Genomic DNA, 57071 nt, shown 5'->3' on the forward strand with positions numbered 1-57071 from the left:
CGCCGCGGAGGAGGAGGGCCGCTCGCTGGAGGTCGTGGACCTGCGCACGCTGTCGCCGCTGGACACCGACCTCATCTACGAGTCGGTCAGGAGGACGGGACGCTGCGTGGTCGCCCACGAGGCGCCCGTCTACTCCGGCCTCGGCGCCGAGATCGCCGCCCGGGTCACCGAGGCGTGCTTCTACAGCCTGGAGGCGCCCGTGCTGCGGGTCGGCGGCTTCTCCACGCCGTACCCGCCGTCCCGGCTGGAGGACCACTACCTGCCCGACCTCGACCGCGTGCTCGACGCCGTCGACCGCGCCTTCGCCTTCTAGGAGAGGCCGTGCTTCGCGAGTTCAAGCTGCCCGACGTCGGCGAAGGCCTGACCGAGGCCGAGATCATCAAGTGGCACGTCTCGGCGGGCGACCCGGTGACGATCAACCAGACGATCGTCGAGATCGAGACCGCCAAGGCCGTCGTGGAGCTGCCCTGCCCCTTCGAGGGCGTGGTCGCCTCGCTGATGGCCGCCGAGGGCGAGACGGTGGACGTCGGCAAGCCGATCATCGCCGTCGACACCGGCGAGGGCGCGGACACCACGCGCGAGACCGCGCTGGCCGACGACATGGTGCCCGCGCCGCGGCCCGAGCCGGTCAAGGACAAGCCCGAGCGCCAGCCCGTGCTGGTCGGGTACGGCGTCAAGACCGGCCCCACCACCCGCCGTCCCCGCAAGGCCGCGGCGTCCGCGCCCGCGGCCGTCCCCGCCGCTCCGGCGTCCCCGCCGCCGGTCGAGGCCCCTCCGCCCCCCGCGCCCGCCGCAGGCAGGGTGGCCGTCCTGGCCAAGCCGCCCGTGCGCAAGCTCGCCAAGGACCTCGGGGTGAACCTGGCGGAGATCTCCGGGACCGGCCCGAACGGCTCCATCACCCGCGAGGACGTCCACGCGGCGGCGTCGCCGCAGGAGGCGGCCCCGGCCGCTGTGCCGGGCGTCCGCGAGGAGCGCATCGCGGTGAAGGGCGTGCGCAAGGCCACCGCGGCGGCGATGGTCGCCTCCGCCTTCACCGCGCCGCACGTCACCGAGTTCCTGCAGGTGGACGTCACCGCCACCATGGACGCCGTGCGCCGGCTGCGCCAGATGCCCGACTTCGCCGAGGTCAAGGTGTCGCCGCTGCTGCTCGTCGCCAAGGCGCTCCTGACGGCGGCCAGGCGCTACCCGCTGGTCAATTCGAGCTGGGCCGGCGAGGAGATCGTGGTCAAGCACTACGTGAACCTCGGCATCGCCGCCGCCACCCAGCGCGGCCTGATCGTCCCGAACATCAAGGACGCCCAGGCGCTGTCGCTTCCCGGCCTGGCCAGGGCGCTGGCCGCGCTGACCGAGGCCGCACGCGCCGGGAAGGCCCAGCCCGCCGACCTGACCGGCGGCACGATCACCATCACCAACGTCGGCGTCTTCGGCATCGACGCGGGAACGCCCATCATCAACCCCGGCGAGGCGGCGATCCTGGCGTTCGGCCAGATCCGCGACCTCCCCTGGGTGGTGGACGGCGAGATCGTCCCCCGCAAGGTCACCACCCTCGCCCTGTCCTTCGACCATCGAATCATCGACGGCGAACTCGGCTCCTACGTCCTGCGCGACGTGGGCGCCATGCTCGAAGACCCCTTGCGCATGCTCGCCTGGGGCTGACGCCCCGGCCTGTACCCGTGGCCCGGTGGGTGATCCACACCTGCCGGGCCACAGGGCCTAACAGGCCTTGGCGATGAAGGCGCGGGCGAGAGCGCGGACACGAACTTCTGGGACGTCACCGCGCAGAGCGTCGACGGCCATTCCGACTCCGGGCGACGAGCCCCGCCCGAAAAGCTCGCGGAGCAGGACGACTCCTTGGGCTGCGACGTATCCGACGCGCGGGTCCTCGCGCAGGGCGGCGAAGGTCGTGGCCACTTGGCCGGCGGGAATGGTCATCATGATGCGCAGGATGTCGCCCGCGTCTTTGTCGGCGAGGCGGTCCGGGCGGGTGGCGGCGTCCGCGAGACGGTCCCGGATCTTGAACGCCTTCGCGACCAGAAGGGCGGCCGGACCGGCCACATTCACGACGATCTCACGCGGGTCGCCCGGTTCAAGGCTTGTGACCCGCATAGGGGAGTGGTCGACGGCCGCGACCTCCAGCCCGGGAATCCAGCGTGCGGACATCGCGCCGTGCGGCGGCACCCTGGCGCTCCGTCTCCCGTTTCTTGGGGAGAGCGTCTCCGGGATGAGAAGGTCCAGTTCAACGGGGACGATCTGGTCGCCGATGACTTCAGAACGTTCCCATAGACCAGGCTCGTTCTCCTTCCTCAACGTGAAGCCCGCTGCTCGGAGGGTCTCGTCGAGCAGCGGGCGGTCGCCGAGGAGGAGCGGGTCGATGCTGAGGTCGCCATCGGAGGTGAAGGGAGCGTTCCGTACAGCGGCGTTCGGAGTGCGCAGGTAGACGGCCTGGGCGCCGACCACGGTGATCGCGTCGAGATGCCGCTCGAGTGCGGTGAGTCCGTCGAGGAGCACGCGTCGGGCCACCATGGTGAGCTGTCGCTGGTCGATACCTTGAGGAACCTTCGCCACTTGGATTTCCTCGCCTTGACGCGGGGGAGACAGGTGATCCTATGGCGACATGTTCTTCCCCAGGGCTGGAATGCCGGATGCGCGCCAAAGCTGTTGGTGCTCCAGCATGTGACGAAGAACGGCCTCACCTTCTGCGGGCATCCGGCCAGGTCCGGACAGACAGTCGAGGACCAGTTGGCTGAGCGCGACTTGGGGGAGGTCGTCGATCACACGCGTCCGCTCGAAGACGACCTCGTCGCGGGGTTCCAGTAGCAGCACGTCGGCCCCCTCTGCCACGGGGAGCAACCCGAGGATGTCGCCCAAGGTCTCCGCGTCCGGCACGGCGGCGGGGAGGTAGAGCATCAACTGGCCACCGACGGCCACGGGGGCGACCAGACGTGCGGCGTGGGAGCCGGTCACGACCAAGCGCCTTTCCCTGGGCCAGGAACCCTGGAGATCACGCAGCGCCGCCCAGACCTGGGCGGTGCCGTTGGGGGCGAGCATGCCGACATAGCGGTTCTGACGGAGGAGGTTCAGCGTCTCGGCACGCGCGCGCAATAGGCCGGGCCAGTCCACATCGGTGATGACGCGTCCGTCTCGTCGGATCAGGAGGTGATCTTCAAGAGCGTCCAGGAGGCGGGAGACGTACGGAAGGCTGAGGCCGGCGGCTTCGGCGAGTTCCCCCGCACGGTACGGCGGCGCGGCGTCTACCAGCAGCCGCACGAGCCGACCGGCCTTCGGACCGGCCAACGTCGCCTTCGCTCGGGGTACGGCCGCCCCGCGGGGTGCCCGTGTCCGCCCTTGGGTGTAGATCGCGACGGCCGGCCGGGGAACGCGCAGGGAGATGTTGCCGGTCAGGTCGAGGTAGTTGACGCCATGCTCGCGGAGCATTCCCTGAGTACGTGGAGAGATCCAGGGAGCCATGACGAGCACGTGCGTGAAGGCACTGACCTGGCGGACGAGGGCGAACTTGGGCAACACGATCTCTTCCACGGTACGAGGGGAGACGTCGCTCCTCAGGTCGGTCAGCAATTCGGCGTAGGTGCCGTCGTCGGACCTCAGTTCCACAAGGGCATCGAGAGCGCCGCTCTGACGATTCCCAGGTGCGGACACCACCGCTCCCTCACGAACCCGTCGCTCAACGTGCCAGGTCGGCCCGAGAAGGTCACGAAGTGCTTGCAACCCCTGCTCGAGCAGTACGTCGCGGGACGGTTCACGCCTCTCCATTTTCCTAGGATGGCATCGGCCGCCGTGTCATCCAAGAAAACTTGCCTTGATTCCCAACTTTTCTGAATCAGGCAACTGGGCTAACGAGGCAACTATGTGCCAACGTACCGGTTGCGCGGGGCGGACAAGCCCTGGTGAGAGGCAAGTCGGCGCCCTGCCCCGGAAGCATCTCTGGTCGGCGAGGTGATCGATCGGCCGGAGTGATGACGTGATGGTCGATCAATTGAGAGAGGTCGTACGCTGGCGGCGCAGGCCAGATAAGGAGTGATCATGTTTCGGCACATCGTGCTGTTGAGCTGGGTCGAGGGCGCCACCGAAGCGCAGAAGGCCGCCGTCGAGGCCGGGCTGAAGGGGCTTCCGGGGGTGATCCCCGAGTTGCGGAGGTACGAGATCGGGCCGGACGCCGGGGTCAACGAGGGCAACCACGACTTCGCGGTGGTGGCCGACTTCGACTCCGAGGAGGACTACCTCGTCTACCGCGACCATCCCACGCACCAGGCCGTGATCGCCGACGCCATCAAGCCGATCCTGGCCGGTCGCGCCGCGGTGCAGTACCGGCTCTGAGCGCACGGCGAGGGCGGCGCTCCCGGGGGAAGCGCCGCTTTCCCGGGGCTCAGATCGCCGGGGGGTTCTGCTCGTGGTCCAGGAGGTCGTTCTCGGAGGTGCGCCCGCGCCGGGACATGAAGAAGAAGCTCAGCAGCAGGCCGAGGGCGCCCACCACCATGAAGATCACGCCGATGACGTCGATGTGCACGCTCTCGCCGAGCACGTCCGGATCGATCGCGAACTTGAGGATCGCACCGATGGTCATGAGGAAAAGGCTGACCCCGATGCCCATGGAGACCTCCGGAGCTCGATGTTGTCGGTAAAGAGCGCTTCGCGGCAGGGTCATACCCACCCACAGCCACTCGATCACCGATTCAGCCGGACAGGCGTAGATATCGGCGTACCGCCAGCGGCAGGAACACCACGATCAGCAGGCGAGGCCGAACGGCTGCTGTCGCGGCACGCGTGGGGCGACGAGGACGCACGCGCGCGGTGGCAGGCCGCCCACGCCGCCTACGTCGGCGACCTGCTCGCCACCGGCCGCTATCCCTATCTCGGCCGCGTCGTCGTCGAGGCCGAGCACCCCCCGATCGAGTCGAGCTTCGCCTTCGGCCTGGACATCCTTCTCGACGGCATCGCCGCCCGCCTCGCGCGGTGACGCGCCCGGACACGCCGGCGGGGAAGGCGGTCCGCCCCGCCTTCCCCGCCGGCCCCGGGATCTCCGGTCAGAACGCGTCCTCCGGAAGCTCCATGAGGCTCTGGTCGGTGGCCGCCAGCGTGCGGCGCTCGGCGCCGAGGCGCGGGAGCACCGTGTGGGCGAAGAACGAGGCCGCGCCCACCTTGCCCTGGTAGAACGCCTTGTCCCGGTCGGAGTCGCCGAGCGCGGCGAGCGCCACCTCGGCCTGGCGGAGCAGGAGCCAGCCGATCACCAGGTCACCGAGGGCCAGCAGGAAACGGGTCGTGTTGAGCCCGACCCTGTAGACCTCCTCGGGCGACTCCAGCGACGCGATCGCCCATCCGGCCATGGTGTCGGCCATCGCCTTGACGTCGTCGGCGGCCGCGTCCAGCAGCCCGCGCTCCTCCTTGAGCCTGCCGTTGCCGGCCTCGGAGGCGGCGAACCGCTTGACGTCCCCGACCAGCGTGCCGAGCGCGGCGCCCTGGTTGCGCAGCACCTTGCGGAAGAACAGGTCCTGCCCCTGGATCGCCGTCGTGCCCTCGTACAGCGAGTCGATCTTGGCGTCCCTGATGTACTGCTCGATCGGATAGTCCTGCAGGTAGCCGGAGCCGCCGAGCGTCTGCAGCGAGCGGGCGAGCATCTCGTACGACCGCTCGGATCCGACGCCCTTGACCAGCGGCAGCAGCAGGTCGTTCATCGCCTCGGCGTCGGCGTCCCGGGCGCCCTGATGCGTCGCGATCTGCACGGCGTCCTGGAAGGTGGCCGTGTAGAGGACGAGCGCGCGCATGCCCTCGGCGTACGCCTTCTGCAGCATCAGCTCGCGGCGGACGTCCGGGTGGTGGGTGATGGTCACCCGCGGGGCGGACTTGTCGGCCATCGTGGTCAGGTCGGCGCCCTGCACCCGCTGCTTGGCGTAGGCCAGGGCGTTGAGGTAGCCGGTGGACAGGGTGGCGATCGCCTTGGTGCCGACCATCATGCGGGCGTGCTCGATGATCATGAACATCTGCTTGATGCCCTGGTGGACGTCGCCGACCAGGGTGCCGACGGCCGGGTGCTTCTCGCCGAAGGTCAGCTCGCAGGTCGTGGACGCCTTCAGGCCCATCTTGTGCTCGACGTTGGTCACGTAGACGCCGTTGCGCGGGCCCAGCTCGCCGGTCTCGACGTCCACGAGGTACTTGGGCACGAGGAACATCGACAGGCCCTTGGTGCCGGGGCCCGCGCCCTCGGGGCGGGCGAGCACGAGGTGGAAGATGTTCTCGGTCATGTCGTGCTCGGCGCTGGTGATGAACCGCTTGACGCCCTCGATGTGCCAGGTGCCGTCCGGCTGCTCCACGGCGCGGGTCCGGCCGGCGCCGACGTCGGAGCCCGCGTCGGGCTCGGTCAGCACCATCGTGGCGCCCCACTGCCGCTCGATGGCCAGCGCGGCGAAGCGCCGCTGCTCCTCGGTGCCGATGACGTCCAGCACGTGGGCGAAGGCCGGGCCGCTGGAGTACATCCAGATGGCGGGGTTGGCGCCGAGGACCATCTCGGCCACCGCCCAGGCCACCGACCGGGGGAGTCCGGGGCCGCCGAGCTCCTCGGGCAGGTCCAGGTTGGTCCACCCGGCGTCGCGGAAGGTCTCGAAGGACTTCCTGAAGCGGGGCGGCATGGTCACCGACCCGGTGGCGGGGTCGAACACCGGGGGATTGCGGTCGCCCTCCTCGAAGGAGTCGGCCAGCGCGCCGGTGGCCAGCCGGTTCACCTCGTCGAGAACGCTGCGCACGGTGTCCTCGTCGATCTCGGCGAACCTCCCGGCGCCGAGGATCTCACGCCGGCCGAACACCTCGAAGAGGTTGAACTCCAGATCCCGGACATTGCTCTTGTAGTGGCCCATGGCTGCGTCACTCCTCGAACCGGCATGGCGGCGTCAGAAACGTACTCGTCAGTAACCTTACCTCCTATGCTACCCGCGAGTAACCCCTAAGAACCTGGATGAACCCGCTCTTCGTGACGTGTGCGGGGCCACGACGGTGCCATGGCGCGCCGTGATGTTTGCTAGCTTCTCCGAGTGAGGCTCCGGACCCCGGGCCTCCCGGACGAGGAGCGCGCCGTACCCGGCCCAGCGAAGACGACGCGCGACACATCATGGATCAGATCATTCAGATCGCCGGGGCCGTCGCCGTCCTGGCCGCCTTCGTCCTCGCGCAGTTCCAGGTGCTACGGCCCCGCTCCGTCACCTATCTCGCGCTGAACCTCGCCGGCTCCGCCGTGCTCGCCGTCATCGCCCTGGCGGGCCGCGACTGGGGCTTCGTCCTGCTCGAAGGGGTGTGGGCCCTGGTGTCGGGCGCCGGGCTCATCCGCGTCCTGACCGGCGCGAACAAGGACGGGAGGGATGCGGGGAAACCGGTTTGACGCTTTCACCGGTGTTCCGCTTAGCTGACCCGCATGATTGGCATACACACCGTGACGTTCGACTGCGCCGAGCCGTACCAGCTCGCCGAATGGTGGCAGCAGGCCCTCGGGTGGTCCGTCGAGGACGGCGTCGGCAAGGACGACGACGAGGTCATGCTCGAAGGGCCGCACGAGCCGTACCTGCTGTTCATCCGCGTCCCCGAGGACAAGGCCGTCAAGAACCGCCTGCACATCGACGTGCGGCCCGAAGGGGACGGCACACGGGACGAGGAGGTCGAACGGCTGCTCGCCCTCGGCGCCACCGTGCACGAGGACCACCGGTACTCCGACGGCACCGGCTGGGTCACCATGCTCGACCCGGAGGGCAACGAGTTCTGCGTGTGCCGGGGTGAGGCCGAGCGCGCGGCGATGGGAGACTGACGGCCCCTGGTGCCCGAGGGGCGCGGCGCGGGGGCCGGAGCCCCCGCCGGCCGGGTCAGCGGGCCGAGTTCGCCCTCCCCTTCATCGACATCGTGACGATGCCCGAGATCAGGTAGACCAGGGCGCCGCCCCACAGCGCGCCCAAGGCGGCGCCGAAGACGCCCTCCTGGTCGAAGATGAGCTGGATCGGGTACATCAGGACGGCCGCGCCGACGCCCGGGTACAGCGAGAACCTCCACGGGTGCCGCAGCGACCAGACCCGGGCCTGGCGGGTCACCCGGTCGCCGACGTTGGGCTTGCCGACGGCGCCGATGGACGCCACCAGCGCGAACAGGCTGATGCCCAGGCACAGGGCCCAGGTGAGGTCGGCGTCCCCCGGCAGGATGACGCCCATCGTGAAGCTGATCGCCGCGCTCGCCACACCGGTGATCGCGGCGGCCTTCCAAGGCGCGCCGCGCAGGGCCGCGCCGGCGAGCGACATCTCGTCGCGCCGAGTCAGTTCGTTCATGACACCAAGACTGCCCTCCGTGGCCCCGCGAGCACATCGGGGTACAACCCTGATTTACCCCTAGCGCCCGGTCCTGCCCGCCGACGTCGCGTACGGCCCCGATACGCCGGTCCGTGGCGGAGGATGCCGTGTCGGTACGCTTCCGAGCATGTCCGTAACCTTTCGTCAGGCGCGCCCGGCGGACGTCCCCCTGATCGTCGCGATGCTCGCCGACGACCCCATCGCGGCGGCGCGCGAAGGCGACCCGTCGGACGAGGTCTACCTGACCGCGTTCGCGGCCGTCGACGCCGACCCCCGCCAGGAGCTGATCGTCGCCGAGCGGAACGGCGAGGTGGTCGGCACGATGCAGATCACCTACATCCCCGGACTGTCCCGCAGGGGCGGCGAGCGCGCGCTGGTCGAGGCGGTGCGGGTCGCCGCGCCCGAGCGGGGCCGCGGCCTCGGCCGCGCGATGATGCGGTGGGCCATCGACAGGGCACGGGAGCGCGGCTGCCGCATGGTGCAGCTCACCAGCGACAAGGACCGCGCCGAGGCCCACCGCTTCTACGGCTCGCTCGGCTTCGTCGACTCGCACGTGGGCTTCAAGCTCGCCCTCTGACGCCCCTAGGGGACGGGCCCGATCTCGACCAGGTTGTCGTGGTAGACGGCGCCCCTGCCCATGTCGGCGTCCCGTTCGTCCACGAGCACGTTGACGTTCACGCCGCCCGGGCTCAGCTTCGGCCAGCTCCCCTTCGGCGCCGCGACGACGCCCGGCGCCACCCGGTCGCTGACCTGGAGCTCGGCCGTCATCTCGCCGTTGCCGTTGAACACCCGCACGGGCTGCCCGTCGCTCAGGCCGCGGTCGGCCGCGTCCTTGGCGTTCACCAGCACCTTCGGCGCGCCGGCGCGGCGGGCCAGCTCGGGGTTGTTGCCGAACACCGTGTTGAGGAACACATGGGGCGCCGGGGTGATCAGGGCCAGCTTGTACGGGCCGTCCGCACGGGCCGTGGCCGGCGGGACGTACCCCTTGCCCTCGGGGACGAACCGGAGCCGGCGCGAGGGGGTGGGGAAGCCTCCGGCGAAGGGGACGAACGGGTCGGGGTAGTTCAGGCGCGCCCAGCCCTCGGCGCGCAGCCGCTCCAGCGTGACGCCGGCCAGCGCGGGGTGGTCGGCAGACAGCAGCTCCTCGGCGATCTCCAGGTCCGAGGCGTGCAGCGAGGGCTCGGTCAGGCCCATGGCGCGGGCGACCCGCCGGAACGTCTCGGTGGTGGACGCGCACTCCCCGGCGGGCGGCACCGCGGGCTCGTTCCACATCAGGTACATGTGGCCGTACCCGGCGTGCAGGTCGGCGTGCTCGAACTGCATCGTGGCGGGCAGCACGATGTCGGCGTAGTCCACGGTGTCGGTGGGGAACTGCTCCATCACGACCGTGAACAGGTCCTCCCTGAGCAGGCCCGCGCGGACGCGGTTCTGGTCTGAGGTGCTGCCCATGGGGTTGGCGGCGTAGACCCACAGGCACTTGACCGGCCTGCGCGTGTCGGCGAGGCCCTCGGCGAGGCGCGTCATCGTCAGCGTGCGCGCGGGCTTCGGCCGCAGGTGGAGCCGCTGGTCCACGCGCAGCGGGACGTGGGCGCTGGTGGAGTAGGCCACGCCGCCGCCGGGGTGCCTCCAGTCGCCGGTGACGCCGGGGATGCAGGCGATCGTGCGCATGGCGGTGCCGCCGCCCTGGTGGCGCTGGACGCCCATCGTGGCCCGGATCCCGGTGGGCCGGGTGTGGGCGAGGCGGACGCCGAGCGCGCGGATGGCCTTCTCGGGGATCCCGGTGATCTCCGCGGCCACCTTGGGCGGATATTTCCGGACTTCGCGCTCGAAGCCCTCCCAGCCCTCGGTGTGCTGCTCGATGAAGTCCCGGTCCTCCGCGCCCTCGTCCAGCACGACGTGGATCAACGCCAGCGCCAGCACCGCGTCCGTGCCCGGCCGGATCGCCAGGTGCTCGTCGGCCTGGTCGGCCGTACGCGTCCTGATCGGGTCGATCGCCACCACGTGGGCGCCGTCCGCGCGCGCGTCCTGGATGAACTTCCACAGATGGTGACCACTGGTGAGCGTGTTGGTGCCCCACAGAAGGATCAGCTTCGAGCGCGCGAACATCTCCGGGTCCATCCCGCCCGGCGTCCCGTTCGTCCGTGACAGCCCGAGATTCCCGGCCCGCGAGCAGATGTTCAGATCGTGGCGCGACGCCCCCAGCGCGTTCCACAGCCGCCACCCCGCCAGGCCCGACTCGCCCTGGATGTAGCCGAGCGTCCCCGTCCCCTGGTACGGCCAGATCGCCTCGCCGCCGAACTCCTCGACGATCGCGGTCAGCCGCCGCGCGATCTCGTCCAGCGCCTCGTCCCAGCCGATCCGCGTGAAACGCCCCGACCCCTTCGGCCCGGTCCGCCGCATGGGGTACAGGATGCGGTCCGCCGCCTTGGTGTGCTCGACATAACGATTCACCTTCACGCACAGCGCGCCGCGCGTGTACGGCTGGTCCTTGTTGCCCCGCAGGCCGACGGCCTCCCCGTCCCTGACGGTCACCACCCACGAGCAGGTGTCCGGACAGTCCAGCGGACACGCCCCCAGAACATTCAGCTCATGTGCCATGAAAGAACGCTATCGGGCAGGTCATCGCCGGACCATGGCACCCGGACGGTGTCCGCGCCGTCACCGTCGATCACCTCTCGTCCGGCTGAGCCCCCACCGGCGGGTGGGCCGTAGAGTGTCACCGGATGGCCGGGGGCGAGCGATCTCCGGCGGCCTGCCCCGACGTACGCCGGAACCTCCGCGAAACGCCGGATAACAAAGGCCGCCTGATTTTCACCGGGCATGCGCGATCAACGCGAACAGGGGCTAAGAAGATCATATGACACGAGACGAGCGCAGACGTCGGCGGTGACCGAGATCAGGCAGCGTGACGAGGCGGAAGAGGCCGCGGAGGAGGAGATCCCCGTGGCCGAGGTTCCCGTGAGCTCGCACGACAGGGAGAACGACGGGGAAAGCACCCCCGCCCCCGCCGGGGACTCGCCGGCGGCCGGAACCCGGCCGTCCTCGCAGACCGGCGACGGCGGACGCGACGGGCTCGTGCTCGTCGTCGAGCCCCTGCTGCCGCAGCGCATCCGCCGCCCGTCGGACGCCCTGCGCTTCATCGCCACGCTGGCCGCCCTGGCCGCGGTGATCCTGCTCGCGCTCGTCGCCAAGCAGACGCTCAACGGGCTCGAAAGAGACGTCTCCGACGGCACCAACCGGGCCCCGGACCTGCTGATCGGCGTGGCCGCCTTCATCGCCGGCACCGCGGTGCTCGCCGTCCCCGCCGCGTACGCCGTCGAGCGGGTCTTCCACCGTGACGGCCTGCGCGTCGCCGAGGGCCTGATCGCCGCCATCATCGGCATGCTCGCCTCCTTCGTGCTCGGCGAGTGGCTGGCCGTCGCCGGGCCCGGCGACCTGCGTCAGCTCCTCACCGGCGGCCGCCAGGTCGAGCCGATCAACACCCTGCTCACCTCCGTCGTCGCCTACGTCACCGCCGTGCGCATATCCCGCCGCCCCACCTGGCGCGCGGTGATGTGGATGGCCATAGCCCTGGACGTCTTCGCCCTGTTCACCGGCGCCGAGGCCACCGCGCTCGGCGTCTTCGTCACCTACCTGCTGGGCCTGGCCGTCGGGTACGCCACGCTGTACGTCATCGGCAGCCCGAACACCCGCCCGCCCGGCAGCACGGTCGCCGGCTCGCTGCGCAAGCTCGGCTTCGTCCCCGCCAGGGCCCGCCGCGTCCAGGACGACGCCCAGGGAAGCCGCCGCTACGCCGTCACCCTGGCCGACGACCGCCTGATCGACGTCACCGTCCTCGACCGCGACCGGCAGGTCTCCGGCGTCATCTACCGCATGTGGCGGCGCTTCCGGCTCAACTCCGAGACCCGCCGCCGCGCCATCCGCTCCCTGCGCGCCGAGCTGGAGCGCGAGGCCCTCATGGCCTACGCCGCCCAGGCCGCCGGGGTCAACACCCCGCGCCTGCTCGGCACCAGCGAGATCGGCACCGACGCCGCCCTGCTCGCCTACGAGCACCTGGAGACCCGCGCGCTGGAGGACGTCGCCGACGAGGAGCTCACCGACGAGGTCCTGCTCAAGATCTGGAAGCAGGTCGAGCTGCTCCAGGCGCAGCGGCTCGCCCACCGCCGTCTCACCGGCGACAGCATCCACCTCCACGGCGACGACGTGGTGCTCATGGACGCCCGCAGCGGCGAGATCGCCGCCGGCGACCTGCTGCTGCGCCTGGACGTCGCCCAGTTACTCACCTACCTCGCACTGCGGGTCGGCGCCGAACGGTCGGTCCTGGCCGCGTCCGAGGTCATGCCCAAGCAGGCCCTGGCGGGCGCGCTGCCGCTCCTGCAGCGCATCGCGCTCGTGCGCAGCACCCGCAGCGAGGTCAGCAAGCAGAAGGAAGTGCTGCCCGGCCTGCGCGAGCACATCGTCGCCCTGACCCCGCAGGTCGAGGTCGAGGAGGTGCGGCTGGAGCGCTTCCGCCCCCGCACCGTCGTGACGATCATCGCCAGCGCCCTGGCCGCGTACTTCCTGCTCTCCCAGCTCAGCCGGGTCAACCTCGTCGAGGTCGTCACCTCGGCCAAGTGGAGCTGGGGCGGCGTCGCCCTGGCCGCCGCCGGGCTCAGCTACGTCGCCGCCGCGCTCATGCTGCGCGGCTTCGTCCCCGAGACCCTGCCGCTGGGACGGACGGTCCTGGCGCAGTTCGCGGGCTCGTTCGTCAAGCTCGTCGCGCCCGCGGCCGTCAGCGGCGTGGCCATCAACACCCGCTTCCTGCAGAAGCGCGGCATCGCGCCGGGCCTCGCCGTCGCCAGCGTGGGCGCGTCCCAGCTCGTCGGCCTGGCCTTCCACATCGTGCTGCTCCTGCTGTTCGGGTACGTCACCGGCACCAAGGCCGCCCCCTCGGTCAGCCCGTCGCGGGGCATCGTCATCGGCCTGCTCTCCGCCGGGGTGCTGGTGCTGCTCGTCCTGGCCGTCCCGCAGTTGCGCCGCCTGGTCGTCAGCCGCGTGCGGCCGCTGTTCTCCGGCGTCATCCCGAGGCTGCTGGACGTCCTGCAGTCGCCCCGCAAGATCCTCGAAGGCGTCAGTGGCACGCTGGTGCTCACCCTGGCGTTCATCGTCTGCCTGGACGCCTGCGTGCGGGCGTTCGGCGGGTCGCTCAGCTTCACGTCCGTGGCCGTGGTGTTCCTCGCCGGCAACGCCATCGGCTCCGCCGCGCCCACCCCCGGAGGGCTGGGCGCGGTCGAAGGGGCCCTGTCGCTCGGCCTGACGCTGTCCGGCCTGCCCGGGCCGGTCGCCACCTCGGCCGTCCTGCTGTTCCGGCTGCTGACCTTCTGGCTGCCGGTCCTGCCCGGGTGGGCGTCGTTCGCCTGGCTGCAGCGGCACAACGCCCTCTAGCGTCTAGACGATCCTGTCGCCCGGCTCGGCGATCTGCTTCTCGATGGCGGCCAGCTCGTCGGCCGAGAACTCCAGGTCGTCCACCGCCCCGATGTTGTCCTCAAGCTGCGCGACGCCGCTCGCGCCGATCAGCACCGAGGTGACGCGCGCGTCGCGCAGCACCCACGCGAGCGCCATCTGGGCGAGCGACTGCCCCCGCCCGGCGGCGATCTCGTTCAGCGCGCGGACGCGGCGCAGCACGTCGTCGGTGAGGTGGCTCGGCCGCAGGAACCGCTCCTGCGAGGCCCGCGACCCCTCGGGGATGCCGTGGAGGTACCTGTCGGTGAGCATGCCCTGCTGGAGCGGCGAGTACGGGATGCAGCCCACTCCTTCGGCCTCCAGCGTGTCCAGCAGGCCGTTCTCGACGTGGCGGTCGAACATCGAGTAGTTCGGCTGATGGATCAGCAGCGGCGTGCCCATCCGCCTGAGTATCCGCGCCGCCTCGGCCGTCTGCTCGGGCGTGTAGTTGGAGATCCCCGCGTACAGCGCGCGGCCCGAGCGGACCGCCGTGTCCAGCGCCCCCATGGTCTCCTCCAGAGGAGTCTCGGGGTCGGGGCGGTGGCTGTAGAAGATGTCGACGTAGTCCAGGCCCATGCGCGCGAGCGACTGGTCCAGGCTCGCCAGCACGTACTTGCGCGAACCCCACTCGCCGTAGGGGCCGGGCCACATGTCGTACCCGGCCTTGGTCGAGATGATCAGCTCGTCGCGGTACGGCCGGAAGTCCTCGGCGAAGATCCGGCCGAAGTTGCGCTCCGCCGACCCGGGCGGCGGGCCGTAGTTGTTGGCCAGGTCGAAGTGCGTCACGCCGAGGTCGAAGGCCCTGCGCAGGATCTCCCGCTGCGTGCCGACCGGTCTGTCGTCCCCGAAGTTGTGCCACAGCCCGAGCGAAACCGCGGGCAGCTTCAAGCCGCTCCTGCCGGACCGGTTGTACGGCTGCCGGCCGTAGCGATCGTCCGATGCCGTGTACGTCACCGCTTCTCCTCAGTGTCCACTTTCGCCTCCGCGGCGTTCACCCGGTCGAGGATCCACGACAAGGTGAACGCCTCCTCGCGCCAGGCGTCGTAGCGTCCGCTCCTGCCCCCGTGGCCCGCGCCCATCTCCGTCTTCAGCAGGAACGGCCCGCCGGCGGCGGTGGCCCGGAGCCGGGCCACCCACTTGGCGGGCTCGTGGTAGAGGACGCGGGTGTCGTTGAGGCTGGTGATGGCGAGAATGGGAGGGTATGTCCGGTCGACGATGTTCTCATACGGCGTGTACGACTTCATGTACGCGTAGACGTTCGGATTGTGCAGCGGATCGCCCCACTCGTCCCACTCGATGACCGTGAGCGGCAGCGACGGATCGAGGATCGTGTTCAGCGCGTCCACGAACGGCACCTCGGCCACCACACCGGAGAACTCCTCGGGCGCCAGGTTCACCGCCGCCCCCATCAGCAGCCCCCCGGCCGAGCCGCCGCGCGCGACGATCTCGCTCGACCAGCCGGAACTCTTCAGATGCCGCGCCACCGCGACGAAGTCGCCGAACGAGTTCCTCTTGTTGGTGAGCCGGCCCTCCTCGTACCACCGGCGCCCCATCTCGCCCCCGCCCCTGACGTGGGCGACCGCGAACACCAGGCCGCGGTCCAGCAGGCTCAGCCGCGCCACCGAGAACGACGGGTCGATCGAGGTCTCGTAGCTGCCGTAGCCGTACAGCACCGTCGGCGCCGGACGGGACGTCCCCTTCCTCGACACGATCGACACCGGCACCCGCGTGCCGTCGTCCGCCACCGCCCACTCGCGGAACTGCTCGTAGTCCTCCGGGTCGTACCCGCCGAGCACCGGGCGCCGCTTCAGCAGGATCAGCTCACGCGAGGCGAGGTCGTAGTCGTACACCGACGGCGGCGTCACCATCGAGGTGTACGCCAGCCGCAGCCTGCGGCTGTGGAACTCGGGGTTCCCCGCGGGCTCGGCGGTGTGGATCGGCTCGGGGAAGGGGATCTCGTACGGCTCGCCGTCCTCGGGCAGCACCCGGATGCCCGTGAGGCCGTCCTTGCGGAAGTGCACCACCACGTGGTCGGAGAACGCGTCCACGTCCAGCAACCGGGTGTCCTCCCGGTGCTCGACCAGCGGCGTCCACGTGCCCGGATCGTCGATGGGCGCGGACGCGATCTCGAAGTTGCGGGCATGCCGGTTGTGCAGGATCAGGAAACGGTCGCCCGCGTGGTCGATCGAGTACTCCACACCGGTCTCGCGCGGGCGCACCACCGCGAACTCGCCGGTGGGGTAGTCGGCGTCGAGGACCCGCACCTCACTGGTGATCTTGCTGCCCGCGCTCAGCACGATGTAGCGCTCGCTGCGCGTGAGGCCGACGCCGATCCAGAACCGCTCGTCCGGCTCCTCGTAGACCAGCACGTCCTCCTCGGCCGCCGTCCCGATGATGTGGCGGAACAGGCGGTACGGACGCCAGGCGTCGTCCACGATCGTGTAGAAGAACGCCGAGCCGTCGGCGGACCAGGAGCCGCCGTAGAAGATGTTCGGGATCTCGTCGAGGAGCGCCTCCCCGGTGTCCAGCCGCTTGAACCGCAGCGTGAAGCGCTCGTTGCCGTTGAAGTCCGTCGAGTAGGCCAGCACGGCGCCGTCCGGGCTGACCGCCGAGGTGCCCATCGCGAAGAACGGGCTGTCGCCGGCCAGCTCGTTGCCGTCCAGCAGGACCTCCTCGCCGGCGAGCGGCTCGCCGGCCTTGAGCTCCGGCGGGGTGTCCCCGGTGGCCCGCACACGGCACTGAATGCCGTACTGCTTGCCCTCCTCGGTCCGCGAGTAGTACCACCAGCCGCCCTTGCGGGTCGGGACGGAGAGGTCGGTCTCCAGGGTGCGGCTCTTGATCTCCTGGAAGACGGCTTCCTGCAGGTCCTTGAGATGCCCGGTCTGGTCCTGGGTGAAGGCGTTCTCGGCCTCCAGGTAGGCGACCGTGTCGGGATCTTCCTTGTCCGCCAGCCATGCGTAGTCGTCGATCACGGTGTCGCCGTGATGGGTCCGCTCGGCCGGAACCTTCTTCGCCACGGGAGGCGTGTCGCTGCTCACGTGGCCGAGTCTAGGCCGCGCCCCCGTTCCCAACTGGCCTGACGTGGATCGCGGTGCCGCCGGGCCTCCGAAGGTGCCCCCGGCGACGGAAAAGCATTCGTGGGGCGGGTGTTGCCGAGTGTGCGTCGGCGCTCTCAGCGACTGCTAATCTTTTGTTGTCGGCATCGCCCGGACACAAACCCCGCTCACCGCTCCTGGTGGAGTGTTGCGCGGGTTGGGGTCAGGTGTGGTGCCGGTACTCCTCGTTAAAAGATCTACCTGGTCTCGTTTGCCTAGTGCGGTGAGGTTGGGTAAGTTAGAGGGGTTGCCCTGGAGACGGGGTGTGGGTCTTGGCGCTGGTCAAGCGCTTGGCTGCTGGTGCGGGTGCCGGTAACGGCCCGGTTTGCCGGTGGTCAGGTTGGTTGATAGCGTCGGGATCACCGCAAAACGAGATGGAAGCCCCGGAGTTCGGGTCCTGGTCGCAGGGTTCGGGTGATGGTGTACGCGTCCGTTTCTTGAGAACTCAACAGTGTGTTAAAAGCCAGTGCATGAATCATGCATGATCCTCCGTCTGCCATGCCCGGTTGGGTGTGGTGGTGGATGGTTCCTTTGGTTGACGCCTGCCTTGTGTGGTGGGTGTCTGCCGGGATTTTTTCCAGACATTGTTTGGAGAGTTTGATCCTGGCTCAGGACGAACGCTGGCGGCGTGCTTAACACATGCAAGTCGAGCGGAAAGGCCCTTCGGGGTACTCGAGCGGCGAACGGGTGAGTAACACGTGAGTAACCTGCCCTCAACTTCGGGATAAGCCTGGGAAACCGGGTCTAATACCGGATAGGACCTGGTCTGGCATCGGACTTCAGGTGGAAAGTTTTTTCGGTTGGGGATGGGCTCGCGGCCTATCAGCTTGTTGGTGGGGTAGTGGCCTACCAAGGCGACGACGGGTAGCCGGCCTGAGAGGGCGACCGGCCACACTGGGACTGAGACACGGCCCAGACTCCTACGGGAGGCAGCAGTGGGGAATATTGCGCAATGGGCGGAAGCCTGACGCAGCGACGCCGCGTGGGGGATGACGGCCTTCGGGTTGTAAACCTCTTTCAGCAGGGACGAAGTTGACGTGTACCTGCACAAGAAGCGCCGGCTAACTACGTGCCAGCAGCCGCGGTAATACGTAGGGCGCGAGCGTTGTCCGGAATTATTGGGCGTAAAGAGCTCGTAGGTGGCTTGTCGCGTCTGCCGTGAAAGCCCATGGCTTAACTGTGGGTCTGCGGTGGATACGGGCTGGCTAGAGGTAGGTAGGGGCAAGCGGAATTCCTGGTGTAGCGGTGAAATGCGCAGATATCAGGAGGAACACCGGTGGCGAAGGCGGCTTGCTGGGCCTTACCTGACGCTGAGGAGCGAAAGCGTGGGGAGCGAACAGGATTAGATACCCTGGTAGTCCACGCTGTAAACGTTGGGCGCTAGGTGTGGGGTCCTTCCACGGGTCCCGTGCCGTAGCTAACGCATTAAGCGCCCCGCCTGGGGAGTACGGCCGCAAGGCTAAAACTCAAAGGAATTGACGGGGGCCCGCACAAGCGGCGGAGCATGTTGCTTAATTCGACGCAACGCGAAGAACCTTACCAAGGCTTGACATCGCCTGGAAAGCTCTGGAGACAGGGCCCTCCTTTGGACTGGGTGACAGGTGGTGCATGGCTGTCGTCAGCTCGTGTCGTGAGATGTTGGGTTAAGTCCCGCAACGAGCGCAACCCTTGTTCCATGTTGCCAGCGCGCCCTTCGGGGTGGCGGGGACTCATGGGAGACTGCCGGGGTCAACTCGGAGGAAGGTGGGGATGACGTCAAGTCATCATGCCCCTTATGTCTTGGGCTGCAAACATGCTACAATGGTCGGTACAGAGGGTTGCGAGGCCGTGAGGCGGAGCGAATCCCTAAAAGCCGATCTCAGTTCGGATTGGGGTCTGCAACTCGACCCCATGAAGTCGGAGTCGCTAGTAATCGCAGATCAGCAATGCTGCGGTGAATACGTTCCCGGGCCTTGTACACACCGCCCGTCACGTCACGAAAGTCGGCAACACCCGAAGCCCGTGGCCCAACCCGCAAGGGGGGGAGCGGTCGAAGGTGGGGCTGGCGATTGGGACGAAGTCGTAACAAGGTAGCCGTACCGGAAGGTGCGGCTGGATCACCTCCTTTCTAAGGAGCACCGGCCCGGCTCGATGCGCCCAGCGCATCACCACCGGGTCCATGGCTGCGGTCACAGGCGAACGTCCTGTGCGTGGCCGGCTCATTAGTGGAGCACTGGCTATTCGGTCGGGTCCAGCTGGTCTGGGTCTGCTAGTACTGCCACCCTCTCGCCTGGCGAGGGGAGCTGGTTCAGGAACGCGGGCCTGGCGGGTGGGCCGGGCCGGGCACACTGTTGGGTCCTGAGGAAACGGACCTGCTTGCGGGTGGCTGAGGCCGCTGTGGCGGCCCTTGGGGTCGCGGTAGCGGTCTCGCCGCATGCGAGAGCTGGTTGTTCCTCGTTGTCGGGACCGGTCTTCTGTCATACCGGCTCACGCTTCCGGTGTTGAGCTCTGCTCCTTCTGTTGTGGGGGGTTGGGCTGCTGGGTGTGGTGGGTGTTTGGTGGCGGGTTGGGCTGGTGGTCTCGTTTGTTGTTTGTGAATTGCATAGTGGACGCGAGCATCTTTGTGGCCAAGTTTTTTAGGGCACACGGTGGATGCCTTGGCATCAGGAGCCGATGAAGGACGTGGGAGGCTGCGTTAAGCCTCGGGGAGTCGCCAACCAGACGTTGATCCGGGGATGTCCGAATGGGGAAACCTGGCACCAGTCATGTGGTGTCGCCGCCGTCTGAATGTATAGGGCGGTTGGTGGTAACGCGGGGAAGTGAAACATCTCAGTACCCGTAGGAAGAGAAAACAAAATGTGATTCCGTGAGTAGTGGTGAGCGAAAGCGGATGAGGCTAAACCATGCGCGTGTGATAGCCGGCAGGTGTTGCGTGTGTGGGGTTGTGGGACCTTCGTGGGAGGGCTGCCGTTCTCCCGAGGAGTGATAAACCGTTGCGATAGCCGAAGCCTCTGGGAAGGGGCGCCGTAGACCGTGAGAGCCGGGTAGGTGAAATCGTGTCGGCTTCTTGAGGGGATCCCAAGTAGCACGGGGCCCGAGAAATCCTGTGTGAATCTGCCAGGACCACCTGGTAAGCCTGAATACTCCCTGATGACCGATAGTGCACGAGTACCGTGAGGGAAAGGTGAAAAGCACCCCGGTGAGGGGTCGTGAAATAGTACCTGAAACCGTGTGCCTACAAGCCGTAGGAGCGTAACCGTCCTTCGGGATGGTTGTGATGTGACTGCGTGCCTTTTGAAGAATGAGCCTGCGAGTCATGGTGTGTGGCGAGGTTAACCCGTGTGGGGGAGCCGTAGCGAAAGCGAGTCTGAATAGGGCGTTTGTAGTCGCATGCTGTGGACCCGAAGCGGAGTGATCTACGCATGGGCAGGTTGAAGCGCGGGTAAGACCGTGTGGAGGACCGAACCCACCAGGGTTGAAAACCTGGGGGATGATCTGTGTGTAGGGGTGAAAGGCCAATCAAACTCCGTGATAGCTGGTTCTCCCCGAAATGCATTTAGGTGCAGCGTTGCGTGTTTCTTGCCGGAGGTAGAGCACTGGATGGCTGATGGGCCTTACCGGGTTACTGACGTCAGCCAAACTCCGAATGCCGGTAAGTGAGAGCGTGGCAGTGAGACTGCGGGGGATAAGCTCCGTGGTCGAGAGGGAAACAGCCCAGACCACCGACTAAGGCCCCTAAGGGTGTGCTAAGTGGGAAAGGATGTGGAGTCGCAGTGACAACCAGGAGGTTGGCTTAGAAGCAGCCACCCTTGAAAGAGTGCGTAATAGCTCACTGGTCAAGTGATTCCGCGCCGACAATGTAGCGGGGCTCAAGTACGCCGCCGAAGTCGTGGCACTCACACGTGTAGCCCGGTGCGGCTTTGTCGCATCCAGGTGTGTGGGTGGGTAGGGGAGCGTCGTGCAGCCGGTGAAGCGGTGGGGTGACCCAATCGTGGAGGCTGTGCGAGTGAGAATGCAGGCATGAGTAGCGAATCAGAAGTGAGAAACTTCTGCGCCGGATGACCAAGGGTTCCTGGGCTAGGTTAATCCGCCCAGGGTAAGTCGGGACCTAAGGCGAGGCCGACAGGCGTAGTCGATGGACAACGGGTTGATATTCCCGTACCCGCGGGCACGCGCCCATATCGAATCCAGTGATACTAAGGGTCCTTAACCCCTCACGCCCTTCGGGGTGTGGGTGAGGGTGAACGCCTGGCCTGATCTGGTAGTAGGTAAGCGATGGGGTGACGCAGGAGGGTAGCCCATCCCAGGCGATGGTTGTTCCTGGGGTAAGCATGTAGGGAGGAGCGTAGGCAAATCCGCGCTCTATTATCCTGAGATGTGATGCCGAGCCGATTGTGGTGAAGTGGGTGATCCCATGCTGCCGAGAAAAGCCTCTAGTGAGTGTGCCGGCGGCCCGTACCCTAAACCGACTCAGGTGGTCAGGTAGAGAATACCGAGGCGATCGGGTGAACTGTGGTTAAGGAACTCGGCAAATTGCCCCCGTAACTTCGGGAGAAGGGGGGCCTTCGCTGGTGATGGACCGTGCGTCCGGAGCTGGTGGGGGTCGCAGTGGCCAGGGGGAAGCGACTGTTTACTAAAAACACAGGTCCGTGCGAAGTCGTAAGACGATGTATACGGACTGACGCCTGCCCGGTGCCGGAACGTTAAGGGGACCGCTTAGCTTGTGGTAACGCAGGCGAAGGTGAGAACTTAAGCGCCGGTAAACGGCGGTGGTAACTATAACCATCCTAAGGTAGCGAAATTCCTTGTCGGGTAAGTTCCGACCTGCACGAATGGCGTAACGACTTCCCCGCTGTCTCAACCGCAGACCCGGCGAAATTGCACTACGAGTAAAGATGCTCGTTACGCGCAGCAGGACGGAAAGACCCCGGGACCTTCACTACAGCTTGACATTGGTGTTTGGGACGGCTTGTGTAGGATAGGTGGGAGACGGTGAAGCTGTCACGCTAGTGGTGGTGGAGTCATTGGTGAAATACCACTCTGGTCGTTTTGGATGTCTAACCCGCGCCCGTGGATCCGGGTGGGGGACAGTGTCTGGTGGGTAGTTTAACTGGGGCGGTTGCCTCCTAAAGGGTAACGGAGGCGCCCAAAGGTTCCCTCAGCCTGGTTGGCAATCAGGTGGCGAGTGTAAGTGCACAAGGGAGCTTGACTGTGAGACCGACGGGTCGAGCAGGAGCGAAAGCTGGGACTAGTGATCCGGCGGTGGCTTGTGGAAGCGCCGTCGCTCAACGGCTAAAAGGTACCCCGGGGATAACAGGCTGATCTTCCCCAAGAGTCCATATCGACGGGATGGTTTGGCACCTCGATGTCGGCTCGTCGCATCCTGGGGCTGGAGTAGGTCCCAAGGGTTGGGCTGTTCGCCCATTAAAGCGGTACGCGAGCTGGGTTTAGAACGTCGCGAGACAGTTCGGTCCCTATCCGCTGCGCGCGCAGGAGACTTGAAGGGGGCTGTCCCTAGTACGAGAGGACCGGGACGGACGAACCTCTGGTGTGCCAGTTGTTCTGCCAAGGGCATGGCTGGTTGGCTACGTTCGGGAGGGATAACCGCTGAAGGCATCTAAGCGGGAAGCCTGCCTTGAGATGAGGTCTCCCACCCCTGTGAGGGGGGTAAGGCTCCCAGGTGACGACTGGGTTGATAGGCCGGGTGTGGAAGCATCGTAAGGTGTGGAGCTGACCGGTACTAATAGGCCGAGGACTTGACCACAAAGCAACAACACCCGCTGCTGTGCGGGTGGTGCTCGCGTCCACTGTGTGATCTCAGAGACATCAAACCTGAGACCCACACCAACCAACAGGCATCGTACAGGTGTGTTGGTGGGTGGTGTGCTCGGTTGGTTGTTTCACGGGGTTACGGCGGTTTTAGCGGAAGGGAAACACCCGGTTACATTCCGAACCCGGAAGTTAAGCTTTCCAGCGCCGATGGTACTGCACCGGGGACGGTGTGGGAGAGTAGGACACCGCCGGACAATCTTTTGTAGTGAATGCAGGGTAGGGCCATCCAGGAGCTTCATGCTCCACGGGGTGGCCCTTCCTGCATTTCCGGGACTTTTTCGCCCGTATACCCGCGTGCCCGGGGGTGTCTCCAGGGCTTTCGTGTGCTCCAGGACTTTTCCATTCGGGCGTCGGTCCCTGTCACGAACTCCGGAACCTCTCCCCTTCGCCGCGTCCGGGACCTCTCCTGCGCCACGCGGGACTTCGTTGAAGGCGCCACGCCGGCGGGACGCAGGCCGGTCAATCCCGGCGCCTACTACGGCGGCCTGCCAACCCGTGCCCGCGACGACCGCCGACCTGTCACGAAAGCGAGAACGCCGAGGCACGCCGCAGAATGGACCTCACCTCCGGCTCGGACAGTGCTTCCCTCGGGCGCTGACACGCGCTTCCTCTCGCGCCGCGTACTGCGGGAGGACCGGCTGGGCGCCGTTGCAGGCGCCGGGCTCCGCCGACCTGCACCCCGCCGAGGCGGCGCTGAAGAGAAGCTCGTATCCGGGGGAAGAGCACGGAGACGTTCGGGGGCATGTGCCAGGGGATGGCAGAGGATGTGCCGCTGCCGCAGCAGTGACTGGGTCGCGGTGGACACTCGCGCGTAGACGATCCGCACCGAAGACTCCTCAAGGAAGGACTGAGCTTCTTCTGCCTGTCGGGAAATCCTGTCGTCAATTCCGGCCCGGAATCACCCGCCCGGCACGGTACTCCATCCCTCAATGTCCGGTTTTTCGGGCGATCGAAAGCTGAGCTGTGTGGGGTGTCGGAAAAGACCGTTTGCCGACAGGGATGCGGCTCACATCCCGGTGCGGTGCACCAAGCCGTCCAAGATGAGGGTCAGGCCGGCCTCGAACGCTGACTCGTAGTCGATCACGGGCATGTCCGCTGGTTGATCTGAGCCGTCGCCGGAGCCGGCGTCCGCCTGTTCCTCCAGGACACTGCCGACCGTGAAACGGCTGGCGGCCAGCATCGCCATCTGGGCGTCCCGCTCAGGCACTCCGGAGGTGATCAGGAAGTCCATCTTGCGGCGGATCCGGTCGAGGTCGTTGGCAGGGGTGCTGCCTGCGTGGAGGCGTGCGCCGTCCCGGCGCATCAGCAGGGTGCGCCGGAAGCTTCGCGTGTTGTCCAGGAACCAGTCGCGCCAGTCGTCGTCGGGCGTCGGCAGCGGGGTGGCCGCATGCGGTGCCATCGCCGCCTCCGCCATGGCGGCGAGGAGGTCCTTCTTGGTGCGGAAGTACCAGTAGAGGGCGGGCTGTTCGACGCCCAGCCGCTTCGCCAGCCGCCGCGTACTGACCGTGTCCAGCCCGACCTCGTCGAGTAGGCCGAGCGCTTCGGAGACGACGATCTCACGGTTCACCTTGGTCACGTTGACAAATTTATCACTGATAAATGATCCTGGAGAGGAATCATTCACTGATAGATTTTTGGGGTGATGGGCATGGCCAACGGATCGGGGGCACGCCCCCTGCGGGTCCTTGTCGCCGGCGGCGGGATAGCGGGCCAGGCGCTGGCTTTCTGGCTCACGCGGGGCGGCCACAGGGTGACCGTCGTCGAACGCTTTCCGGCGCTGCGGGCCACCGGGGCGCAGGTCGATCTCCGGGGACAGGGCATCGAGGCCGTCGAGCGGATGGGGCTTCTTGACGCCGTCCGCGGCAAGCTGGTGGACGAGGCGGGTGTCGCCTTCGTCGACGCGCGCGGCAGGGTCAAGGCGACGATCATGGCCAACACCTCCGGCCGTGGCCGGCAGACCCTCACCTCCGAGTACGAGATCATGCGCGGTGACCTGATACGCATCCTGCACGACGCGTCGAAGGACGACACCGAGTACGTCTTCGGCGTGAGCGTGGACGGCTTCGAGCAGGACGAACAGAAGGTCATCGCGCGCTTCTCCGACGGCTCCTCCGGCGAGTTCGACCTCCTGGTCGGCGCGGACGGGCAGGGATCGCGCATCCGGCAGGCGATCCTCCCTGCGGGCTGCGACCCGTACTGGCGGCTCGGCATCCACATGGCCTACTGGTTCATCCCGCGCATCGCGTCCGACAGCAACATCCGGGACACCTACATGGTCCCGGGTGGCCGTCAGGTCATGCGCCGCAGCCACAACCCGACCGAGACGCAGGTGTACTTCGTGATGCGGGAGGAGTCCGCGGAGGCCTCGGCGATCCACCGGGAATCCGTCGAGCGTCAGCGGAAGTTCTGGGCGAGCAGGTTCCGCGACGCTGGCTGGCAGACCGAGCGCTTCATCGACGGCATGCAGACGAGCCCCTTCTTCTACTCCCAGGAGATCGTCCAGGTTCGCACCGACACCTGGTCCAAGGGCCGCGTGGTCCTGGTCGGCGACGCCGCCCACTGTGCCTCCCCTTACAGCGGCATGGGAACCTCCGGCGGCCTGGTCGGCGCCTACGTCCTAGCCAGCGAGATCAACCGGCACCCGGACGATCTGCCGACCGCACTGGCGAACTACGCCAGCGTGCTGCGGCCCTTCGTCGACGAGATCCAGGGCGAGGTGAATCCGCGCCTCCTGCGCCTGGGCATGCCGATGACCCAGCGTGCGATCGACGTCTTCCAAGCCGCCACCGCGCTGGCCTGCTTCCTGCACGTCCCCGATCTCGCCGCGCGCTTTTCGAAGGAGGACCGCGGCGGCAGCTGGCGGCTTTCCGAGAACCCGGCTCCGATCAGCGGCGTCTGAAAGCGGCCGGACATCAGGGGCTGATGACCGTCGTGACCAAGGCTTGGCCTGTGGCGCTGCTGTGAGACAGGGTGGATCCGGCCAGGACGGCGGCGTGGTCGCGGTGGATGCCCTGGATGACGGAGCAACATGATCAAACGGGGAAACACCCCCTATACCCCGGCGCGCACAATTCGTGACGACCGCGAACCGCAACCGTGATCTAGCTCATCGCTACTTTGGGGCTGGGACCACCTTCGGGAGCGGAGAGCCGTGAAGGCAGCGTCCATTACGGCGGCTCACTCACCTCTGCCGGTACCGGCCACCGACCTCTCACCGTCTTCGAGCCGATGTTCCGGGCCATCTGCCACGACAACGAGAGCGCTGTGGCTCGCCGGGGAAGGGTGCTCGCTTCTGGGGCGGGCTGTGTTGTCGGTGGTGACTGGTAGTTGTGTCCTGTGGTTACTGCGGAAGGGGGCTGGGGTGGAGGGGGCGTGGCTTGGGGTGGCGGGTTGTGACGGAGGTGTGGGGGGTTTTCGGGGGAGTTCTGGGCTTACTTTCCACCGCTGGATGGGGTGCAATTCGGTTGCAAGCGGAGTACAGCTGTTGTGGGGGAGAGTGGTCTTGCTGGGGACGATGGGTCAGATGTGGAGGTGACCGGACCAGATGGTCAGGGCCTGGCCGGCGAGGTGGACGCGGTCGCCGTCGACCGTGGTGTGGACCGTGCCGCCTCGGGCAGAGAGCTGGACACCGGTGAGTGAGGCCGAGCCCAGTTTCTCGGTCCAGTAGGGAGCGAGCATGCAGTGGGCCGAGCCGGTTACCGGGTCTTCGGGGATGCCCGCGGCGGGAGCGAAGAAGCGGGAGACGTAGTCCGCGCCGTGGGAGGAGGTGTCATCCGGGCCATGGGAAGGCGAGAAGCTCGATCCGAGGGATGGCGAGAGGTTCGGACCGTTGGAAGGTCGGTAGTCCGGCCCAAGGGACGGTGACAGGTCCGGGCCGTTGGAAGGTCGGTAGTCCGGCCCAAGGGACGGCGAGAGGTTCGGGGTGGCGCTGGCCGGTTCAGGGGTGGCGTCGCTAGGGAGAAGAGTGGTGTTCGGGTGAGTGGCGGCGCGGGCGGTTACGCAGACGGCGCGGGCCGGGAGGGTGGCCAGCGCGTCGAGGTCGGGGTCCAGTGTGCGGACGGCTTCTTCGGAGTCGAGCACCGCCAGCAGGTCGAAGCGGCCCATGCCGACCCACGCCGGGGACGCTCGCAGAGCCTTGACGAGGACCTCGGGGGCCGATATCTCGGCGGGCGGAGAAGCGGGAAAATCCATCGAAATACGCCCGTGATCGAGCTGCCGGGTGGTCAGGATTCCACTCTTCGTAGAAAATTCGATCGAACCGGAGGCCGCGCCGGTCGAATACAGCACATGCGCGGACGCGAGCGTGGCGTGCCCGCACAATGCGACCTCTACCGTGGGAGTGAACCACCGCAGGGACCACGGACGGCCCTCGCCCTGACTCAGCAGGAAGGCCGTCTCGGAGTGGCGCATCTCGCTGGCCAGGGCCTGCATCCACTCGTCGGATCGCGGACTCTCCAGCAGGCAGACTGCCGCCGGGTTACCCTTGAAGGGCCGATCGGTGAACGAATCCACGGTGAAGATACGCATGCCGTCGATCCTATCCGCCCCCAGATAACCGGTCGAAACGGCAGTGAAACCCGTGCAAAATCAAAAGTACATGGGCGTGTCGCACCCTCCCCGGCGACGTGTCCGTTACGGTCATTTGTGTCGGGGCACGGCGAATACGGCCGGTTCTCGCGGAAAGGACAGAGCCGATGGGGGCAGTGCGCAGGGTGGTGAGTTACCTTGGCATGGGCGATGGGGATCAGTACGACGAGCCCTACGACTATGACGAGTACGAGGATGAGCGGATGCCCGCGTCGGAACGGGCCGCCAGGCGCTGGGGGTCGGGTGGGGATCCCGCACGGATCATTATGATCCGCCCGCGGAAGTACTCCGACGCGCTCCTCGTGGGACAGCATTTCCGGGACGGCCAGGCGGTCATCATGGACGTGGCCGGTATGCCCCTGGCCGAGGCCACGCGCATGGTCGACTTCGCGGCCGGTCTGACGTACGGCTGCGACGGACGTATCGAGCGGATCGCCGACAAGGTCTTCCTGTTGGCTCCGGCCGATGTCGAGATCACGACAACCTAGCGCGACGTGTACGTGCGTCGGCCGGGTTGGCCGACGTAGAACGGCGCCGAGGTCGCCGTGCCATGTCCGGCCGGCCCGGCCCTGCGCTGGGAGCGTTGTGTCGACCCAGCCTGGAGCACCGTGTCGACGGGAGAGGCGATACGCGATGTGGGGCGCGGCCTCCTCCAGTGCTTCCTCTCTGGCCTACTCCAGGTGTTCTCTCACTCAGATTCGCGTCCATCCCCGTGCCGCCGCCTGCCTGCGGCACGCTCGTCGGGCTGTCCAGGCTCACGTTTCTGATGCCGTGCGGTGGCATGCGAAGTCGGGCGCATGCCGCCAACGGGGTGGTCGGCGCGTGTGCTGCCTCGATCAGCGGGGCGAGGCCGGGCGCTGGTCGGCGACGGCGGGGCCGCGGCGGAGCAGGCGGGTGATGGACGCGAGGTTCTCGGCGGCGGTCTCGGCCCGCTGCGCCGCTTCGCGCGCGTAGTCGTGTAATGCCCACACGGCCGCCTCGGCGTGCTCGCGGAGGCGGGTGATCTCGTCCTCGGCCCGGCGCGCCTCGGCCTGCTCGCGGGCGTTGACGCGCCACAGAAGGACTCCCACGATGCCGCCGAGCACCAGGGCGGCCACGGCGAACAGTTCCGAGACCGTGAACGCCAGCACGAGCGCCACGATCGGCAGCAGTGCGGGCCCGTACACCAGCCAGCGCGGCGAGCGGCGAGCGGCCTCCGCGGCGCGGATCGCCGACTCCGCGGCGGCGAGGGACGGAAGGTCCGGGCCTTCGGGGCGGAGGATCACGTCGCGGCCGAGGAGGGGGACGGTGATCTCGGAGGGTGGTGCGACGGCGCTCTCCTCGGCCAGCCGTCCGGCCGCGTCGCGGACGACCGGGGCGGCGACGTGGAACGCGATGGCCGCCAGGTAGGGGTCCGCGTCGGGCCGGATGTCGTCGAGGAGGTGGGCGGTCAGGGGCTTGAGCGGCCCCGAGTCGTCCTCCAGGACCAGGGAGCGCAGCACGGTGAGCGGCTCGGCGTCCGCGGACGGGTCGGAGGCGTGGTCCCGCGAGGTGGCGGGGAGGTCAGGACGCGGCGGGTCGTCGGCCGATGGGTTGGCGAGGCTGGAGAGGTCGATACGCCGGGACTTGGGATGGCCTGCGCGCGGTCGTCCGGAGGAGTTCTTCTCGGCTTCGGGAGACGGTGTAAGAGGTCCGGGAGCGTCCCCACTGTGTGAGGAAGTGGCCGTAGGAGCCTCGGAAGGCTCCTCGGGACCTCGGGAAGGGGCCGTGCGGGATCCCGAGGGGGCCGTTTGGAGTCCAGAATCGCCCGCGTGAGAGCCGGAGGAAGCCGTGGGTCCAGCAGGGGCGTCGCGTGGTTCTGACGGTTCCGGGCGCGGGGTGGACGGGGGGTTCCTCGGCGGGCGGGGGGAGGTGATGTCCGTGCACCGGTCGAGCAGGCGGGACAGGCGCGCGGCGGCCTGGACGGGCGCGGCCAGCTCGGGGACGTCGGCGAGGGCGGGGAGCGCGGTCATGGCGGGCGAGGTGTCAGAGGAGGGCTCCTCCGGGGCCAGGACGCGCAGCCACAGGTCGTGGTCGACGGATCCGGAGACGCCGGCGGCGTCGAGCTTGCGGAGCACGAAGATCTTGCCCGCGGGGCCGTACGCGCCTCGCGCGGCGGCGGTCCAGAGGGCACGCTGACCGGGCGTCACAGGACGCTCGGCGGACAGGTCGCCGAAGGCGGTGCCCAGCCAGGACGCGTGGATCCGGTCACCGTGGCCGCTGACGGCGAGGGCGAGGCACAGGAACAGGGCGGTGCCGGCCTCGTCGAGCTGCGCGGCACGGCTCAGCGGCTCCAGGGCGTCCTCCCCGGAGAGGATCAGCAGGAGCGCCTCCACCGCCGGGGCCAGCCACGTGTCGGGAACGCAGAGGACACCCGCCGACGGCCGCGGCGCGGCACCCCCCGCCGCCAGCTCCGCGACCAGCCGCTCGGCATACCGCCGCAACTCCGCAGGCTCCCCAGGATTCGGACAACGCCCCGAATGCGCCGCCGGCCCGCAGGTCAGGGGGCCGGCGGGGTGAGGGGTGTCCGCTGCATGCGTGGGGCCGCCGGGGTTCGGGCGGTCCTCGGGGTGCGCTGACGGCGCATGAGGCACAGGGGCGGCGCCGTGGGAGGTGTCCGCTGATGAACGCGGGGGCTCGCCGGCGCCCGGCTCGGGGTGTGCCGAGAGGGCGGTGGGGTGGGAGGCGTCCGGCGTGGGGTGGCCGGGGTTCGGGCGGTCCTCGGGGTGCGCTGACGGCGCGTGGGGCGCAGGGGTGGTGCCGTGGGAGATGTCTGATGAGTGCGTGGGGTCGCCGGCGTTCGGAGCGGGCTCGGGGTGTGCCGAGGGGACGTCGAGGGGTGGCGGGGGGGTGGCGGCGTCGGCTGTCGGTGCCGGTGCGGCCGTGGGGGTGGGTGGGTTGGTGGGGTCTCCGGGGGTGGAGATGTTGGAGTCTGCGGTCAGGTCCATGCTCAAGGCGGGCAACTCCCCCGAAGGCGTGAGGAAGGCCCCCGGCGGCGAGGGTTCGGCAGGCACTCCCATGACCGCGCCAAGGTTAGTTCTTTGGGCGCCGCGGTGTACGGCGGCACGCCGACGGGGGCCGGATAAGCAGGTCAGGTGGTCACATGCGGTCAGGGACCGGGACACCCAAAAGGTTCAGACCCGACTCCAGCACGCGAAGCGTGAGCGCGCACAGGGCGAGCCGGGAGGCGCGCGTGGCCGGGTCGACGCCGTCCTTCAGGACCGGGCACTTCTCGTAGAAGGTGGTGAAGGCGCTCGCGGTCTCGAACAGGTAGGCGCAGACGCGGTGCGGCTCGGCGGCCCGTGCGGCGGCCTCGACGACCGTCCCGAACCCCAGGAGCTGGAGCGCCAGATCGCGTTCGGCCTGTTCGCCCAGGATGATCGGCCCGGTCACCTCGGCCGGGTCGATGCCGCCCTTGCGGAAGATCGACCGGATTCTGGCCGTGGCGTACTGCATGTACGGGCCGGTGTTGCCGGTGAAGGCGAGCATGCGGTCGAAGTCGAAGATGTACTCGCTGTCGTGGCTGAGCGACAGGTCGGCGTACTTGACCGCGCCCATGCCGACGACGTGGGCGATCTCGGAGCGCGTGGCCTCGTCGTAGTCGCGGTCGGCGATGGCGGCGGAGGCCCGCTCGACGGCTTCCTCGAGGAGGTCGGTGAGCTTGATGCTCTCGCCGCTCCGGGTGCGGAACCGGCGGCCGTCGGAGCCGAGCATCATGCCGATGCGGATGTGCTCGGCGGCGACCTCGTCGGGCAGCCAGCCGGCCTGCCGGGCGGCGGCGAAGACCATCTGGAAGTGGAGGGCCTGCTCGTTGCCGACGACGTAGAGGATGCGGTCGGCCTTGAGGTCGCGCACGCGGTACCGGACGGCGGCGAGGTCGGTGGTGGCGTAGCCGTATCCGCCGTCGCTCTTCCGGATGATGAGCGGCAGGGGCTTGTCGTCGGTGCCGGTGAAGCCGGGTGGGAACACGCACAGTGCGCCCTCGCTGATCACCGCGAGCCCGCTCGACTCCAGATCGTGGCAGACCTCGGCGAGCATGGCGTTGTAGGTGCTCTCGCCGGCGATGTCGGCGTCGGTGAGCGTGACGCCGAGGGTGGCGTAGACCTTGTTGAAGTAGCGGATCGTGGCGTCCATGAACAGGTGCCACAACCGGATCGTCTCCGGGTCTTCGGCCTGGAGGGTGGCGACGCGCCGCCGCGAGCGCTCCTTGAAGGCGGGGTCGGAGTCGAACTTGGCCCGGGCCTCCTGGTAGTACTCGTTGCCCTCGCCGGCCTCCAGCCGCGCGATGGCGTTGGCCTCGCCGATGTCGAGGAGGTGCTCGATGAGCATGCCGAACGGAGTGCCCCAGTCGCCCAGGTGGTTCTGCCGGATGACGCGGTCGCCGAGGTGTTCGAGGAGCCGAACCAGCGAGTCGCCGACGATGGTGGTGCGCAGGTGGCCGACGTGCATCTCTTTGGCGGCGTTGGGCGCGGAGTAGTCGACGATGACGGTCTGCGGGGGCGTGGAGCGGCCGACGCCGCTACGGGGATCCTGCAGGACCTGCTCGGCCTGGGTGGAGATCCACGCGTCGCTCAGCGTGATGTTGAGGAAGCCGGGGCCGCTGACCTCGACCTTGGAGAAGGGATCGTCGGGGCCGCCCGCGCCGAGCGCGGACGCGATGGCCTCGGCGACCTCCCGCGGGGCGCGTCGCAGCCGCTTGGCCAGGCTCAGCGCGACGTTCGCCTGGAAGTCGGCGAACTGGGAGGGCCGGATCAGCGGGTCGGCGCTCACGTGCTCAGGGCCGAAGGCGGTGCCCAGCGCCTGCTGGACCCGCTCGGCGAGCACGAGCTGCGGGTCGGTCATGCCCCAAGGATATCCGCTGATCATATGACCAGGAGCGCATTATCCACAGACATGATCATCGCCGTGGGTCCTGAGGCGCTGCGGCGCCTACCAGCGGCGATGTTTGTGTCCGGCCGCGATGCGTTCGCCGACGTGGGCCACGGTGCCCTGGCGGGCGAGGTTCAGCGCGAGGACGCAGGCGGCCGTGACGCCCTTGGCCGTCGAGGCGCCGTGCGCGATGACCACGGTGCCGTTGAGCCCGAGCAGGACCGCCCCGCCGTACACCTCGGGGTCCAGGCGCTTGCGCAGGTCGCGAAGCCGCCGCCGTTGCAGCGCCGCCGCGAGCCGCGCGACGTGCCCGCCTTCGAGGGTCTCGCGCAGCTCGCTGAAGGCGTACCGGACGGCGCCCTCCATGGTCTTGAGGGCGATGTTGCCGGTGAAGCCGTCGGTGACGATGACGTCCACGACGCCGTTCAGCAGGTCGTGGCCCTCGACGTTGCCGGTGAAGTTGAGGGAGGGCACGGCGGCGGCGAGCAGCTCGTGGGCGCGCTTGGTGAGCTTGTTGCCCTTCTCGGCCTCCCCGCCGATCGTGAGCAGCCCGACGCGCGGCGCGGCCAGGTCGAGCGCGGTCTCGGCGTAGGCGGCGCCGAGGTGCGCGAACTGGACGAGTGTCTCCGGCTTGACGTCGGCGGTGGCGCCGGCGTCCAGAAGGACGGTGGGGTGGGGCCTGGTGGGGAGGGGGACGGCGATGGCGGGCCGTAGCACGCCCTGCTGGGCTCTCAGCCTGAGCTTGCCGGTGGCCACGACCCCGGCCGTGGACCCGGCGGACACGACCGCCGAGGCGTCGCCGCGCCGTACGAGGTGGCAGGCGACGGCGATGCTGGAGCGGGGACGGCGCAGGCTGGCGAGGGCGCCCTCGTCCATGGCGATGGCCTCTTCCGCGCGCACGATCGGGATCTCTCCGACGGCGTCGTGGACCGCGAGGGCCTCCGACACCGTCCGGGGGGATCCGACGAGCACGACGGGCACCCCGTGGTCCCGCACGGCCGCCACGGCTCCCGCCACGATCTCGCCGGGGGCGTTGTCGCCTCCCATGGCGTCCAGTGCTATCGGCGGAATGCCGTCCAAGCGGTCACCTCGTACGGAATCAGTGTGTGTCCCGCATCGTAGGTCGCCGGGTGGAGTGTTCGGCGCGGCAGGCCAGGTGTGGGGGCTGGTGCGGGGTGGTCAGTGCGCGTGCCAGGGCCAGTGGAAGGCGGTGGCGCCGCGCGAGACCACGACCTTGCCGAACACGGCGCGCCCGGTGACCCGGATCAGCGGGCCGTTGGGATCGCCGTCCTCGCCGCCCTCGTTGCCGGCGGAGACGTGGCGCTTGGAGAAGATGGCGCTGCCCTCGTCCAACACCCGGGCGTTCTCGGGGACGCGGACGATCAGCTTGCCGCAGAAGGAGTTGAGTTCGAGGGTGATCTCGCGCCCGGGCAGCACGGCGTCGGTGAGGTCGATGATCAGGGCCCCGAAGGTGGAGCGCAGGACGGTGTGGCGTCCGGTGACCCAGCGGCCCCCTCGGATGATCTTGCTGAACACGGCGGTGACCTGCTGCCGGTCGGCGCCGATCCCGGGCGAGGCGGCGGGGGCGAGGCCGGGCAGGTCGCGGGTGATGGGGACGAGCTCGCCGATCGTCACCGCGTTGTAGGTGGCCTCAAGCCGGTCGGCGTGCTCGACGCTGGTGAGCCGGCCGGTGGCGAGGGCCTCGCCCAGGACGGCGGCGACGTGGTCGCGGTCGGCGTCGGACGCCCGCTGGGCGGTGTCGCGCGACTCGAAGGGCGTAAGGGAACTCACACGGACCAGCGTAACCCAACTCAAGATATGTCGCGATATGCGGAAGGTTTTACCAAGGCTTTTCGGTCGCACGGAACCAAGCCGACGCGTCCGTGCGTCCGTAAGAGCATCAGACGCATAACAGGCGCATCAGGTTTACCGGACAGCCCACAGAGAGGAAAAAATCTCTAGTGACCCTGACACAGGCCGGTACGCGAGGTTTCCGGGCCTACACGGCCAAGCATCTGGACGAACTGCTCCAACGGGCTGGATACGACACGGAGACACGGCTGCGCATCCGGGCGGTCGCGTCCGTGCTGCCGTTCCGGACCAATGGGTACGTCGTGGACGAGCTGATCGACTGGTCCGACATCCCCGGCGATCCCATCTACCGCCTGGTGTTCCCGCAGGAGGACATGCTCCCGGAGAGCGACGTGTCCTCCATCGCCGCGCTTCTCCGGTCGGACGCGCCCGCCGCCGAGATCCAGGCGGCGGCCAACAAGGTGCGCATGACGCTCAACCCTCACCCTGCCGGGCAGATGGAGCTGAACATGCCCAGGGTCGGCACGGAGCCGATGCCTGGCGTGCAGCACAAGTACCCCGAGACCGTGCTGTTCTTCCCCAAGCAGGGGCAGACGTGCCACGCCTACTGCACGTACTGCTTCCGCTGGGCGCAGTTCGTCGGCGAGCCGGACCTCAAGATGGCCTCCGACGACGTCCAAGGGCTGGTCCGCTACCTGCGCGAGCACCCGCGGGTGACCAGCGTGCTCATCACCGGCGGCGACCCGATGATCATGAGTGCTCCCGTGCTGCGAAGGTACGTCGAGCCGCTGCTCGCGCTCGACCAGCTGGAATCGATCCGCATCGGCACCAAGTCGCTGGCCTACTGGCCCGGCCGGTTCGTCACCGACCCCGACGCGGCCGACGTCCTCAGGCTGTTCTCCACGGTGGTCGAGTCCGGCAAGAACCTCGCCTTCATGGCGCACTTCTCCCACCCGCGCGAGATGGAGCCCGAGCTCGTCCAGACGGCGGTGCGGGCGATCAGGGACACCGGGGCGGTGATCCGCACCCAGGCGCCGCTGATCCGCACGATCAACGACCGTCCGGAGGTGTGGGAGCGGATGTGGCGCGCTCAGCTCGCCCTGGGCATGGTGCCCTACTACATGTTCGTCGAGCGCGACACCGGGCCGCAGGACTACTTCGCGGTGCCGCTCGCGCGGGCGTACGAGATCTACCGCGACGCCTACGCGCGGGTGTCCGGCCTGTGCCGCACGGTGCGGGGGCCGTCGATGTCCGCCACGCCGGGGAAGGTGTGCGTCGACGGGGTCGCCGAGGTGGCGGGGCGGCGGGTGTTCGTGCTGCACCTGATCCAGGCGCGCGACCCGAGCCTGGTCGGGAGGCCCTTCTTCGCGGAGTACGACCCGAGCGCGGTGTGGCTCGACGACCTGCGCCCGGCCTTCGCGGACCGTTTTCCCTTCGAGACCGGGGCTTCGGACGCGGCACGGCCGCCGGTGACGCCGGGCGGCCCGCCCGGCCGGCCGTAAGCCCGCCCGGCGAGCCGGGGGCCGGCGCCTCGCGCGAGGCGCCGGCCGGTTTTCGAACGACATGGCGAATATAGGTGGACGACGAGTCAGGTGTCAGGTGTCTGTCAGGTGTCGCCCGGATCGCGCACGTAGGTGCGGCGGGCGATCTGGGCCTGCAGGCGGGCCATCTGCCAGTGCAGCTCGATGACCTGCTCGGCGAGCAGGGCCCGAGGAATGTCCGAAGGGTCCTCGGCGGACAGGTGATCGATCGCGATCGCCAGCTCTCGCACCCCGCACCCCCACTCCATCACGTATCCCTCAGATCGAATCTTCGTTCGAATCATAATGGAACGCCGGTCACGGTGTCAGCAGATTCGGGGGCGCGTGTCGGACTTCTGTACGGTCTCGCCCGTCCCGTATCAGAGGTCCCGCGGCTCAGATCTCGTAGATCGGCGCGACGTAGCCCCGGGCGAGCGTGTTGGCCGTGACGTTGAAGCCCACGACGGCCGCCGCCGGGTCGTCCCCGAGGTCGAGCTTCTCCACGCCGAGCGCGTGCACGGCGAACAGGTAGCGGTGCGGCGCGCCGGGAGGCGGCGCGGCGCCGCCGTAGTGCTTGAGGCCGTAGTCGTTGCGCCCGTGGACAGCGCCCGCCGGCAGGCCCTCGAACCCGGCCGACCCGGCGCCCGCGGGCAGCTCGGTGACGTCGGCGGGTATGTCGTAGAGCACCCAGTGCCAGAAGCCGCTGCCCGTCGGCGCGTCGGGGTCGAAGCAGGTGACGGCGAAGCTCTTGGTGCCCGCGGGCGCGCCGGACCAGCGCAGATGCGGCGAGACGTTGCCGCCGTTCATGCCCCAGCCGTCGAAGACCTGCTCCTCCGACAGGCGCTCACCGTCCCGGACGTCGTCGCTCTCGACCGTGAGCGCCGAGACCTCGGGCAGGAAGTCGTAGGGAATCGGTGGCTGCTTTGCCACAGGGACCTCCAGATGAAGACGTTCTCGAACGCCCCCATCCTGCCCTGTTCATGGCCGCATATCTGGTTGCCCCGGCCCCGTGGTTCGGGGCGCGGCGGTGTTCTGGAGTCGTCATGCGCAAGGGTGAGGAACGATCCCTTGCGCATGACGACGGAAGAACGCCGCCTAAAAGGCGCCCCGAACCCGCCGCGCCGGAGGCGCGGCAATCAACTACGCGTTGTAGGCCGCGAGTACCGTCGCGGGGTCGCCGTCCATCTTGATCTTCCCCTTGTGGAGCCAGATGACGCGGTTGCAGGTTTCCTCGATGACGTCGAGGTTGTGGGCGACGAGGAAGACCGTTCCGGCCTCGTCGCGCATCTGCTGGATGCGCTCCTGGCTCTTGCGCTTGAACTCGCGGTCGCCGGTGGCGAGGGCCTCGTCGATCAGCAGCACGTTGTGGGTCTTGGCCGAGGCGATCGAGAAGCGCAGGCGGGCGCCCATGCCCGAGGAGTAGGTCGACATGGGGAACTGCACGAACTCGCCGATGCCGGAGAACTCCACGATCTCGTCGTAGCGCTCGCGGACCTGGGCGGGGGTCATGCCCATGGCGTAGCAGCCGAGCACGATGTTGCGCTCGCCGGTCAACTCCTTCATCAGCGCCGCGTTGACGCCGAGGAGCGAGGGCTGGCCGTCGGTGTAGACGGCGCCCTTGTGCGGGGGAAGGAGGCCCGCGATGGCCCGCAGCAGGGTGGACTTGCCCGAGCCGTTGCGGCCGATGATGCCGATGGCGTCGCCGTGACGGGCGATGAAGGTGACGCCCTTGACGGCGTGGACCTCCTTCATCTGGGGCCGGCCCTGGCGGCGGACGATGCGCATGAGGGCGTTGGCGGCGTTGCCCTTCTCGCTGTCGCTGGCCGCGCCGAAGACGCGGTAGACGATGTGGAGGTCGTCGACGATGACCGTGGGCGCGGGCTCGGACGTGTCCTGCGGGGCCGGGTCCTGGGCGGTCACCTGCTCGTTCGCCATGCCGGACAGCTCCTTGGTCAACTCAGCCACGGCCGTACCTTTCCTCGGCCCGCCAGAAGTACCAGAAGCCGCCGATCAGCGCGACCGCGGCCCAGAAGCCGGCGTACAGCCACAGCTGGGGCAGGCTGCTGTGCGGGAAGCCATGCTGGACGAGGTCCTGTGGGTAGGTCTTCAGCAGCAGGTGGCGCATCAGGTCGATGAAGACCGACGGCGGGTTGAACTCCAGCAGGAAGCGGGCCCAGTCGGGGTTGTCCTTCATCTTCGCCGGGATGCTGTAGAAGACGCCGGAGGTGTAGAGCCAGGTGCGCAGGATGAACGGCAGCAACTGGTTCATGTCGCGGACGAACGCGCCGATGCGGGCGAGCAGCAGGCTCATGCCGATGTTGAAGATGGTCTGCAGGAGCAGCGCCACCGGGATCAGCAGCCACATCCACGTCAAAGGCTCGCCGGTGATGAGCACGATCACGGCCAGGACGCCCATGGAGATGGCGAGCTGCTGGAACTCCTGGATGGTGTACGCCAGGGGGAGGGCCGCGCGCGGGAAGTGCAGGGCCCGGATCAGCGACAGGTTGCCCGAGATGGACTTGGCGCCGCCGGTGATCGACCGCTGCGTGTAGCCGTACACGAACACACCGGTGATGAGGAACGCCGGATAGTTGGTGATGTTGTTCTTCTGCCCCAGGATCAGGCCGAACATCAGGTAGTAGACGGCCGCGTTCAGCAGCGGCGTCAGGACCTGCCAGAGCTGCCCGAGGATCGAGTCGGAGTACTTCGAGACGTTGCGCGACGTGGCGTACGTCAGGACGAAGTGCCGCCGCTCCCACAGTTGACGCAGGTAAACGGGCAGACTGGGGCGCGCGATGGCGCGTCGCAACCCGTGGCGCTCGGCGAGCGCGGACAGCGACTCCTTCCCTCCCTGGGAGGAGCCGTGCGCCCGGTCGCCCGCCCGGGAGTCCGCGACAGCGGAATCCGGCTGACTCATGGCATGGACTCTATTGGATCCGGGTGAATGAGATGCCTGCGGTTCCATTCGATCGGGACGGGGGTCCGAACGTTCGGGGGTCGCGCGGGGGCGCGCGCGTCCGCGCAGGTAGACCGGGGGAACGGAGCGACGTCCTGTATGCCATGAGGCGCGACCACTGGCCTGGCGTGTGTACCTTAGTGACGACTTTGTGCCATATCAAGGCATTATTGGCGGCCTAGTTGGTATGCGTGTGACGCCCGACAGGACGACGTGTGACCGAACTGCAATGCACCAGAGACTCGCTGGTGAGAAGTAGTGAGGGATGCTCGCGGTCGACTGGCAGGGCGTCAACTGACTTGACCGTGTCCGCGAATCTCAGGGCCGGATCCTCTGAGAGGCGTGCTGACATGAGCGGCTCAGTGTCAACGCTCACCTTAGAGGGAGGACAATCCACGATGCGTGTGACCAAGGGCGCACAGATCGTCACGGCGACCGCGTTGCTCGCGCTGGCGGTTGCGGCGTGTGGCGGTAGCGGCGACACATCCAGTTCCAGTTCGGGCACCGCCGCCGCGGGGAACGCGGGAGCGGTGCGGGTTGAGATCGCCGAGCCTCAGCACGACCTCATTCCGGGCAACACCACCGAGACCGCCGGCGCTGAAGTGCTGAACGCCCTGTTCGTCGGACTCGTCGACTACGACGCGGAGAAGAAGCCTTACAACCGCATCGCCGAGTCCATCGAGTCGACGGACTCCACGACGTGGACGGTCAAGCTCAAGGACGGGTACAAGTGGCACAACGGTGAACCCGTCGTCGCCCAGAACTTCGTCGACTCCTGGAACTACACGGCGAACGGCGCCAACGCCCAGGAGGGCAACTACTTCTTCGGCAGCATCGCCGGCTACGACGAGCTGAACCCGGGCGAGGGCAAGACGCCGTCGGCGACCACCCTCAGCGGCCTGAAGGTCGTCGACGACAAGACCTTCACCGTCCAGCTCAAGAACCCCTTCTCCGGCTTCCCGACCATGCTGGGCTACACGGCGTTCTCCCCGCTGCCCAAGGCCGCCTTCGAGTCCGAGGGCAAGCTGAAGGCCGACTTCGGCTCCAACCCGGTCGGCAACGGCCCCTTCAAGATCGCCAAGCCGTGGAAGCGCGGCACGGACCAGACCATCTCCACGGTCCGCAACGAGGAGTTCAAGGAGGGCAAGGCCAAGGTCGACGCCGTCGACTTCAAGATCTACACCGACCTGGCCACCGCCTTCAACGACCTGCGCGCCGGCAACCTGGACATCATGGACCAGCTGCCCCCCGAGGCCATCGCCACCGCCAAGCAGGAGTTCGGCGACCGCTACATCGAGCAGCCCTCCTCCGGTATCGGCTACATCGGCTTCCCGGTCGAGAGTGGCGCGGACTACGCCAAGAACGCGGACATCCGCAAGGCGATCTCCATGGCGATCGACCGCAAGACGATCACCGAGACCGTCTTCTCCGGCACCCGCGTCCCGGCCGACGACTTCATCAGCCCCGTCGTCGCCGGCTACCGCCAGGGCGCCTGCGGCGAGGCGTGCACCTACGACCCCGCCAAGGCCAAGGCCCTGTTCCAGCAGGCCGGCGGCGACAAGATGAGCGAGGTCGTCATCGGCTACAACGGCGACGGCGGCCACAAGGAGTGGATCGAGGCCATCGCCAACAACCTGCGCACCAACCTCGGTGCGAAGGTGACGCCGAAGCCCGTCGAGAAGTTCGCCACCATCCTCGACGACCTGGGCGCCAAGAAGTGGACCGGGTCCTTCCGCATGGCGTGGATCATGGACTACCCGTCGCCGGAGAACTACCTGCGCCCGCAGTTCGGCAGCGGCGGCAGCTCCAACTACTCCGGGTTCAAGAGCAAGGAGTTCGACGACCTGCTCACCAAGGGCGACGCCGCCAAGACCCTGGACGAGGGCGTCAAGTACTACCAGCAGGCCGACGACCTGGTCCTGAAGGAGCTCCCGTACATCCCGGTGTACTTCTACCAGACCAACGGCGCATACTCGCAGCACGTGAAGAACGTCAAGATTGACCCGTTCGAGCGGATCGACCTGTTCAACGTAGAGAAGGCCTGACGTCAACCACCCCGGGTGGTTCGATACATTCGAACCGCCCGGGGTGGGCGACCACCCACGAGGGCAGCCCAGAGGTTGCGGCGGGCTGCCCTTTGTAATGATCGGGAGAATGAATGGGCCGCTACGTGCTACGGCGCCTGCTGCAGGCGATCCCTGTGTTGCTGGGCACCACGTTCCTCATCTTCGCCATCGTTTACGCCCTTCCGGGCGACCCCCTCCAGGCGCTGGCCGGCGAGAAGCGCGTCGATCCCGTCTTCGCGGCGGCGATGAGGGAACAGTTCCACCTGAACGAGCCGCTGATCGTGCGGTACGGGTACTACATCCGTGACATCGTCTCGGGCAACTTCGGAACCACGTTCCGCGGCCTGCCCGTCTCGACCATCTTCGAGGGCAAGTTCCAGGTCACCTTCAAGCTGGCGATGACGGCGCTCATCTTCGAGGCGATCATCGGCGTCGGGCTCGGCCTGTGGGCCGCGTTGCGCCGCGGCAAGTGGGAGGACAAGGCCATCCTGGCCTTCACCCTGCTGCTGGTCTCGATTCCCACGCTGGTCAGCGGCTTCGTGCTCCAGCTCGTCCTCGGCGTCAAGCTCAAGCAGAGCACCGGGCTCGCGCTTTTCCCGGTCGCGGGCGTGGGGGACGGCATGCGCAGCTACCTGCTGCCGGGCTTCGTGCTCGCCACCGTCTCCATCGCCTATCTGACCCGCCTCACGCGGACGAGCCTGATGGAGACCCTGCGCGCCGACTACGTGCGGACGGCCATCGCCAAGGGCATGCCACGCAGGCGGGTGCTCGGACGGCACGCGCTGCGCAACTCGCTGATCCCCATGGTGACGTACCTGGGCGCCGACCTCGGCACGCTCATGGGCGGCGCGGTGATCACCGAGACCATCTTCAACCTGCCCGGTATCGGTCAGCAGCTTTTCCAGTCCGTCTACTTGCGGGAGAACCCCGTCGTGGTCGGCATCGTGACGGTCCTGGTCCTGATCTACATCGTGGCCAACCTCGTGGTCGACCTGCTGTACGCCGTCCTCGACCCCAGGATCCGCTATGAGTAACGACACTCTGCCCGCGGCCGCCCCCGCCGCGCCGCCGGCCAAGCCGGTCAAGACGGAGAAGCCGGCCAGCCTGTGGTCGGACGCCTGGTACGACCTGCGGCGCAACCCGGTGTTCATCATCGGCGCCCTGATGGTCGCGATCTTCGTGCTGATCTCGGCGTTCCCCGGCCTGTTCGACACGGTCGGCGTCGACCCCTCGACCTGCCAGCTCGCCGACGCGCGCAAGACCTGGAACTCCGAACACTGGTTCGGCAGCGACAACCTCGGATGCGACGTCTACTCGCGGGTCATCCACGGCGCCAGGGTCTCGATCCTGGTCGGTTTCATCAGCGCGGGCCTGACCGGGTTCGTCGGAGGAGTACTCGGTCTGCTCGCCGGCTTCTACGGGCGCTGGGTGGACGTGATCCTCTCCCGCGTCGCCGAGATCTTCTTCGCCATCCCCGCGATCCTGGGCGCCCTGCTCATCCTCGCGGTCGTCGGCCGCGACAACGCCGGCATCGGCAGCGTCGTGCTGGCCCTGTCCCTGCTCGCGTGGCCGATGGTGCTGCGCATCATGCGGGCCGCGGTGATCACCGCCAAGCACCAGGACTACGTGGTGGCCGCCCGCGCGCTCGGCGCGGGACCGTGGCGGATCATGCTCAGGCACATCCTGCCGAACGCGGTCGCGCCCGTGATCGTGGTCTCGACCATCAACCTCGGCGCGTTCATCGCCGGCGAGGCGGCCCTGTCGTTCCTCGGCGTCGGCATCCAGTCGCCGCAGATCTCCTGGGGCCTGATGATCGCGGACGCGCGCAACCGCTTCCTGGAGGCGCCGCTGCCGCTGCTGTTCCCCGCGCTGTTCCTGAGCCTGACCATCCTCAGCGTCGTGATGCTGGGTGACGCGGTTCGTGACGCGCTCGACCCCAAGCTGCGGTAGGAAGGCACCGAGGTGAAGAACCCTTCGATCGACACGCGCCTGCAGCCGGGCGAGGACACGGCAGAGCCGCTGCTCGCGGTGGACAACCTGCACGTGGAGTTCACCACCCGCCAGGGCGTGGTCCGGGCCGTCAACGGCGTGAGCTACACGGTCAACGCCGGCGAGTCGCTGGCCGTCCTCGGCGAGTCCGGATCGGGCAAGTCCGTGACCGCGCAGGCCATCATGGGCATCCTCGACATGCCGCCCGCACGGATCCCCAAGGGGGAGGTGCGCTTCCGCGGCACCGACCTGCTCAAGCTGTCGGACCAGGCGCGCAGCCAGATCCGCGGCCAGCGCATCGCGATGATCTTCCAGGACGCCCTGTCGGCGCTGAACCCGGTGTTCACCGTCGGATGGCAGATCAGCGAGATGTTCCGCGTCCACCGGGGCGTGTCCAAGCGCGACGCCATGAAGAAGGCCGTCGAGCTCATGGACCGGGTCCGCATCCCGGCCGCGCGCCAGCGGGTCAACGACTACCCGCACCAGTTCTCCGGCGGCATGCGCCAGCGCATCATGATCGCGATGTCGATCGCGCTGGACCCCGAGGTGCTCATCGCCGACGAGCCCACCACCGCGCTGGACGTGACCGTCCAGGCGCAGATCATGGAGCTGCTCGCCGAGCTGCAGCGCGAGAGCAACATGGGGCTCATCCTGATCACTCACGACCTCGGCGTCGTGGCGGACGTCGCCGACAAGATCGCCGTCATGTACGCGGGGCGCATCGTCGAGAACGCCCCCGTGTACGACCTCTACAAGACCCCGGCGCACCCCTACTCCAAGGGCCTTCTGGACTCGATCCCCCGGGTCGACATGAAGGGCCAGGAGCTGTACGCCATCAAGGGCCTTCCGCCGAACCTGCTCGACATGCCCTCGGGCTGTGCCTTCCACCCCCGCTGCCCGTACCGCCGGGACAACTGCCTGAGCGACGTGCCTCCGCTGTACGAGATCAGCGGGACGCGCGGCAGCGCCTGCCACTACTACAGGGAGGTCCTCGATGGCACCGTCGGGTGAGCCGATTCTTCAGGTCCGTGACCTGGTCAAGCACTTCCCGCTGAGCCAGGGCATCGTCTTCAAGCGTCAGATCGGCGCCATCAAGGCGGTGGACGGCGTCTCGTTCGACCTGCACCCCGGCGAGACCCTCGGCGTCGTCGGCGAGTCCGGCTGCGGCAAGTCCACGCTGGCGAAGCTGCTGATGGCGCTGGAGCGGCCCACCTCGGGAGAGGCGAAGATCAAGGGCGTCGACCTGGGTAAGGCGCGCGGGTCGGAGCTCAAGCGGATGCGCCGCAACATCCAGATGGTCATGCAGGACCCCTACACCTCGCTGAACCCCCGCATGACCGTCGGCGACATCATCGGGGAGCCGTTCGAGATCCACTCCGAGGTGGCGCCCCGGGGCGACCGCCGCAAGAAGGTGCAGGAGCTGCTGGAGGTCGTCGGCCTCAACCCCGAGCACATCAACCGGTACCCGCACCAGTTCTCCGGCGGTCAGCGGCAGCGCATCGGCATCGCCCGCGGCCTGGCGCTCCAGCCTGAGATCATCATCTGCGACGAGCCCGTGTCGGCGCTCGACGTGTCGATCCAGGCCCAGGTGATGAACCTGCTGGAGCGCCTGCAGAACGAGTTCAACCTCGCGTACATCTTCATCGCCCACGACCTGTCGGTCGTCCGGCACATCTCCGACCGGGTCGCGGTGATGTACCTGGGCAAGATCGTGGAGCTGGGCAAGGACGCCGACATCTACGAGCGGCCGAGCCACCCCTACACCCAGGCGCTGCTGTCGGCCGTGCCGGTGCCCGACCCCGAGGGCAGGGAGGGCCGCGAGCGGATCATCCTGCAGGGCGACCCGCCGTCGCCGGCCGACCCGCCGTCGGGCTGCCGGTTCCGCACGCGCTGCTGGAAGGCGCAGGACATCTGCGCCGAGCAGGAACCCCTTCTGGAGATCCGCGCGGGCGGGCACCCGAGCGCCTGCCACTTCGCCGAGGCGCAGGACGTGATCAACGCCTGACCTCATGAGCACGGTAAGGGCGGTGTCCGATGGCCCGGTCCATGGGACACCGCCCTTGGTGTCCGACGCGCGAGCGTCAGAGGATGTCGATGCTCCCCACGCCGACGCCCACGAGGCCGCCGGTGCCGACGCCGACGTTGCCACTGTGGTGGCCCCCGCCGTAGCCGTTACCGCCGGCGTAGCCGTAGCCGCCGAGGTAGCCTCCGCCGAGGTAACCCCCGCCGACGTAGCCCGCTCCGCCGACGTAGCCGCCGCCCCAGGCGCCGCCCAGGGCGTAGCCGCCGACGACCGACGGGCCGCACACCGGAGCGACCGCGACCGGGGCGGTGGGGACGACCGCCGCGACGGAGCCGCAGGGGCAGCAGTTGGCCTTGGCGGTGTTGGCGGGCTTGGCGGTGTCGGCGGAAGCGGCGGCGGCGGGGGCGATGATGGCGATCCCGGCGCATGCCGTAGTGACCAGAATGCGGCGAATCATGCGTGCTTCTCCTTGAGAGAACCACCGAGCCAGAGGCGGTCGAATATCCGCAGTGCTCAGATGGTTACTGAACGTGACCGCTCAGACAGTACCGAACCCGGGAGGCCTGTCGATGGCTGAGACGGTCAGTCGAGAGCAATGATTGGCGGGCGTTTACGTGACGGGACCCCGTCGCCCGCGCCGGCGCCGGCGAAGAAGTGCTAGGTCAGGGCACGTGCCGGCCCGCGTTCCGCCGCCGTCGCGCGCATGCCCGGCACATTACCGTTTGACCGAAGTTTGACCCGGGCCGCCTCTCCGGAGATCCTCGCGATCAGGACATTCGGCACAGGGCTCATCCGCCGGTCACCCGTGCGAGCCGCACGTGCGCTCCCGGCGGCAGGCCGAGGCGCTGGGCGGCGTCGCCGGAGTTGACGGCCACCGACACCATGCCCGCCGAGTCGGTGAACGCGACCAGGTTGCCCGGCGGCACGGCGGCGTAGGTGTCGCGGAACGGGACGGTGACCTGCCGCCTGCCCATGGAGACCGCCAGCGTGTCGCCGACACGGATCCCGAGGGACGCCAGGTCGTCGGCGGTGACGGAGAGCTGGACGTTGCCGTAGCGGTCCAGGGAGAGCACCTCGCCCTCGGCCGCGTCCTGGCCGAGCCTCGCCGTCGGCGCGGGGAGCTGCAGCAACCGGTCGAGGGCGACCTCCGGGCCGAGGTCGGCGGGTTTGCGCCCCGCGCACAGGTGGGCGGCCACCGGCGCGTAGATGTCGCGCCCGTGGAAGGTCGGCGACACGGGGGTGAGGAACAGCTCGTCGTTGGTGATCTCGTACGCCGCCCGCGCGCCGCCCGAGGCGAGCACTGCCCACGACAGCAGGCCGTTGTCCGGGCCGATGAACACCCGCTGCCCGGCCTCGACGACGACCGAGCGCCGCGTGCAGGCGGCGGCGGGGTCGACGGCGGCGATGTGGACGCCGGCGGGGAGGTACGGCAGCGTCTGGGCGAGGATAGCGGCGCCGCGGCGGATGTCACCGGCCGGGACCAGGTGACAGACGTCGATGATCCGCGTCTGCGGGGCGATGCCCAAGATGACCCCGTGGCACGACGCCACGAAGCCGTCTTCCAGCCCGTAGTCGGTGAGGAGCGTGATGACAGAGGTCACACTTGGTGACCTTACGTCGCGAGAAGGCGGTGTCATAGGGGCGCGTCCGGACATATCAACGACCAACCGATCTTCGGCTTCGACCGGCCCGATCAAACCCATACTCCATCCACGGATATACCCACATATCCGGTGAGGTGCGCGGGACCGGGCCCGTCGTCCGGGAACCGGGCCCCCAGGTCTCCCGAACTGTCATGAACAGCCGCGAAATCCCTACTAGCATGGCGTCGGGCCCCACACGCGCGTCGTGGTCCAGGGGCGCGCTCGCCCGGGCGCACGTTCGCTGGTCTCCCGCATTCCCCCGCCCGGCCTGCCGTCCGCCTCTCCGCGTGCCCGATCGAGGAGGACATCATGGACACCGCGCCGGACCACGGTGACGGCGACGCCGAGGACGCCGCAGTTCCCGACGCCGAGGACGCCGCGGTTCCCCACGCCGCCGGGGAGCTGTCCGCCAGGGACCGCGAGCTCCTCGCCTTCGAACGCCAGTGGTGGCGCCACGCGGGGGCCAAGGAGCAGGCGATCCGCGAGACGTTCGAGATCTCGGCGACGCGGTACTACCAGTTGCTCGGCCGGCTCATCGACCGTCCCGAGGCGCTGGCCCACGATCCGATGACCGTGAAGCGGCTGCGGCGGCTGCGCGCCTCCCGGCAGCGCGAGCGCGCGGCGCGGCGTCTCGGTATGCGTCCCTGAATCCAGGGGTACTGCTTCACGCGTGACTCATGAAGTGTTGCCCGACAATGCCGGGTTAGCTGCCATAAAGGCGGATCCGACGGGCGCGGTGATCGGCCTCGACTTCGACGGCACGCTGGCGCCCATCGTCCCCGACCCCGCCGACGCCCGCGTCGCCCCCGAGGCCGCCGCCGCGCTGGTGCGGCTCGGCGGCCTGGTGGGCGCCGTCGCGATCGTCACCGGCCGCCCCGCCGCCACCGCCATCGAGTACGGCCGGGTGCCCGGCGGGCCCGGCCTCGCCGACGTCCCCGGGCTGGTCGTCCTCGGCCAGTACGGCCTCGAACGCTGGGAGGGCGGGCGGGTGACCTCGCCACCGCCCCCGCCCGGCGTCGAGCGCGTCCGCGCCGAGGTGCCCGCCCTGGTGGCCTCCCTCGGGTTCACCCTCACCGACGGCGCCGAGCCGGGCGTGACCCTGGAGGACAAGGGCCGGGCCGTCGCCGTCCACACCCGCCGCGCCCCGGACCCGGAGGGGACGCTGCGGGCCCTGCGCGAGCCCTTGGCCAAGCTCGCCGCCGAGACCGGGCTCGCGGTCGAGCCGGGGCGGCTGGTCCTGGAGCTCAGGCCGTCCGGCATGGACAAGGGCCACGCGCTCGGCGCTTTCCTGGCCGAGCGCGCCGCGCGGTCGGTGCTGTTCGCCGGGGACGACCTGGGCGACCTGGCGGCGTTCGAGGCCGTACGCCTGTCGGGCCTGCCGGGCGTGACGGTGTGCAGCGCCTCCACCGAGGTCACCGAGCTGGCCCGGCGCGCCGACGTCGTCGTGGACGGCCCGGCCGGGGTCGCGGCGCTGCTCACGGCGCTGGCGGACGCGCTTCCGCCGCGCGCCACGAGCTGACCGCGATCCCGCAGACGGCACAGAAGATCAGCAGCGGGACGATCAGGAACGCCGTGTGCGTGCCGAAGCCGTCCGCCAGGGCCCCGAGCGCGAACGGGCCGACACCGGTCGCGGTGGAGGCCCACACCGAGGCCGCCGCGCTGGCCTCGGCCGCGCGGCCGCCCGAGGACGCGATGACCCTCGCCAGGCCGAGCGGGAACTGCACCGCGGCGCCGACGCCGCTCAGCACCAGGCCGGCGTAGCACAGCGCCGGTGTGTCGCCGAGCCAGAACACCGCCCAGCCGGTGAGGGTCACGAACAGCGCGCAGGTCAGCAGCGGCGTGGGATCGAACCGCAGGGTCAGCCGCCCGGCCGCGAACCGGCCGGCGGCGACGCCGACGGTGAACGCCGTCAGCCCGGTGGCCGCGGCGGCGGCCGTCATGCCGGTGCGGTCGGCCAGCAGCCTGGCCGCCCACATGTTGAACAGGAACTCCATCGCCACCAGGCAGAACAGCACCCCGCACGCGGTGTGGAACCGCCAGTCGTAGGGGACCTTGGGGCCGGTGGGGACCTCACGCGCCGACGCGCGCCCCGCCGAGGTGTCCCGCGGGATCCACACGCGGCCCATCAGGGCGAGCAGCAGCAATGCCGCGACCGGCGTGACCAGGATGCCGGCGCGCCAGCCGAGCGGGGTGGGCGCCAGCGCGCTGATCAGGTAGGACACGCCGATGCCGACCGTCACGCCGACCGCGTTGGCCTCGTTGATGGCCGCGGGCCCCGCGACGCCGTGGTGGTCGCTCAGCACCGACATGCCGGCGTACAGCGCGATCGAGCCGCCCGCGCTGGCCAGCCCGTACCCGAGCAGTGTGACCGGGAGCGCCGGGGTGAGGGCCACCAGCGTGACCCCGAACGTCATCGCGGCCGTGCCGATCCAGGTCGTCAGGCGCCGGCCGAGCCTGGCCATCACGCGCGGCATGGCGAGGCCGCTGGTCACGCCGCCGGCGGCCATGGCCGTGCCGTGCAGGCCCGCGACGGCCTGCGAGACGCCCTGGTCGAGGCGCAGCAGCGGGAGCGCGGCGGACAGGCCGTACAGGTAGGTCGCGAAGATGCAGAGCTGGAAGTAGATGAGCCAGGTGGGGCGGTCCCGGGTGAGCGATCGGACGACAGCGGTCGAGCTCACAGAACCCCCGGGTCTCGAAGTGGGCCACGATCCCACCCGAAATTACCATCGAGCGGACCTTTCACCCCGGGACCGCCAAGGCTAGAAATCCCCTACCCCAGCGGCCTCAGCAGTCGAGGGCGGCGAGCTGGTCGGCGAACCACTGGTGCGGGGGCAGCGCGGTGGCCGCCGCGCGCAGGCGCGCCCCGCGCTTGGCGCGCTCCTCCTCCGGCAGCACCAGCGCGTCGTGCAGGGCGTTCGCCGTGCCCGAGACGTCGTAAGGGTTGACCACCAGGGCGTCGGCCCCGAGCTCCGCGGCCGCGCCCGCCTCGCGCGACAGCACGAGCGCGCAGTGCGGCGCGAGGATCGGGCCCTCCTTGGCGACCAGGTTCATGCCGTCCCTGATCGGGTTCACGAGCAGGACGTCGGCCATGCGGTAGGCCGCCAGCGACCGGGCGTAGTCGTCGTTGACGTTGAGGATCAGCGGATCCCAGTCTTCGCCGCCGAACTCGTCCTCGATCTCGGTGGCGCAGCGTTGCACGGCCGCGGTGTACTCGCGGTACTCGGGCAGGTCGTGGCGCGAGGGGTAGGCGAAGGCCAGGTGGACGACCTTGCCGTGCCACTCGGGATGGTCGGTCAGGAACTGCTTGTAGGCGAGCAGGCCGCGCACGATGTTCTTGGACAGCTCGGTCCTGTCGATGCGCACGATGAGCTTCTTGTCGCCCACCCGCTCGCGCAGCGCCGTCATGTGGGACTCGACGTCCGGCTCCAGCGCCCGCGCCCACAGCGCGTCGCCGTCCACGCCGAGGGGATGGACGCCGACGCGGGTCACCCGGTCCTCGTAGGTGATCGTGCGCGCGGCGCGGTCGACGTGCGCGCCGAGCAGCGTCTCGCAGCAGTCCATGAACGCCGAGGCCCAGCGGGCGGTGAGGAAGCCCGCGCGGTCGGCGCCCAGGATGCCGGACAGCAGCTCGGCGGAGATGTCGTCGGGCAGCAGCGAGAAGTACTCGGGCGGCGCCCAGGGGGTGTGCGAGAAGTGCGCGATGCGCAGGTCGGGGCGTTCCACCCGCAGCATCGCGGGGGCCAGGGTCAGGTGGTAGTCCTGGATCATGACGCGGGCGCCGTGCGCGGCCTCCTCGGCCAGGGCCAGCGCGAACGCGGCGTTGTAGTCCTGGTAGGACTCCCACTCGCGGCGGAAGCGGGTGTCGAACTGCGGGGAGTTCGGCGTGTCGTAGAGCAGGTGGTTGACGAACCACAGCGTCGAGTTGGCCACCGCGTTGTAGGCGCGGTGGAACGTCGCGGGCGGGATGTCCAGCATGCGCACCGCGCCGGTGTCGTAGCCCGCCTGGTCCAGCCGGCCGCCGGGGGCGCGGCGCACGGCGCTGCGGTCGCCGTCGGAGAGGGCGGCGCAGACCCACAGGACGTCGGCGTCCTTGGCGACCTCGGAGAGCCCGGAGACCATGCCCCCGCCGCCTCTGCGCATGGTCAGCGTGCCGTCGTCGGCGAGCGTGAACGAGACCGGGCCCCGGTTCGAGGCCATGAGTACCGTGTTCATCCGCCCATCACCACTCCTCGTCCGCCGTGGCGGTCGTCTCCACGCCGTTCTTCTCCGCCGGAAAGCTCACCTGGCCGTGGATTAATGAAATTTAACTCTCCCAATAGGATGGGCTGGTGGTCAGGGCGAGGCGAGGCGCGGACGGTCGATGGAGGCCCCGGTATGGCGCTTGACGATACGACCGAAGAGCTCGCCCGCGACGCCGCTCAGGGCGACCACCGGTCCCTCGGGGAGCTTCTCCGCCGCATCGAGCCCGACGTTCTGCGCCACTGCGCGAAGTTCCTGCCCTACCACCAGGACGCGGAGGAGGCTTGCCAGGATACTTTGCTGGCGGTCGCCCGCAACATCGGCAGGTTCGAGGGCCGGGCACGTTTTTCCACCTGGTTGCACATCGTGACGGCCAACTGCGCCCGCACCACCTACCGCACGCTCAAGCGGCGCGCCGCCGAGCAGGCGTCGGAGGACCTGCCCGACCTGCGGGCCGACCCGGGCCGGGTGAGCGTGATCGCCGGCTACCGGCTCGACCTGCTGGACGCGATGGAGGCCCTGGAGGCCGACAAGCCCGACCTGGCGCAGGCCCTGGTGCTGCGTGACATCTGCCAGCTCGACTACAACCAGGTGGCCGAGCAGCTCGGCATCCCGCTCGGCACCGCCAAATCGCGCATCCACCAGGCGCGCAAGTACGTCCAGGGCATCCTCGGCGACGCCTACGGCCCGCTGGCCTGACCGACATGCGGTCGGCACCGTCTCATGATACGAGACGGCACGCCTGTCCCGCCGGGTGCGAGGTACAGTGATGTCGGTCTGCCTGTCATGTCGGCAGTCTTACAACTGAACATTGCTCATCCAGAGGGGTGGAGGGACCGGCCCTGCGAAGCCCCGGCAACCCTCCCGGCTGTGGTCATCGCGTCTCCGAATGTCGCGGCACTTAGACCAGTGAGACCGGCCGGGACAGGTGCCAATTCCGGCCCGGGACCAAGGTGGTCCGGGCGAAGATGAGGGAAAGGCCTCGCTTCATGGCGCTCGCAACAGCTGAGATCACCACCTCCAACGACTTCGGCCCCGCCGTCGGCCTGTCCTGCCGCGAATGCGGCACCCGCTATCCCCTGGGCCCGAGCTTCGCGTGTATCGAGTGTTTCGGGCCACTCGAAGTGGCCTACACCTGGAGCGGCCCCGACTTCGACGGGGCCGCGCCCGTCACGCGTGAGCAGATCGCCGCAGGTCCCGCCAACATCTGGCGCTACCGGGCGCTACTGCCGGTCCCGGCCGACGTCGCCGCCAAGCCCAACCTCGCCCCCGGCTGGACCAAGCTGGTCAAGGCCGACAACCTGGCGCGTGAGCTGGGGCTGCGCAGCCTGCACGTCAAGGACGACTCGGGCAACCCCACCCACTCCTTCAAGGACCGGGTGGTCGCCATCGCCCTGGAGGCGGCGCGCACCTTCGGCTTCCACACGCTGTCCTGCTCCTCCACCGGCAACCTGGCCGGCGCCGTCACCGCCGCGGCGGCCCGCGCCGGGCTCGACGCGTGCGTGTTCATCCCCGCCGACCTCGAAGAACCCAAGATCGTCATGGCCTCGGTGTACGGCGGCCGCCTGGTCGGCATCGAGGGCACCTACGACGAGGTCAACCGGTTCTGCTCGGAGCTCATCGGCGACCCGCTGGGCGACCGGTGGGGTTTCGTCAACGTGAACCTGCGGCCGTACTACGCCGAGGGCTCCAAGACGCTGGCGTACGAGATCGCCGAGCAGCTCGGGTGGCGCATTCCCGACCAGATCGTCATCCCGGTCGCCTCGGGCTCCCAGCTCACCAAGATCGACAAGGGCTTCAAGGAGCTGATCAAGCTCGGCCTCGTCGAGGACAAGCCGTACAAGATCTTCGCCGCGCAGGCGGAGGGCTGCTCGCCGGTGTCGGCCGCCTTCAAGGCCGGGCGGGAGGTCGTGCAGCCGGTCAAGCCGCGCACCATCGCCAAGTCGCTGGCCATCGGCAACCCCGCGGACGGCCCCTACGTGCTCGACATCGCCCGCCGCACGGCTGGCGCGGTCGAGGACGTCACCGACGCCGAGATCGTGGACGCCGTGCGGCTCCTCGCCCGCACCGAGGGCATCTTCGCCGAGACGGCGGGCGGCGTCACCGTGGGCGTGCTCAAGAAGCTCACCGAGAAGGGCCTGCTGGACCCCGAGGCCGAGACGGTGGTGCTCAACACCGGCGACGGCCTCAAGACCCTGGACGCGGTCGCGTCCGGCGCCCGGCCGACCGCGGTGATCCGTCCCTCTCTCGACGCATTTCGTACGGCTGTCGTGGAAAACTCCTGAAAGGTCCCTATAAATGAGCGTTTCTGTACGGATTCCGACGATTCTCCGTACGTACACCGACGGTGCCGCCGAGGTGACGGGCGAAGGGGCCACCCTTCGCGACGTGCTGCAGAAGCTCGACGCCGACTACCCCGGAATCGGGGCTCGTATCCTGGACGAAACGGGCAGCATCCGCCGTTTTGTCAACGTGTATGTCGGAGAAGAGGATGTCCGTTTCGTGGACGGACTTGACACCCCCACCCCCGACGGAGCCCAGGTTTCGGTGATCCCCGCGGTCGCCGGCGGCTGACCGCAAGCCGGGCCGAACGCCCGCTCGTCCCCCGGGACGGGCGGGCGTTCGTGCGTTCTGGGCCCTTGAACGGCCCAACTATCACAATAGAAGCTTTTACTGGGTCCCCTCGGTAGTGTAATTGTCAACTAACTAAACGCGAGTGCGAAATAGTCACGTACCGCTTTGAGCGAACGTCAAGAAGTAGTTTCGTGATTGACTCTGTTGCGCCAAGGCATGCCACAGGTATGGTCGAGAACGATCGACGTGGCCGAGGAGTTCGCATGCGTCTCGGTTCCGAAGGTCACGGACCTCGCGGAGGAGTGGGCGGGGTCCGGAGCCCAGCAAGAGGAGTCGGAAAGTGGCGCAGGGCACCGTCAAATGGTTTAACGCGGACAAGGGCTACGGCTTCATCGCGGTAGACGGTGGTAAGGACGTGTTTGTCCACTACTCAGCGATCCTGGCGGAGGGATACCGTTCCCTCGAACAGGGTCAGCGGGTGGAGTTCGAGATCACACAGGGCCAGAAGGGTCCCCAGGCCGAGTCCGTACGGACTGTGTGACGCGGCCGGCGAAGCCCGGCCGCAGTCGAAGAGATCCACTGGTCTATCACAGTCACGAGAAGGAGGGTCCGGTCCGCCCTGCGCAAGGGCGGGCGGGCCCTCTCCCGTTCTGACGTGGGACATCGTCGCCCGCCCGGCCGCCGCCGGATGAGGGGCAGGCCCAATATTCGGCATACGGTCGGAGAAATCCGTGTGCCTCCCAGGTCATAGGGGTGGTCGCTTGCACTCGACCGGGTAGAGTGCTAAATAGTTCGTTGGCACTCTCGTGTGGAGAGTGACAACCTGGATCGAGGCGATGGGGCCCGGTGGTCCACGGCGACAGGGTCGTGGAGGAGCGGGTCTACATGCCGTCGCGGGCGTCGGCTCGATCCGTCGCAAGCCACCCTGTATCTGGGAGGTCTAGCCGTATGGCAGCCAAGATGATCGCGTTCAACGAGGACGCCCGGCGCGGTCTCGAGCGCGGTATGAACCAGCTCGCCGACGCCGTCAAGGTGACCCTTGGGCCCAAGGGCCGCAACGTCGTGCTGGAGAAGAAGTGGGGCGCGCCCACCATCACCAACGACGGTGTCTCCATCGCCAAGGAGATCGAGCTCGAGGACCCGTGGGAGAAGATCGGGGCCGAGCTCGTCAAGGAAGTCGCCAAGAAGACCGACGACGTCGCCGGTGACGGCACCACCACCGCCACCGTGCTCGCCCAGGCGCTGGTACGCGAGGGGCTGCGCAACGTCGCCGCCGGCGCCAACCCGATGTCCCTCAAGCGGGGCATCGAGGCCGCCGTCGAGCGCGTGAGCGAAGAGCTCTCCAAGATTGCCAAGGACGTGGAGACCAAGGAGCAGATCGCCTCCACCGCCTCCATCTCCGCCGGCGACACCCAGATCGGCGAGATGATCGCCGAGGCGATGGACAAGGTCGGCAAGGAAGGCGTCATCACCGTCGAGGAGAGCAACGCCTTCGGGCTGGAGCTTGAGCTCACCGAGGGTATGCGCTTCGACAAGGGCTACATCTCCGGGTACTTCGTGACCGACCCGGAGCGCATGGAGGCCGTCCTCGACGACGCCTACATCCTCATCGTCAACGGCAAGGTCTCCGCCAACAAGGACCTGCTGCCCCTGCTCGACAAGGTCGTGCAGTCCGGCAAGCCGCTGGTCATCATCGCCGAGGACGTCGAGGGCGAGGCCCTGGCCACCCTGGTCGTCAACAAGATCCGCGGCCTGTTCAAGTCCGTCGCGGTGAAGGCCCCCGGCTTCGGCGACCGCCGCAAGGCCATGCTCGGCGACATCGCCACCCTCACCGGCGGCCAGGTCATCAGCGAGGAGGTCGGCCTCAAGCTGGAGACCGCCACCCTCGACCTGCTGGGCCGCGCCCGCCAGATCATCATCACCAAGGACGAGACCACCATCGTCGACGGTGCCGGCGACCCCGAGCAGATCGCGGGCCGGGTGAACCAGATCCGCGCCGAGATCGAGAACACCGACTCGGACTACGACCGCGAGAAGCTGCAGGAGCGCCTGGCCAAGCTGGCCGGCGGCGTGGCCGTCATCAAGGCCGGCGCGGCGACCGAGGTCGAGCTCAAGGAGCGCAAGCACCGCATCGAGGACGCCGTCCGCAACGCCAAGGCGGCCGTCGAGGAGGGCATCGTCCCCGGCGGTGGCGTGGCTCTGATCCAGGCGGGCGCGAAGGCCTTCGACAAGCTGGAGCTCTTCAACGACGAGGCCACCGGCGCCTCGATCGTCCGCAAGGCGCTGGAGGAGCCCCTCAAGCAGATCGCCGTGAACGCCGGCCTTGAGGGCGGCGTCGTGGTGGAGAAGGTCCGCAACCTGGAGGCGGGCGTCGGCCTGAACGCCGCCACGGGCGAGTACGTGAACCTGCTCGACGCCGGCATCATCGACCCGGCCAAGGTGACCCGCTCGGCGCTGCAGAACGCCGCCTCGATCGCGGCCCTGTTCCTGACCACCGAGGCCGTCATCGCCGAGAAGCCGGAGAAGGAGAAGGCTCCGGCCGTCCCCGGTGGCGGCGACATGGACTTCTGAGCCGCTTCGGCGCCCAGATATCCCAGATAACAGCGAAAGGGCCATTCCCGGTCTCCCGGGAGTGGCCCTTTCGCGTGCGCGGGGAGTCCCGGGCCGGGCCGCGTGACGCGGACGCCGCTGTGACGGCCCCCGACGCCGTCGGCCCTTCAGGTGGACGTCGCGGTCAGCGGCCCCCGACGGCGCGCTCCAGGGCGTCGAAGCCGCGCTCCAGCAGGGCGATATGGTCCTCGACGACCTCGGCGGCGGGTTCGCCGGCGATGAGCCTGCGCGCGCTCTCGGCGTACGTCGTGCGGTAGACGGTGACGACGAGGGCGGCGGTCGTCTTCTGCCACGGGTCGCCGGGGTCGGCCCCCACGGCCTCGGCCAGCGCGGCGGCGAGGACGTTCTCGGTCTCCTGGATCGACTCGCGGATACGCGCCAGCAGGGCCGGTGAGCCGGCCACCACGCGCCAGAACGTGCCGTACCCCTCGCCGACCCCGCCGAGCGGATGCCCCTCGCGTGCCAGGCCGACGAACAGGCGGCGCAGCGCGGCCAGCGGCTCGACATCCGGCTCCCGGTCGCGGACGGCGCCGGTGATCAGGGCGAGCGCCTCGGGCAGCCGGTCCAGGAACATGTCCTCTTTGCGCGGGAAGTAGTTGAAGACCGTCTTGGGGGAGACGTTCACCGCCTCGGCGATCTCGGTGACCGTGACGTTGTCGAAGCCCTTCGTGATGAAGAGATGCGAGGCCACATCAGAGATCAACTGCCGTGTCTGCCGCTTCTTGCGCTCGCGAAGCCCTGGGTCACCCTGCACGGCATAACTGTACTGGCTGAAAAAATACTGTTACGGTAATTTTTTAGCCAGGGTAGCTATGAGGGAGACGGTATGACGGACGACGTGGACGTGCTGGTCGCGGGCGCCGGACCCGTGGGGCTGATGCTGGCCTGCGAGCTCGCGCTCGCCGGCGTCTCGGCGCTGGTCGTCGAGCGGCGCCACGAGATCGACCCCACGATCAAGGCGGGGTCGCTGAACACCCCGTCGGTGGAGGCGCTGTACCGGCGCGGCCTGCTGGACGAGCTGCGGGAGGCGCAGGAACGCAACCTGGAGCAGTTCGCCGCGTTCATGCGGCAGCGGGCGGCAGGCGACGGCGCGGCCGGCGGGCCCCCGCGCACGCCGCCCCGGTTCGCGGGCCACTTCGCCGGCGTCATGCTCCGCGCCGACCTGCTGGACGGCGACGACCCCGACCTGAACGGCCACGGCCCGGCCGACATGATCGGCCTGGTCAACCAGCAGCAGCTTGAGGAGATCCTCGCCGGGTGGGCCGGCCGCCTCGGGGTGAGGGTGCGCCGGGGCGCCGAGCTGACCGGCTTCGCCGAAGACGACACGGGCGTGACGGTGACGGTCCGCGACGGGGGTGCGGACGGTCCGGGCGAGAGCGTGATCCGGTGCCGGTGGCTGGCCGGGTGCGACGGCGGCAGGAGCATGGTGAGGAAGCTCGCCGGCT

47 protein-coding genes, 3 rRNA genes and 2 riboswitches (2 of these 52 cut by a window edge) are annotated in these 57071 nt (G+C 68.6%); of the genes, 27 read left to right on the forward strand and 23 right to left on the reverse strand.

Going from position 1 to position 57071, the window contains the following annotated elements:
- Together BJ982_RS09665 and BJ982_RS09670 are read left to right on the forward strand one after the other, a co-directional pair.
- On the forward strand, nucleotides 1-313 hold the 3' end of the coding sequence (locus BJ982_RS09665) for an alpha-ketoacid dehydrogenase subunit beta (RefSeq protein WP_184878568.1). Its footprint begins 662 nt before the window's first position; 313 of the gene's 975 nt are visible here — the last part of the coding sequence; the start codon falls outside the window, past its left edge; the stop codon is at nucleotides 311-313.
- 8 nt (nucleotides 314-321) lie between these two features.
- Nucleotides 322-1656, forward strand: a complete 1335-nt coding sequence (locus tag BJ982_RS09670; RefSeq protein WP_184878571.1) for a dihydrolipoamide acetyltransferase family protein — start codon at nucleotides 322-324, stop codon at nucleotides 1654-1656.
- Between the two features lie 57 nt (nucleotides 1657-1713).
- On the opposite strand, the gene BJ982_RS09675 is transcribed toward BJ982_RS09670, so the two are convergent.
- Both BJ982_RS09675 and BJ982_RS09680 read right to left on the reverse strand, forming a co-directional pair.
- The gene (locus BJ982_RS09675; RefSeq protein ID WP_184878574.1) at nucleotides 1714-2565 is read right to left on the reverse strand and encodes a hypothetical protein; all 852 of its coding nucleotides are present in this window, start codon (nucleotides 2563-2565) and stop codon (nucleotides 1714-1716) included.
- Nucleotides 2566-2604: 39 nt separating this feature from the next.
- On the reverse strand, nucleotides 2605-3771 hold the full coding sequence (locus BJ982_RS09680) for a helix-turn-helix domain-containing protein (RefSeq protein ID WP_184878576.1): 1167 nt from the start codon (nucleotides 3769-3771) through the stop codon (nucleotides 2605-2607).
- A gap of 270 nt (nucleotides 3772-4041) precedes the next feature.
- Here BJ982_RS09680 and BJ982_RS09685 point away from each other — a divergent pair, with 270 nt between their 5' ends.
- Nucleotides 4042-4335 (forward strand): Dabb family protein, encoded by a 294-nt coding sequence (locus BJ982_RS09685; protein WP_184878578.1) that lies wholly within the window; start codon nucleotides 4042-4044, stop codon nucleotides 4333-4335.
- Nucleotides 4336-4384: 49 nt separating this feature from the next.
- On the opposite strand, the gene BJ982_RS09690 is transcribed toward BJ982_RS09685, so the two are convergent.
- Nucleotides 4385-4582 (reverse strand): hypothetical protein, encoded by a 198-nt coding sequence (locus BJ982_RS09690; RefSeq protein WP_239123434.1) that lies wholly within the window; start codon nucleotides 4580-4582, stop codon nucleotides 4385-4387.
- A gap of 45 nt (nucleotides 4583-4627) precedes the next feature.
- Here BJ982_RS09690 and BJ982_RS09695 point away from each other — a divergent pair, with 45 nt between their 5' ends.
- Nucleotides 4628-4975, forward strand: coding sequence for a TetR/AcrR family transcriptional regulator C-terminal domain-containing protein (locus BJ982_RS09695; protein WP_184878582.1), 348 nt, complete (start codon nucleotides 4628-4630; stop codon nucleotides 4973-4975).
- A gap of 67 nt (nucleotides 4976-5042) precedes the next feature.
- On the opposite strand, the gene BJ982_RS09700 is transcribed toward BJ982_RS09695, so the two are convergent.
- Nucleotides 5043-6866 carry an acyl-CoA dehydrogenase gene (locus tag BJ982_RS09700; RefSeq protein ID WP_184878584.1) on the reverse strand — a complete coding sequence of 608 codons (1824 nt, stop codon included), beginning with the start codon at nucleotides 6864-6866 and terminating at the stop codon, nucleotides 5043-5045.
- 173 nt (nucleotides 6867-7039) lie between these two features.
- A riboswitch (guanidine-III (ykkC-III) riboswitch) is annotated at nucleotides 7040-7110 on the forward strand.
- A gap of 7 nt (nucleotides 7111-7117) precedes the next feature.
- Here BJ982_RS09700 and BJ982_RS09705 point away from each other — a divergent pair.
- Both BJ982_RS09705 and BJ982_RS09710 read left to right on the forward strand, forming a co-directional pair.
- Nucleotides 7118-7384 (forward strand): CBU_0592 family membrane protein, encoded by a 267-nt coding sequence (locus BJ982_RS09705; protein ID WP_184878586.1) that lies wholly within the window; start codon nucleotides 7118-7120, stop codon nucleotides 7382-7384.
- Nucleotides 7385-7417: 33 nt separating this feature from the next.
- Nucleotides 7418-7804: a VOC family protein gene (locus tag BJ982_RS09710; RefSeq protein WP_184878588.1), complete on the forward strand. Its 387-nt coding sequence runs from the start codon at nucleotides 7418-7420 to the stop codon at nucleotides 7802-7804.
- A 55-nt stretch (nucleotides 7805-7859) separates the two neighbouring features.
- On the opposite strand, the gene BJ982_RS09715 is transcribed toward BJ982_RS09710, so the two are convergent.
- A complete protein-coding gene (locus BJ982_RS09715; RefSeq protein WP_184878590.1) occupies nucleotides 7860-8312 on the reverse strand; it encodes a hypothetical protein in 453 nt (150 codons plus the stop codon).
- Nucleotides 8313-8460: 148 nt separating this feature from the next.
- Here BJ982_RS09715 and BJ982_RS09720 point away from each other — a divergent pair, with 148 nt between their 5' ends.
- On the forward strand, nucleotides 8461-8910 hold the full coding sequence (locus BJ982_RS09720) for a GNAT family N-acetyltransferase (protein WP_184878592.1): 450 nt from the start codon (nucleotides 8461-8463) through the stop codon (nucleotides 8908-8910).
- 5 nt (nucleotides 8911-8915) lie between these two features.
- Here the strand turns inward: BJ982_RS09720 and BJ982_RS09725 are convergent, their stop codons facing one another.
- Nucleotides 8916-10931: a molybdopterin-containing oxidoreductase family protein gene (locus BJ982_RS09725; protein WP_184878595.1), complete on the reverse strand. Its 2016-nt coding sequence runs from the start codon at nucleotides 10929-10931 to the stop codon at nucleotides 8916-8918.
- 288 nt (nucleotides 10932-11219) lie between these two features.
- Between BJ982_RS09725 and BJ982_RS09730 the strand changes: the two genes are divergently transcribed.
- Nucleotides 11220-13757: a lysylphosphatidylglycerol synthase transmembrane domain-containing protein gene (locus BJ982_RS09730; RefSeq protein WP_239123435.1), complete on the forward strand. Its 2538-nt coding sequence runs from the start codon at nucleotides 11220-11222 to the stop codon at nucleotides 13755-13757.
- A 3-nt stretch (nucleotides 13758-13760) separates the two neighbouring features.
- Here BJ982_RS09730 and mgrA read toward each other — a convergent pair whose 3' ends face one another.
- Both mgrA and BJ982_RS09740 read right to left on the reverse strand, forming a co-directional pair.
- Nucleotides 13761-14768 carry an L-glyceraldehyde 3-phosphate reductase gene (gene mgrA / locus BJ982_RS09735; protein WP_184878600.1) on the reverse strand — a complete coding sequence of 336 codons (1008 nt, stop codon included), beginning with the start codon at nucleotides 14766-14768 and terminating at the stop codon, nucleotides 13761-13763.
- Nucleotides 14765-16852: a S9 family peptidase gene (locus BJ982_RS09740; protein ID WP_184878602.1), complete on the reverse strand. Its 2088-nt coding sequence runs from the start codon at nucleotides 16850-16852 to the stop codon at nucleotides 14765-14767. Before BJ982_RS09740 ends, mgrA begins: the two co-directional genes overlap by 4 nt.
- Nucleotides 16853-17494: 642 nt before the next feature.
- Here BJ982_RS09740 and BJ982_RS09745 point away from each other — a divergent pair.
- The 3 genes from BJ982_RS09745 (at nucleotide 17495) to rrf (ending at nucleotide 22914) form a co-directional block, all read left to right on the forward strand.
- Nucleotides 17495-19016, forward strand: a 16S ribosomal RNA gene (locus BJ982_RS09745).
- 497 nt (nucleotides 19017-19513) lie between these two features.
- A 23S ribosomal RNA gene (locus BJ982_RS09750) occupies nucleotides 19514-22652 on the forward strand.
- A gap of 145 nt (nucleotides 22653-22797) precedes the next feature.
- Nucleotides 22798-22914, forward strand: a 5S ribosomal RNA gene (gene rrf / locus BJ982_RS09755).
- Together the 16S, 23S and 5S rRNA genes form the textbook arrangement of a ribosomal RNA operon.
- Before the next feature lie 812 nt (nucleotides 22915-23726).
- On the opposite strand, the gene BJ982_RS09760 is transcribed toward rrf, so the two are convergent.
- Nucleotides 23727-24296, reverse strand: coding sequence for a TetR/AcrR family transcriptional regulator C-terminal domain-containing protein (locus tag BJ982_RS09760; protein ID WP_184878604.1), 570 nt, complete (start codon nucleotides 24294-24296; stop codon nucleotides 23727-23729).
- 72 nt (nucleotides 24297-24368) lie between these two features.
- On the opposite strand from BJ982_RS09760, the gene BJ982_RS09765 reads away from it, so the two are divergent.
- The gene (locus BJ982_RS09765) at nucleotides 24369-25619 is read left to right on the forward strand and encodes an FAD-dependent monooxygenase (protein ID WP_184878606.1); all 1251 of its coding nucleotides are present in this window, start codon (nucleotides 24369-24371) and stop codon (nucleotides 25617-25619) included.
- Between the two features lie 620 nt (nucleotides 25620-26239).
- Here BJ982_RS09765 and BJ982_RS39155 read toward each other — a convergent pair.
- The gene (locus BJ982_RS39155) at nucleotides 26240-27247 is read right to left on the reverse strand and encodes a PhzF family protein (protein WP_239123556.1); all 1008 of its coding nucleotides are present in this window, start codon (nucleotides 27245-27247) and stop codon (nucleotides 26240-26242) included.
- Between the two features lie 167 nt (nucleotides 27248-27414).
- On the opposite strand from BJ982_RS39155, the gene BJ982_RS09775 reads away from it, so the two are divergent.
- A complete protein-coding gene (locus tag BJ982_RS09775; RefSeq protein ID WP_184878608.1) occupies nucleotides 27415-27795 on the forward strand; it encodes a cell division protein SepF in 381 nt (126 codons plus the stop codon).
- A 348-nt stretch (nucleotides 27796-28143) separates the two neighbouring features.
- Here the strand turns inward: BJ982_RS09775 and BJ982_RS09780 are convergent, their stop codons facing one another.
- The 4 genes from BJ982_RS09780 to BJ982_RS09795 form a co-directional block, all read right to left on the reverse strand.
- Nucleotides 28144-29769, reverse strand: a complete 1626-nt coding sequence (locus BJ982_RS09780) for a hypothetical protein (protein WP_184878610.1) — start codon at nucleotides 29767-29769, stop codon at nucleotides 28144-28146.
- A 655-nt stretch (nucleotides 29770-30424) separates the two neighbouring features.
- Entirely contained in the window at nucleotides 30425-32167 is a 1743-nt protein-coding gene (gene argS / locus BJ982_RS09785) for an arginine--tRNA ligase (RefSeq protein ID WP_184878612.1), read from the reverse strand.
- Between the two features lie 87 nt (nucleotides 32168-32254).
- Nucleotides 32255-33241, reverse strand: coding sequence for a phosphate acyltransferase PlsX (gene plsX, locus BJ982_RS09790; RefSeq protein WP_184888616.1), 987 nt, complete (start codon nucleotides 33239-33241; stop codon nucleotides 32255-32257).
- Nucleotides 33242-33373: 132 nt separating this feature from the next.
- Entirely contained in the window at nucleotides 33374-33985 is a 612-nt protein-coding gene (locus BJ982_RS09795; protein WP_184878614.1) for a DUF1707 SHOCT-like domain-containing protein, read from the reverse strand.
- A gap of 170 nt (nucleotides 33986-34155) precedes the next feature.
- On the opposite strand from BJ982_RS09795, the gene BJ982_RS09800 reads away from it, so the two are divergent.
- Nucleotides 34156-35508 carry a KamA family radical SAM protein gene (locus tag BJ982_RS09800; protein ID WP_184878616.1) on the forward strand — a complete coding sequence of 451 codons (1353 nt, stop codon included), beginning with the start codon at nucleotides 34156-34158 and terminating at the stop codon, nucleotides 35506-35508.
- Between the two features lie 104 nt (nucleotides 35509-35612).
- Here BJ982_RS09800 and BJ982_RS09805 read toward each other — a convergent pair whose 3' ends face one another.
- From BJ982_RS09805 to BJ982_RS09820, 4 genes are all read right to left on the reverse strand, one after another.
- Entirely contained in the window at nucleotides 35613-35795 is a 183-nt protein-coding gene (locus BJ982_RS09805; protein ID WP_184878618.1) for a hypothetical protein, read from the reverse strand.
- Between the two features lie 127 nt (nucleotides 35796-35922).
- On the reverse strand, nucleotides 35923-36456 hold the full coding sequence (locus tag BJ982_RS09810) for a YbhB/YbcL family Raf kinase inhibitor-like protein (RefSeq protein ID WP_239123554.1): 534 nt from the start codon (nucleotides 36454-36456) through the stop codon (nucleotides 35923-35925).
- Nucleotides 36457-36666: 210 nt separating this feature from the next.
- Nucleotides 36667-37461: an ABC transporter ATP-binding protein gene (locus BJ982_RS09815; protein ID WP_184888621.1), complete on the reverse strand. Its 795-nt coding sequence runs from the start codon at nucleotides 37459-37461 to the stop codon at nucleotides 36667-36669.
- Between the two features lie 22 nt (nucleotides 37462-37483).
- Nucleotides 37484-38443 carry an ABC transporter permease gene (locus BJ982_RS09820; protein ID WP_184878620.1) on the reverse strand — a complete coding sequence of 320 codons (960 nt, stop codon included), beginning with the start codon at nucleotides 38441-38443 and terminating at the stop codon, nucleotides 37484-37486.
- Between the two features lie 437 nt (nucleotides 38444-38880).
- On the opposite strand from BJ982_RS09820, the gene BJ982_RS09825 reads away from it, so the two are divergent.
- From BJ982_RS09825 to BJ982_RS09845, 5 genes are all read left to right on the forward strand, one after another.
- Complete coding sequence (locus tag BJ982_RS09825; RefSeq protein ID WP_184878622.1) at nucleotides 38881-40527, forward strand: peptide ABC transporter substrate-binding protein; 1647 nt, start codon at nucleotides 38881-38883, stop codon at nucleotides 40525-40527.
- A gap of 113 nt (nucleotides 40528-40640) precedes the next feature.
- On the forward strand, nucleotides 40641-41582 hold the full coding sequence (locus BJ982_RS09830; RefSeq protein ID WP_184878624.1) for an ABC transporter permease: 942 nt from the start codon (nucleotides 40641-40643) through the stop codon (nucleotides 41580-41582).
- Nucleotides 41575-42498: an ABC transporter permease gene (locus BJ982_RS09835; protein ID WP_184878626.1), complete on the forward strand. Its 924-nt coding sequence runs from the start codon at nucleotides 41575-41577 to the stop codon at nucleotides 42496-42498. The genes BJ982_RS09830 and BJ982_RS09835 overlap by 8 nt, the downstream gene beginning before the upstream one ends.
- A gap of 12 nt (nucleotides 42499-42510) precedes the next feature.
- Nucleotides 42511-43548 (forward strand): ABC transporter ATP-binding protein, encoded by a 1038-nt coding sequence (locus BJ982_RS09840; protein ID WP_239123545.1) that lies wholly within the window; start codon nucleotides 42511-42513, stop codon nucleotides 43546-43548.
- Entirely contained in the window at nucleotides 43532-44542 is a 1011-nt protein-coding gene (locus BJ982_RS09845) for an ABC transporter ATP-binding protein (protein ID WP_184878628.1), read from the forward strand. The genes BJ982_RS09840 and BJ982_RS09845 overlap by 17 nt, the downstream gene beginning before the upstream one ends.
- Before the next feature lie 76 nt (nucleotides 44543-44618).
- Here the strand turns inward: BJ982_RS09845 and BJ982_RS09850 are convergent, their stop codons facing one another.
- On the reverse strand, nucleotides 44619-45017 hold the full coding sequence (locus BJ982_RS09850) for a hypothetical protein (RefSeq protein ID WP_184878631.1): 399 nt from the start codon (nucleotides 45015-45017) through the stop codon (nucleotides 44619-44621).
- A 331-nt stretch (nucleotides 45018-45348) separates the two neighbouring features.
- Nucleotides 45349-46161 carry an SAM hydrolase/SAM-dependent halogenase family protein gene (locus BJ982_RS09855; RefSeq protein ID WP_239123544.1) on the reverse strand — a complete coding sequence of 271 codons (813 nt, stop codon included), beginning with the start codon at nucleotides 46159-46161 and terminating at the stop codon, nucleotides 45349-45351.
- Nucleotides 46162-46512: 351 nt separating this feature from the next.
- On the opposite strand from BJ982_RS09855, the gene BJ982_RS09860 reads away from it, so the two are divergent.
- On the forward strand, nucleotides 46513-46851 hold the full coding sequence (locus BJ982_RS09860) for a DUF3263 domain-containing protein (RefSeq protein WP_184878637.1): 339 nt from the start codon (nucleotides 46513-46515) through the stop codon (nucleotides 46849-46851).
- An 88-nt stretch (nucleotides 46852-46939) separates the two neighbouring features.
- Complete coding sequence (gene otsB, locus BJ982_RS09865; protein WP_184878641.1) at nucleotides 46940-47722, forward strand: trehalose-phosphatase; 783 nt, start codon at nucleotides 46940-46942, stop codon at nucleotides 47720-47722.
- Here the strand turns inward: otsB and BJ982_RS40340 are convergent.
- Both BJ982_RS40340 and BJ982_RS09875 read right to left on the reverse strand, forming a co-directional pair.
- Nucleotides 47679-48881 (reverse strand): MFS transporter, encoded by a 1203-nt coding sequence (locus BJ982_RS40340; RefSeq protein WP_184878644.1) that lies wholly within the window; start codon nucleotides 48879-48881, stop codon nucleotides 47679-47681. The two genes, otsB and BJ982_RS40340, sit on opposite strands and share 44 nt — an antisense overlap.
- A gap of 106 nt (nucleotides 48882-48987) precedes the next feature.
- Nucleotides 48988-50415: an alpha,alpha-trehalose-phosphate synthase (UDP-forming) gene (locus BJ982_RS09875; RefSeq protein ID WP_184878647.1), complete on the reverse strand. Its 1428-nt coding sequence runs from the start codon at nucleotides 50413-50415 to the stop codon at nucleotides 48988-48990.
- Nucleotides 50416-50577: 162 nt separating this feature from the next.
- Between BJ982_RS09875 and BJ982_RS09880 the strand changes: the two genes are divergently transcribed.
- The 5 genes from BJ982_RS09880 (at nucleotide 50578) to groL (ending at nucleotide 55587) form a co-directional block, all read left to right on the forward strand.
- Nucleotides 50578-51141, forward strand: coding sequence for an RNA polymerase sigma factor (locus BJ982_RS09880; protein ID WP_184878650.1), 564 nt, complete (start codon nucleotides 50578-50580; stop codon nucleotides 51139-51141).
- Nucleotides 51142-51254: 113 nt separating this feature from the next.
- Nucleotides 51255-51417, forward strand: a riboswitch (SAM riboswitch).
- A 14-nt stretch (nucleotides 51418-51431) separates the two neighbouring features.
- A complete protein-coding gene (gene thrC / locus BJ982_RS09885; RefSeq protein ID WP_184888625.1) occupies nucleotides 51432-52727 on the forward strand; it encodes a threonine synthase in 1296 nt (431 codons plus the stop codon).
- A gap of 13 nt (nucleotides 52728-52740) precedes the next feature.
- Nucleotides 52741-53016: a MoaD/ThiS family protein gene (locus tag BJ982_RS09890; RefSeq protein ID WP_184878653.1), complete on the forward strand. Its 276-nt coding sequence runs from the start codon at nucleotides 52741-52743 to the stop codon at nucleotides 53014-53016.
- A gap of 340 nt (nucleotides 53017-53356) precedes the next feature.
- Nucleotides 53357-53557 carry a cold-shock protein gene (locus tag BJ982_RS09895; RefSeq protein ID WP_114033242.1) on the forward strand — a complete coding sequence of 67 codons (201 nt, stop codon included), beginning with the start codon at nucleotides 53357-53359 and terminating at the stop codon, nucleotides 53555-53557.
- A gap of 407 nt (nucleotides 53558-53964) precedes the next feature.
- Entirely contained in the window at nucleotides 53965-55587 is a 1623-nt protein-coding gene (gene groL, locus BJ982_RS09900; RefSeq protein WP_184878656.1) for a chaperonin GroEL, read from the forward strand.
- A 163-nt stretch (nucleotides 55588-55750) separates the two neighbouring features.
- Here groL and BJ982_RS09905 read toward each other — a convergent pair whose 3' ends face one another.
- A complete protein-coding gene (locus BJ982_RS09905) occupies nucleotides 55751-56380 on the reverse strand; it encodes a TetR/AcrR family transcriptional regulator (protein WP_184878659.1) in 630 nt (209 codons plus the stop codon).
- Nucleotides 56381-56452: 72 nt separating this feature from the next.
- On the opposite strand from BJ982_RS09905, the gene BJ982_RS09910 reads away from it, so the two are divergent.
- Nucleotides 56453-57071, forward strand: the 5' end (the start) of a protein-coding gene (locus BJ982_RS09910) for an FAD-dependent monooxygenase (protein WP_184878662.1). 959 nt of this gene lie beyond the right edge of the window; the window shows 619 of its 1578 coding nt (coding positions 1-619); the start codon lies at nucleotides 56453-56455; its stop codon lies beyond the right edge, outside the window.

The sequence above is a fragment of the Sphaerisporangium siamense genome (assembly GCF_014205275.1).
GTDB lineage: Bacteria > Actinomycetota > Actinomycetes > Streptosporangiales > Streptosporangiaceae > Sphaerisporangium > Sphaerisporangium siamense.

Excerpts from the sequence above, each read along its gene's own strand:
- BJ982_RS09710 (WP_184878588.1), top strand. The coding sequence starts at position 7,418 with ATGATTGGCATACACACCGTGACGTTCGACTGCGCCGAGCCGTACCAG.
- argS (WP_184878612.1), bottom strand. The coding sequence starts at position 32,167 with ATGACCGACCCGCAGCTCGTGCTCGCCGAGCGGGTCCAGCAGGCGCTG.
- groL (WP_184878656.1), top strand. The coding sequence starts at position 53,965 with ATGGCAGCCAAGATGATCGCGTTCAACGAGGACGCCCGGCGCGGTCTC.
- BJ982_RS09830 (WP_184878624.1), top strand. The coding sequence starts at position 40,641 with ATGGGCCGCTACGTGCTACGGCGCCTGCTGCAGGCGATCCCTGTGTTG.
- BJ982_RS09850 (WP_184878631.1), bottom strand. The coding sequence starts at position 45,017 with ATGATTCGCCGCATTCTGGTCACTACGGCATGCGCCGGGATCGCCATC.
- BJ982_RS09720 (WP_184878592.1), top strand. The coding sequence starts at position 8,461 with ATGTCCGTAACCTTTCGTCAGGCGCGCCCGGCGGACGTCCCCCTGATC.
- BJ982_RS09880 (WP_184878650.1), top strand. The coding sequence starts at position 50,578 with ATGGCGCTTGACGATACGACCGAAGAGCTCGCCCGCGACGCCGCTCAG.
- BJ982_RS09815 (WP_184888621.1), bottom strand. The coding sequence starts at position 37,461 with ATGGCGAACGAGCAGGTGACCGCCCAGGACCCGGCCCCGCAGGACACG.
- BJ982_RS09845 (WP_184878628.1), top strand. The coding sequence starts at position 43,532 with ATGGCACCGTCGGGTGAGCCGATTCTTCAGGTCCGTGACCTGGTCAAG.
- BJ982_RS09690 (WP_239123434.1), bottom strand. The coding sequence starts at position 4,582 with ATGACCATCGGTGCGATCCTCAAGTTCGCGATCGATCCGGACGTGCTC.
- BJ982_RS09860 (WP_184878637.1), top strand. The coding sequence starts at position 46,513 with ATGGACACCGCGCCGGACCACGGTGACGGCGACGCCGAGGACGCCGCA.
- BJ982_RS09725 (WP_184878595.1), bottom strand. The coding sequence starts at position 10,931 with ATGGCACATGAGCTGAATGTTCTGGGGGCGTGTCCGCTGGACTGTCCG.
- BJ982_RS09705 (WP_184878586.1), top strand. The coding sequence starts at position 7,118 with ATGGATCAGATCATTCAGATCGCCGGGGCCGTCGCCGTCCTGGCCGCC.
- BJ982_RS09680 (WP_184878576.1), bottom strand. The coding sequence starts at position 3,771 with ATGGAGAGGCGTGAACCGTCCCGCGACGTACTGCTCGAGCAGGGGTTG.
- BJ982_RS09700 (WP_184878584.1), bottom strand. The coding sequence starts at position 6,866 with ATGGGCCACTACAAGAGCAATGTCCGGGATCTGGAGTTCAACCTCTTC.
- plsX (WP_184888616.1), bottom strand. The coding sequence starts at position 33,241 with ATGGGAGGCGACAACGCCCCCGGCGAGATCGTGGCGGGAGCCGTGGCG.
- BJ982_RS09820 (WP_184878620.1), bottom strand. The coding sequence starts at position 38,443 with ATGAGTCAGCCGGATTCCGCTGTCGCGGACTCCCGGGCGGGCGACCGG.
- BJ982_RS09805 (WP_184878618.1), bottom strand. The coding sequence starts at position 35,795 with ATGGAGTGGGGGTGCGGGGTGCGAGAGCTGGCGATCGCGATCGATCAC.
- BJ982_RS09715 (WP_184878590.1), bottom strand. The coding sequence starts at position 8,312 with ATGAACGAACTGACTCGGCGCGACGAGATGTCGCTCGCCGGCGCGGCC.
- BJ982_RS09835 (WP_184878626.1), top strand. The coding sequence starts at position 41,575 with ATGAGTAACGACACTCTGCCCGCGGCCGCCCCCGCCGCGCCGCCGGCC.
- BJ982_RS39155 (WP_239123556.1), bottom strand. The coding sequence starts at position 27,247 with ATGCGTATCTTCACCGTGGATTCGTTCACCGATCGGCCCTTCAAGGGT.
- BJ982_RS09685 (WP_184878578.1), top strand. The coding sequence starts at position 4,042 with ATGTTTCGGCACATCGTGCTGTTGAGCTGGGTCGAGGGCGCCACCGAA.
- BJ982_RS09775 (WP_184878608.1), top strand. The coding sequence starts at position 27,415 with ATGGGGGCAGTGCGCAGGGTGGTGAGTTACCTTGGCATGGGCGATGGG.
- BJ982_RS09765 (WP_184878606.1), top strand. The coding sequence starts at position 24,369 with ATGGCCAACGGATCGGGGGCACGCCCCCTGCGGGTCCTTGTCGCCGGC.
- BJ982_RS09890 (WP_184878653.1), top strand. The coding sequence starts at position 52,741 with ATGAGCGTTTCTGTACGGATTCCGACGATTCTCCGTACGTACACCGAC.
- BJ982_RS09695 (WP_184878582.1), top strand. The coding sequence starts at position 4,628 with ATGTTGTCGGTAAAGAGCGCTTCGCGGCAGGGTCATACCCACCCACAG.
- BJ982_RS09875 (WP_184878647.1), bottom strand. The coding sequence starts at position 50,415 with ATGAACACGGTACTCATGGCCTCGAACCGGGGCCCGGTCTCGTTCACG.
- BJ982_RS09825 (WP_184878622.1), top strand. The coding sequence starts at position 38,881 with ATGCGTGTGACCAAGGGCGCACAGATCGTCACGGCGACCGCGTTGCTC.
- thrC (WP_184888625.1), top strand. The coding sequence starts at position 51,432 with ATGGCGCTCGCAACAGCTGAGATCACCACCTCCAACGACTTCGGCCCC.